Source organism: Streptomyces sp. NPDC005866 (genome assembly GCF_040629895.1).
GTDB lineage: Bacteria > Actinomycetota > Actinomycetes > Streptomycetales > Streptomycetaceae > Streptomyces.
In genome coordinates this window covers 416205-472562 of sequence record NZ_JBEXWP010000002.1, presented here as the reverse complement: position 1 = coordinate 472562, position 56358 = coordinate 416205, and the positions used below count along the sequence as shown (strand labels likewise).

50 protein-coding genes, 2 tRNA genes and 3 pseudogenes (2 of these 55 running past the window's edge) are annotated in these 56358 nt (G+C 70.9%); 29 read left to right on the top strand and 26 right to left on the bottom strand.

All coding sequences use genetic code 11. From position 1 onward, the window contains the following. From clpX to ABZ396_RS04615, 5 genes are all read right to left on the bottom strand, one after another. Window positions 1–245 carry the 5' portion of an ATP-dependent Clp protease ATP-binding subunit ClpX gene (gene clpX, locus ABZ396_RS04635; protein WP_293992481.1) on the bottom strand. It extends 1042 nt beyond the left edge of the window, so the window shows 245 of its 1287 coding nt (coding positions 1–245); the start codon lies at window positions 243–245; its stop codon lies off the left edge, out of view. Between the two features lie 189 nt (window positions 246–434). Further along, window positions 435–1100, bottom strand: a complete 666-nt coding sequence (locus ABZ396_RS04630; RefSeq protein ID WP_358926838.1) for an ATP-dependent Clp protease proteolytic subunit — start codon at window positions 1098–1100, stop codon at window positions 435–437. A 72-nt stretch (window positions 1101–1172) separates the two neighbouring features. Continuing rightward, entirely contained in the window at window positions 1173–1778 is a 606-nt protein-coding gene (locus tag ABZ396_RS04625; protein WP_352220772.1) for an ATP-dependent Clp protease proteolytic subunit, read from the bottom strand. 370 nt (window positions 1779–2148) lie between these two features. Beyond that, window positions 2149–3549: a trigger factor gene (gene tig, locus ABZ396_RS04620; RefSeq protein WP_358926839.1), complete on the bottom strand. Its 1401-nt coding sequence runs from the start codon at window positions 3547–3549 to the stop codon at window positions 2149–2151. A gap of 187 nt (window positions 3550–3736) precedes the next feature. Beyond that, window positions 3737–3813: transfer RNA gene (locus tag ABZ396_RS04615), tRNA-Pro, on the bottom strand. Window positions 3814–3976: 163 nt separating this feature from the next. Between ABZ396_RS04615 and ABZ396_RS04610 the strand changes: the two genes are divergently transcribed. Continuing rightward, window positions 3977–4047 (top strand) — tRNA-Gly (locus ABZ396_RS04610). Between the two features lie 173 nt (window positions 4048–4220). On the opposite strand, the gene ABZ396_RS04605 is transcribed toward ABZ396_RS04610, so the two are convergent. Then, window positions 4221–4415, bottom strand: a complete 195-nt coding sequence (locus tag ABZ396_RS04605; protein ID WP_358926840.1) for a hypothetical protein — start codon at window positions 4413–4415, stop codon at window positions 4221–4223. Between the two features lie 462 nt (window positions 4416–4877). Between ABZ396_RS04605 and ABZ396_RS04600 the strand changes: the two genes are divergently transcribed. After that, window positions 4878–5996: an acyltransferase family protein gene (locus ABZ396_RS04600; protein ID WP_358926841.1), complete on the top strand. Its 1119-nt coding sequence runs from the start codon at window positions 4878–4880 to the stop codon at window positions 5994–5996. A 36-nt stretch (window positions 5997–6032) separates the two neighbouring features. Here ABZ396_RS04600 and ABZ396_RS04595 read toward each other — a convergent pair whose 3' ends face one another. Together ABZ396_RS04595 and ABZ396_RS04590 are read right to left on the bottom strand one after the other, a co-directional pair. Beyond that, entirely contained in the window at window positions 6033–6485 is a 453-nt protein-coding gene (locus tag ABZ396_RS04595; protein ID WP_358926842.1) for an HD domain-containing protein, read from the bottom strand. Between the two features lie 47 nt (window positions 6486–6532). Further along, window positions 6533–7696 (bottom strand): PP2C family protein-serine/threonine phosphatase, encoded by a 1164-nt coding sequence (locus tag ABZ396_RS04590; protein ID WP_358926843.1) that lies wholly within the window; start codon window positions 7694–7696, stop codon window positions 6533–6535. Between the two features lie 175 nt (window positions 7697–7871). Here ABZ396_RS04590 and ABZ396_RS04585 point away from each other — a divergent pair, with 175 nt between their 5' ends. Next, the gene (locus ABZ396_RS04585) at window positions 7872–9122 is read left to right on the top strand and encodes a GNAT family N-acetyltransferase (RefSeq protein WP_358926844.1); all 1251 of its coding nucleotides are present in this window, start codon (window positions 7872–7874) and stop codon (window positions 9120–9122) included. A 184-nt stretch (window positions 9123–9306) separates the two neighbouring features. Here ABZ396_RS04585 and ABZ396_RS04580 read toward each other — a convergent pair whose 3' ends face one another. Continuing rightward, window positions 9307–10110 (bottom strand): DNA-formamidopyrimidine glycosylase family protein, encoded by an 804-nt coding sequence (locus tag ABZ396_RS04580; protein WP_358927060.1) that lies wholly within the window; start codon window positions 10108–10110, stop codon window positions 9307–9309. Window positions 10111–10377: 267 nt separating this feature from the next. Further along, window positions 10378–10863, bottom strand: a complete 486-nt coding sequence (locus tag ABZ396_RS04575) for a ribose-5-phosphate isomerase (RefSeq protein ID WP_358927061.1) — start codon at window positions 10861–10863, stop codon at window positions 10378–10380. A gap of 204 nt (window positions 10864–11067) precedes the next feature. Between ABZ396_RS04575 and ABZ396_RS04570 the strand changes: the two genes are divergently transcribed. Then, complete coding sequence (locus ABZ396_RS04570; protein ID WP_358927062.1) at window positions 11068–12540, top strand: amino acid permease; 1473 nt, start codon at window positions 11068–11070, stop codon at window positions 12538–12540. Window positions 12541–12552: 12 nt separating this feature from the next. Here the strand turns inward: ABZ396_RS04570 and ABZ396_RS04565 are convergent, their stop codons facing one another. Then, window positions 12553–12960 (bottom strand): hypothetical protein, encoded by a 408-nt coding sequence (locus ABZ396_RS04565; protein WP_359183844.1) that lies wholly within the window; start codon window positions 12958–12960, stop codon window positions 12553–12555. On the opposite strand from ABZ396_RS04565, the pseudogene ABZ396_RS04560 reads away from it, so the two are divergent. Next, window positions 12874–13137: pseudogene (locus tag ABZ396_RS04560) on the top strand (LPXTG cell wall anchor domain-containing protein); the annotation flags it as partial. The gene ABZ396_RS04565 and the pseudogene ABZ396_RS04560 overlap by 87 nt on opposite strands. Window positions 13138–13246: 109 nt before the next feature. On the opposite strand, the gene ABZ396_RS04555 reads toward ABZ396_RS04560, so the two are convergent. Continuing rightward, window positions 13247–13825 carry a biotin transporter BioY gene (locus tag ABZ396_RS04555; RefSeq protein WP_358920764.1) on the bottom strand — a complete coding sequence of 193 codons (579 nt, stop codon included), beginning with the start codon at window positions 13823–13825 and terminating at the stop codon, window positions 13247–13249. Between the two features lie 436 nt (window positions 13826–14261). On the opposite strand from ABZ396_RS04555, the gene ABZ396_RS04550 reads away from it, so the two are divergent. The 7 genes from ABZ396_RS04550 to ABZ396_RS04520 all read left to right on the top strand — a co-directional run bounded on the left by ABZ396_RS04550 (window position 14262) and on the right by ABZ396_RS04520 (window position 22020). Further along, on the top strand, window positions 14262–15458 hold the full coding sequence (locus ABZ396_RS04550; protein ID WP_358920765.1) for an ROK family protein: 1197 nt from the start codon (window positions 14262–14264) through the stop codon (window positions 15456–15458). A 239-nt stretch (window positions 15459–15697) separates the two neighbouring features. Further along, window positions 15698–16765: an ABC transporter substrate-binding protein gene (locus ABZ396_RS04545; protein WP_358920766.1), complete on the top strand. Its 1068-nt coding sequence runs from the start codon at window positions 15698–15700 to the stop codon at window positions 16763–16765. After that, window positions 16762–17595: an ABC transporter permease gene (locus ABZ396_RS04540; protein WP_358920767.1), complete on the top strand. Its 834-nt coding sequence runs from the start codon at window positions 16762–16764 to the stop codon at window positions 17593–17595. Before ABZ396_RS04545 ends, ABZ396_RS04540 begins: the two co-directional genes overlap by 4 nt. Continuing rightward, window positions 17571–18284 carry an ABC transporter ATP-binding protein gene (locus tag ABZ396_RS04535; protein ID WP_358920768.1) on the top strand — a complete coding sequence of 238 codons (714 nt, stop codon included), beginning with the start codon at window positions 17571–17573 and terminating at the stop codon, window positions 18282–18284. Before ABZ396_RS04540 ends, ABZ396_RS04535 begins: the two co-directional genes overlap by 25 nt. Continuing rightward, window positions 18281–19615 (top strand): LLM class flavin-dependent oxidoreductase, encoded by a 1335-nt coding sequence (locus tag ABZ396_RS04530; RefSeq protein ID WP_358920770.1) that lies wholly within the window; start codon window positions 18281–18283, stop codon window positions 19613–19615. The genes ABZ396_RS04535 and ABZ396_RS04530 overlap by 4 nt, the downstream gene beginning before the upstream one ends. 11 nt (window positions 19616–19626) lie before the next feature. Further along, window positions 19627–20520 carry a TauD/TfdA family dioxygenase gene (locus tag ABZ396_RS04525; RefSeq protein WP_358920772.1) on the top strand — a complete coding sequence of 298 codons (894 nt, stop codon included), beginning with the start codon at window positions 19627–19629 and terminating at the stop codon, window positions 20518–20520. Between the two features lie 111 nt (window positions 20521–20631). Next, window positions 20632–22020: an amino acid permease gene (locus ABZ396_RS04520; RefSeq protein ID WP_358920774.1), complete on the top strand. Its 1389-nt coding sequence runs from the start codon at window positions 20632–20634 to the stop codon at window positions 22018–22020. Between the two features lie 200 nt (window positions 22021–22220). Here ABZ396_RS04520 and ABZ396_RS04515 read toward each other — a convergent pair whose 3' ends face one another. After that, window positions 22221–22883 carry a DsbA family protein gene (locus ABZ396_RS04515; protein WP_358920776.1) on the bottom strand — a complete coding sequence of 221 codons (663 nt, stop codon included), beginning with the start codon at window positions 22881–22883 and terminating at the stop codon, window positions 22221–22223. A 137-nt stretch (window positions 22884–23020) separates the two neighbouring features. Between ABZ396_RS04515 and pepN (ABZ396_RS04510) the strand changes: the two genes are divergently transcribed. Continuing rightward, window positions 23021–25600: an aminopeptidase N gene (gene pepN, locus ABZ396_RS04510; protein WP_358920778.1), complete on the top strand. Its 2580-nt coding sequence runs from the start codon at window positions 23021–23023 to the stop codon at window positions 25598–25600. A gap of 207 nt (window positions 25601–25807) precedes the next feature. Beyond that, a complete protein-coding gene (locus tag ABZ396_RS04505) occupies window positions 25808–26857 on the top strand; it encodes a hypothetical protein (RefSeq protein WP_358920780.1) in 1050 nt (349 codons plus the stop codon). Window positions 26858–26949: 92 nt separating this feature from the next. Here ABZ396_RS04505 and ABZ396_RS04500 read toward each other — a convergent pair whose 3' ends face one another. The 5 genes from ABZ396_RS04500 to ABZ396_RS04480 all read right to left on the bottom strand — a co-directional run bounded on the left by ABZ396_RS04500 (window position 26950) and on the right by ABZ396_RS04480 (window position 33171). Continuing rightward, entirely contained in the window at window positions 26950–28152 is a 1203-nt protein-coding gene (locus ABZ396_RS04500) for a glycosyltransferase (RefSeq protein WP_358920782.1), read from the bottom strand. Window positions 28153–28462: 310 nt separating this feature from the next. Further along, window positions 28463–29611: a DUF6596 domain-containing protein gene (locus ABZ396_RS04495; protein ID WP_358920783.1), complete on the bottom strand. Its 1149-nt coding sequence runs from the start codon at window positions 29609–29611 to the stop codon at window positions 28463–28465. Continuing rightward, entirely contained in the window at window positions 29608–30027 is a 420-nt protein-coding gene (locus ABZ396_RS04490; protein WP_358920785.1) for a YciI family protein, read from the bottom strand. The genes ABZ396_RS04495 and ABZ396_RS04490 overlap by 4 nt, the downstream gene beginning before the upstream one ends. 131 nt (window positions 30028–30158) lie before the next feature. After that, window positions 30159–31292 (bottom strand): serine hydrolase domain-containing protein, encoded by a 1134-nt coding sequence (locus tag ABZ396_RS04485; protein WP_358920787.1) that lies wholly within the window; start codon window positions 31290–31292, stop codon window positions 30159–30161. Between the two features lie 103 nt (window positions 31293–31395). Then, on the bottom strand, window positions 31396–33171 hold the full coding sequence (locus ABZ396_RS04480) for a TIGR03767 family metallophosphoesterase (protein ID WP_358920789.1): 1776 nt from the start codon (window positions 33169–33171) through the stop codon (window positions 31396–31398). Between the two features lie 396 nt (window positions 33172–33567). On the opposite strand from ABZ396_RS04480, the gene ABZ396_RS04475 reads away from it, so the two are divergent. Continuing rightward, entirely contained in the window at window positions 33568–33726 is a 159-nt protein-coding gene (locus tag ABZ396_RS04475) for a hypothetical protein (RefSeq protein WP_358920791.1), read from the top strand. Then, window positions 33723–34137 (top strand): annotated as a pseudogene (locus tag ABZ396_RS04470) (transposase). The gene ABZ396_RS04475 and the pseudogene ABZ396_RS04470 overlap by 4 nt, the downstream one beginning before the upstream one ends. Here ABZ396_RS04470 and tnpA read toward each other — a convergent pair. Next, a pseudogene (gene tnpA / locus ABZ396_RS04465) lies at window positions 34109–34387 on the bottom strand (IS200/IS605 family transposase); the annotation flags it as partial. The pseudogenes ABZ396_RS04470 and tnpA sit on opposite strands and share 29 nt — an antisense overlap. Window positions 34388–34414: 27 nt before the next feature. Between tnpA and ABZ396_RS04460 the strand changes: the two are divergent. Then, window positions 34415–35659 (top strand): RNA-guided endonuclease TnpB family protein, encoded by a 1245-nt coding sequence (locus ABZ396_RS04460; protein WP_358920898.1) that lies wholly within the window; start codon window positions 34415–34417, stop codon window positions 35657–35659. Window positions 35660–35672: 13 nt separating this feature from the next. Here ABZ396_RS04460 and ABZ396_RS04455 read toward each other — a convergent pair whose 3' ends face one another. Then, window positions 35673–36137, bottom strand: coding sequence for an NUDIX hydrolase (locus ABZ396_RS04455; protein ID WP_358920793.1), 465 nt, complete (start codon window positions 36135–36137; stop codon window positions 35673–35675). A 217-nt stretch (window positions 36138–36354) separates the two neighbouring features. Between ABZ396_RS04455 and ABZ396_RS04450 the strand changes: the two genes are divergently transcribed. The 3 genes from ABZ396_RS04450 (at window position 36355) to ABZ396_RS04440 (ending at window position 41494) form a co-directional block, all read left to right on the top strand. Further along, on the top strand, window positions 36355–37065 hold the full coding sequence (locus tag ABZ396_RS04450) for a hypothetical protein (RefSeq protein ID WP_358920794.1): 711 nt from the start codon (window positions 36355–36357) through the stop codon (window positions 37063–37065). 131 nt (window positions 37066–37196) lie between these two features. Further along, complete coding sequence (locus tag ABZ396_RS04445) at window positions 37197–37541, top strand: hypothetical protein (protein WP_358920796.1); 345 nt, start codon at window positions 37197–37199, stop codon at window positions 37539–37541. A gap of 668 nt (window positions 37542–38209) precedes the next feature. After that, the gene (locus ABZ396_RS04440; protein ID WP_358920798.1) at window positions 38210–41494 is read left to right on the top strand and encodes a S8 family serine peptidase; all 3285 of its coding nucleotides are present in this window, start codon (window positions 38210–38212) and stop codon (window positions 41492–41494) included. Between the two features lie 49 nt (window positions 41495–41543). Here the strand turns inward: ABZ396_RS04440 and ABZ396_RS04435 are convergent, their stop codons facing one another. Then, on the bottom strand, window positions 41544–42314 hold the full coding sequence (locus ABZ396_RS04435) for a hypothetical protein (RefSeq protein ID WP_358920800.1): 771 nt from the start codon (window positions 42312–42314) through the stop codon (window positions 41544–41546). 1 nt (window position 42315) lies between these two features. Then, window positions 42316–42840 carry a sigma-70 family RNA polymerase sigma factor gene (locus ABZ396_RS04430; RefSeq protein WP_358920802.1) on the bottom strand — a complete coding sequence of 175 codons (525 nt, stop codon included), beginning with the start codon at window positions 42838–42840 and terminating at the stop codon, window positions 42316–42318. Between the two features lie 299 nt (window positions 42841–43139). On the opposite strand from ABZ396_RS04430, the gene ABZ396_RS04425 reads away from it, so the two are divergent. From ABZ396_RS04425 to pepN (ABZ396_RS04415), 3 genes are all read left to right on the top strand, one after another. Further along, on the top strand, window positions 43140–44156 hold the full coding sequence (locus tag ABZ396_RS04425; protein ID WP_358920804.1) for an aspartate-semialdehyde dehydrogenase: 1017 nt from the start codon (window positions 43140–43142) through the stop codon (window positions 44154–44156). Beyond that, window positions 44153–44332 carry an SDR family oxidoreductase gene (locus ABZ396_RS04420; RefSeq protein WP_359183841.1) on the top strand — a complete coding sequence of 60 codons (180 nt, stop codon included), beginning with the start codon at window positions 44153–44155 and terminating at the stop codon, window positions 44330–44332. Before ABZ396_RS04425 ends, ABZ396_RS04420 begins: the two co-directional genes overlap by 4 nt. Window positions 44333–44447: 115 nt before the next feature. Then, window positions 44448–47021 carry an aminopeptidase N gene (pepN, locus tag ABZ396_RS04415; protein WP_358920806.1) on the top strand — a complete coding sequence of 858 codons (2574 nt, stop codon included), beginning with the start codon at window positions 44448–44450 and terminating at the stop codon, window positions 47019–47021. 392 nt (window positions 47022–47413) lie between these two features. Here the strand turns inward: pepN (ABZ396_RS04415) and ABZ396_RS04410 are convergent, their stop codons facing one another. Beyond that, window positions 47414–48943 (bottom strand): FAD-dependent monooxygenase, encoded by a 1530-nt coding sequence (locus ABZ396_RS04410; protein ID WP_358920808.1) that lies wholly within the window; start codon window positions 48941–48943, stop codon window positions 47414–47416. Between the two features lie 184 nt (window positions 48944–49127). On the opposite strand from ABZ396_RS04410, the gene ABZ396_RS04405 reads away from it, so the two are divergent. Continuing rightward, window positions 49128–49727: a TetR family transcriptional regulator gene (locus ABZ396_RS04405; protein WP_358920810.1), complete on the top strand. Its 600-nt coding sequence runs from the start codon at window positions 49128–49130 to the stop codon at window positions 49725–49727. An 89-nt stretch (window positions 49728–49816) separates the two neighbouring features. On the opposite strand, the gene ABZ396_RS04400 is transcribed toward ABZ396_RS04405, so the two are convergent. The 3 genes from ABZ396_RS04400 to ABZ396_RS04390 all read right to left on the bottom strand — a co-directional run bounded on the left by ABZ396_RS04400 (window position 49817) and on the right by ABZ396_RS04390 (window position 52540). Further along, window positions 49817–50083 carry a hypothetical protein gene (locus ABZ396_RS04400; protein WP_358920812.1) on the bottom strand — a complete coding sequence of 89 codons (267 nt, stop codon included), beginning with the start codon at window positions 50081–50083 and terminating at the stop codon, window positions 49817–49819. A 129-nt stretch (window positions 50084–50212) separates the two neighbouring features. Beyond that, window positions 50213–52354 (bottom strand): 4-alpha-glucanotransferase, encoded by a 2142-nt coding sequence (gene malQ / locus ABZ396_RS04395; RefSeq protein WP_358920814.1) that lies wholly within the window; start codon window positions 52352–52354, stop codon window positions 50213–50215. Then, window positions 52355–52540, bottom strand: a complete 186-nt coding sequence (locus ABZ396_RS04390; RefSeq protein WP_358920902.1) for a hypothetical protein — start codon at window positions 52538–52540, stop codon at window positions 52355–52357. Between the two features lie 182 nt (window positions 52541–52722). Between ABZ396_RS04390 and ABZ396_RS04385 the strand changes: the two genes are divergently transcribed. The 5 genes in view from ABZ396_RS04385 to ABZ396_RS04365 are tightly spaced (each overlapping or abutting the next) and all read left to right on the top strand, a layout consistent with a single transcriptional unit that may run on beyond the window. Next, window positions 52723–53304 carry an RNA polymerase sigma factor gene (locus ABZ396_RS04385; RefSeq protein WP_358920816.1) on the top strand — a complete coding sequence of 194 codons (582 nt, stop codon included), beginning with the start codon at window positions 52723–52725 and terminating at the stop codon, window positions 53302–53304. Beyond that, the gene (locus ABZ396_RS04380) at window positions 53301–54233 is read left to right on the top strand and encodes a zf-HC2 domain-containing protein (protein WP_358920818.1); all 933 of its coding nucleotides are present in this window, start codon (window positions 53301–53303) and stop codon (window positions 54231–54233) included. The genes ABZ396_RS04385 and ABZ396_RS04380 overlap by 4 nt, the downstream gene beginning before the upstream one ends. Continuing rightward, window positions 54230–55000 carry an ABC transporter ATP-binding protein gene (locus ABZ396_RS04375; RefSeq protein ID WP_358920820.1) on the top strand — a complete coding sequence of 257 codons (771 nt, stop codon included), beginning with the start codon at window positions 54230–54232 and terminating at the stop codon, window positions 54998–55000. Before ABZ396_RS04380 ends, ABZ396_RS04375 begins: the two co-directional genes overlap by 4 nt. After that, entirely contained in the window at window positions 54997–56295 is a 1299-nt protein-coding gene (locus ABZ396_RS04370) for a hypothetical protein (protein WP_358920822.1), read from the top strand. The genes ABZ396_RS04375 and ABZ396_RS04370 overlap by 4 nt, the downstream gene beginning before the upstream one ends. Next, window positions 56292–56358 carry the beginning of a hypothetical protein gene (locus tag ABZ396_RS04365; protein WP_358920824.1) on the top strand. 542 nt of this gene lie beyond the right edge of the window, so the window shows 67 of its 609 coding nt (coding positions 1–67); it begins with the start codon at window positions 56292–56294; its stop codon lies off the right edge, out of view. The genes ABZ396_RS04370 and ABZ396_RS04365 overlap by 4 nt, the downstream gene beginning before the upstream one ends.

The window sequence follows — 56358 nt, the reverse complement described above, 5'->3', positions numbered from 1 at the left end:
TTGGCGGGCTCCTGGCCGACCACGTAGCCCTCCAGGAACTCGTAGATCTCGCGGGGCTTGGGGAGTTCCTCCCAGCGCACCTCGCTCGTCTCGGCGAGCTCCTCCTCGATGATCTCGTTGCAGAGGTCGATGCACTCGTCGCAGATGTACACACCGGGCCCTGCGATGAGCTTCTTGACCTGCTTCTGGCTCTTGCCGCAGAACGAGCACTTGAGCAGATCGCCGCCGTCACCGATGCGTGCCACGGTGTGCTTCCCCTTCGCCTGGGAGACGCCTGGACACTTTCGAATCCAGCGGCTCCTGGTGCTGCCTTATGTCGACGGTACCTTGCCGGGCCCCTCGTACGGGCCCCCCTTGGCACGGTTCACTTTGACGTGCACCTTGCCGAGCGCGCGGTCAAACCGGGCCAAGGGCGGCAGAGACTACATCCTCTGTCAGCGGACTTCCTCGTTGTTCATCTTCCGGGTGGAGATGATCTGGTCCACGATGCCGTACTCCAGCGCTTCCTCGGCCGTGAGGATCTTGTCACGCTCGATGTCCTCGCGGACCTGCTCGAGGGGCCGGTTGGAGTGCTTGGCCAGCATGGTCTCCAGCTGATCACGCATCCGTGTGAACTCCTTGGCGATGATCTCCAGGTCGGAGAGCTGGCCACGGCCCGTGGAACCGGCCGGCTGGTGGATCAGCACACGGGAGTTCGGCAGCGCCATGCGCTTGCCGGGCGTGCCGGCGGCCAGCAGGATGGCCGCGGCGGAGGCCGCCTGGCCCATGCAGACCGTCTGGATGTCGGGCTTCACGAACTGCATCGTGTCGTAGATCGCCGTGAGGGCGGTCATGTCGCCGCCCGGGCTGTTGATGTAGATCGAGATGTCCCGGTCCGGGTCCATCGACTCCAGGCACAGCAGCTGCGCCATGACGTCGTTGGCGGAGGCGTCGTCGATCTGGACGCCGAGGAAGATCACACGCTCCTCGAAGAGCTTCGCGTACGGGTCGTACTCGCGGATGCCCTGGGAGGTGCGCTCGACGAAGCGCGGGATGACATAGCGGGCGTCGGGCCGGGGCCCGTCGTAGCGGGCGTCAGCGGCGCCGGGAATGTTGCTCATGAGGGTGTTCACCGTCCTGGTGGCGTTCGGGGGCTGGAGTCTCGGCGGAGCCTGGCGTGGCCGGGCCTCGGGTCAGGCGCCGGTGCCGCCGCCTCCCGGAACACCGGAGGCATGCGTGATGATCTCGTCAATGAGACCGTACTCCTTGGCCTCTTCCGGGGTGAACCAGCGGTCGCGGTCGCCGTCGCGGACGATCGCCTCGACGGTCTGGCCGGAGTGCTGCGCGGTCAGCTCGGACATGCGCTTCTTGGTGCGCAGCAGGTACTCGGCCTGGATCTTGATGTCCGAGACGGTACCGCCGAGGCCCGCGGAGCCCTGGTGCATCATGATGTCGGCGTGGGGCAGCGCGAAGCGCTTGCCGGCGGCGCCGCCGGTGAGCAGGAACTGGCCCATCGAGGCCGCCATGCCCATCGCGATGGTCACCACGTCGTTCGGGATGTACTGCATGGTGTCGTAGATCGCCATGCCGGCCGTCACCGAGCCACCGGGGCTGTTGATGTAGAGGTAGATGTCCTTGGCGGGATCGGCCGCGAGCAGCAACAGCTGAGCGGTGATCTTGTTGGCGATGTCGTCGTCGACCTGCTGACCCAGGAAGATGATCCGCTCGCCGAGCAGCCGGTTGTAGACCTGGTCGCCGAGGCCACCACCGATGGAAGGCTCGCCGGCGGCGGAGGGCATCAGATTCGTCACGTATCCACCTGCTCGTCTTACGACGGCGCCGGGCCGTCTCACGTTTCCTAGCCGGGGGCTTGGCTGCCCTCGTACTCATGGACCCTAACGCGATGGTCCCTTCGGGGAATCCCGGTAAGAGGGCTGTTCGCCGGGGGCGTAGCGCGGGTGCCCCCGGTGGAAGGGCCGCCGTCAGCCCGCCGTGCCTGTGCCGGTGGGTGGGCGCGTGCAGCGCCGTCGTGGCTTGTCGCGCGGTTCCCCGCGCCCCCCGAGCGGCGGCTGCGCCGCCTTCGGGGGCGCCGGCCCGGCCCGTACGGCAAAGGGCCCCCGGGAACAGGTCCCAGGAGCCCTTTGCACGCCGTTACGGGTGCCGTAGGGCTCAGCCCTCGGTCTTCTCCTCGGCCGTGGCGTCCGTGGCCTCGGCGGCGGCCTCGGCGGCGGCCTCGGCGGCCTCCGTCTCGTCCTCGTCCTCGTCGTCCAGGTCGACGAGCTCGCCGTTGGTGTCCTTCACCGTGGCGGCCTCGACGACGACGGCCAGGGCCTTGCCGCGGGCGACCTCGCCGACCAGGAGCGGGACCTGGCCGCCCTCGACCACGGCCTGGGCGAACTGGTCGGGGGACATGCCGGAGGAGGCCGCGCGCCGCATGAGGTGCTCGGTGAGCTCCTCCTGGTTGACGTTCAGCTTCTCGACCTTGACGAGCTCGTCGAGGACGAACTGCGTCTTGATGCCCTTGATCGCGGCTTCCTTGGTCTCGGCCTCGAACTCCTCGGCCGTCTTGCCCTGGATCTCCAGGTACTTCTCCAGGTCGAGACCCATCTGGCCGAGCTGGTGGTGCTCCAGGTTGTGCTTGCGGGTGTTGATCTCGTCCTCGAGCAGCTTCTCGGGGACGGGCACCTCGACAAGCTCGAGGAGCTTCTCCAGGACGCGCTCCTGGGCCTGGGTGGCCTGGTCGTACGTCTTCATGTTGGCCAGGCGCTTGCGGCTGTCGGCCTTCAGCTCGTCCAGGGTGTCGAACTCGGAGGCGAGCTGCGCGAACTCGTCGTCCAGCTCGGGAAGTTCCCGCGCGGCGACCTGGGTGACCTTGACGGTGACCTCGGCCTCGCGGCCGGCCGCGGAGCCGCCCTTGAGCTCGGAGGTGAAGGTGGCCTCGCCACCGGCCTCCAGGCCCTTCACGGCGTCGTCGATGCCGTCGAGCAGCTCGCCGGAGCCGATGGTGTAGGAGACGCCGTTGGCGATGCCGTCCTCCAGCACCTCGCCGTCGACCTTGGCCTCCAGGTCGATGGTGACGACGTCGCCGTCCTCGGCGGCACGCTCGACCGGGGAGGTGGAGGCGAAGCGCTCGCGGAGCTGCTCCACGGACTTCTCGATGTCCTCGTCCGTCACCTCGACGGCGTCGACCTCGACCTCGATGCCGGAGTAGTCCGGGATCTCCAGGGCGGGGCGGATGTCGACCTCGGCGGTGAAGTTCAGCGTCTCGCCGTCCTTCAGCTCGGTGATGTCGACCTCGGGCTGGCCCAGCGGGTTGAGCTCGGCCTCGTTGACCGCCTCCGTGTAGAACTTCGGAAGCGCGTCGTTGACGGCCTCCTCAAGCACCGCACCGCGGCCGAACCGCTGGTCGATGACGCGGGCCGGGATCTTGCCCTTACGGAAGCCCTTCACCGTGACCTGCTGGTTGATCTTCTTGTACGCCGCGTCGAGGCTGTCCTTGAGCTCCTCGAAGGGCACCTCGACAGTGAGCCGAACCCGGGTCGGGTTCAGGGTCTCCACGGCGCTCTTCACGGTTCGGTCTCCTTGTGGCTGACTGCTTGGGTTCTGCCGGTACCAGAGGGGCCCGGCGGAGTTTCGCCGCCCGGAGGAGTTCGTAGGCCGCCGAGTGGGGGCCGGGGACACACGGGCACGCAGCTTGCATAGTAACCGCAGCCGCTCAGCGCCCCAAAAGGCGATCAAGACGGACGCCGTCAGGTGGTGGTCGGGGTGGCGGGATTTGAACCCACGGCCTTCCGCTCCCAAAGCGGACGCGCTACCAAGCTGCGCCACACCCCGTTTCGGTGCGACACGTAGGGTACATGCCCGGGCCGCCCGCGTCGGCCGCTTTGTTCACCCGCATCGGCCTCACATCCGCGCAGACCAACACATTGGCCTACGCGGCGGACGACCCGCTACGATGCCTTCTGTGCCGCGGTCACCGACCTGCGGCGCGTGTTGTGCGGGCGTAGCTCAATGGTAGAGCTTCAGTCTTCCAAACTGACTACGCGGGTTCGATTCCCGTCGCCCGCTCCGCGTGGCGAAGGCCCAGGTGAGAGATTCGATCTCGCCTGGGCCTTCGTCGCGTCCAGGGGCCGGGCCGCCCCTCGCGGGCCGTGCACGCCGACCGTGCGCTGATGCCGTACAAGACGTACGGAATGTACGTCCCTGTGATCCGTCGCGGTCCGGGCGTGCGCCGCGCGCGGTCAGAAGTTGATCGAGTTGATGGTCTGCGCTATCGAGTCGAGGAAGCGCTGGATGGACGGGGCCATCCCGGTCGACGCGAGGAAGAAGCCGAAGAGGACGGCGACGATCGCGGGGCCGGCCTTGACGCTCCCTCCTCTGATCATCACCACCAGGATGATCGCCAACAGCAGCACCACAGACAGTGAAATGGCCACAACTCATCACGCCCTCGGTCGGTTCCGCTCTCCCGGCCCGGGGGTACGACCCCGCACCCCCGCCAGAACCATCGTGCCACCAACCCGGCCGCACTATGCGGCCCGTGACACAACGTCGACAACGCACCGCCCACCAGCTACCTCCCGCACAGTAATTCGAGGGTCCACCCGGCCGTAGATCCAAGGCAATTGACGGATTTGGTTTCGGTGTCCACACAACGCGTGCGCAGCCAATTCGAATTGCTGACACAGACACCACAGGACACCGCCACACACGGACGTTATGCACCAATTAGTCAGGATGAATAGGGACATCGAGGGTGTAAGTGCCGCATGGAACCGCATGCGTACAGGAGTCGACTTCGTTGAATCGGCCGGCGGTTCACCAGCGGTCACGGCGCATATCCAGGATTCACATCGGCGGTTTTACGAAATCCCACAGGCGACGCTAGGGTGCCTCAGATGTCTGACGCCGCCACGTCCCCCGGCCAGAACCCGACACCGCCTCCCCCGGCCAGGCCGCCGACGGACAGACGGCGCGACGCGTTCTTCGACAACGCCAAGTACCTGGCGATCGTGCTCGTCGCGATGGGTCACTCATGGGAGCCGCTGAAGGGCGACAGCCGCGTCCTGGAGGCGATGTACTCCGTCGTGTACGCCTTCCACATGCCGGCGTTCATCATCATCTCCGGCTACTTCTCCCGCAATTTCGACATGCGCCCGGACCGGCTGAAGCGGCTGGTCACCGGTGTCGTCGTGCCGTACGTCCTGTTCGAGACCGGCTATTCGCTGTTCCAGCGGTACGTCGACAACTCCCCCGGCCAGGACATCAGCCTGCTCGACCCCTGGTACCTGACCTGGTTCCTGTGCGCGCTGTTCGTCTGGCGGCTGACCACGCCGATCTGGCGGGCGGTCCGCCATCCGCTGCCGGTCGCCTTCGCCGTCGCGATGCTCGCGTCCGTGTCCCCCACCATCGGTGACGACCTGGACCTCCAGCGGGTCCTGCAGTTCCTGCCGTACTTCGTGCTCGGCCTGTGCCTGGGGCCCGAGCACTTCCGGCTGGTACGCCGGTGGCCGGCGCGGATCGCCGCGGTGCCGGTGTTCGCGGTCGCGCTGGCGTTCGCCTGGTGGTCGGTGCCGCGGATGAACACCGCGTGGTTCTACCACCGGGACTCCGCGCAGGAGCTGGGTGCCCCGTGGTGGTGCGGGCCGGTGATGGTGCTCGCGATGTTCGGCTGCTCGATGCTTCTGACGGCCTGCTTCCTCTCCTGGGTACCGGGCCGGCGGATGTGGTTCACGACACTGGGCGCGGGCACGCTGTACGGCTATCTGCTGCACGGTTTCGTGGTGAAGTACGGCGACCACGCGGGCTGGTTCGACCCGAGGTGGCTGCACGCCCCGTTCGGCGAGATCCTCGTCACCGCGCTCGCCGGCGCCGGTGTCACGCTGCTGTGCTCCCGGCCGGTCCAGCGGGTGTTCCGGTTCGCCATGGAACCGAGGATGGCCTGGGCGTTCCGCCAGGACGCGGCGGAACTGGCGCGGGAGCGGGGGCGGCAGAGCCGGGAGATGGCCAACGCGTGAGTGCGCCCGCACGGGTTCCGTTCACGCGGATTCCGCTCAGGCGGGGAGACCGAGGAGGGCGCGCATCCGGGCGTACTTCTCGGTCAGCCGGGCCCGGGTGTCCTCGTCGAGCACGGCGAGACGGCCGGGGTCGGCGTTGTGCCCGAGGTCGGCCTGTTTCACGAGGAGCGCGCCCGGGGTGTCGAGGATGCGGCGGGCGTACGCCTCGGGGGGCTCCCCGGGGCGTTTGGTGACGGCGAGGACGATGGTTTTGGTGCGCGGGGGCAGGGCGGCCGTGTCCAGCCACTCCTCGGTTACGGCGTCGTCCTCCACGGAGTCGTGCAGCCAGGCGGCGGCGATCTGCTCCGGGTCACCGCCACGGGCACGGACGCCTTCGGCGACGGCGGCGAGGTGCTCGGCGTAGGGGCGGCCGGCCTTGTCGGTCTGGCCGGCGTGGGCGGCTCGGGCGAGTTCCTCGACTTCGGGGAGGGAGAGGTGGGTCCGGGTCACGGCTGGAGTATCCCTTGGCTGGGCGGGGGTGGGGACGCTCGGCTGCGTCAGCGCGCCGACTGCCGGCAGATCAGCAGCAGTGCCCGGTCGTCGTTCACGTCCTTCGCCACCGCCTCGATCAGGTGCCAGGCCGCGCCGTGGAAGCCGCCGGCCACATAGCGGTCGGCCTCTCCCGTGAGGCGGTCGATGCCCTCCACGATGTCGCGGTCCGACGTCTCCACCAGGCCGTCCGTGAAGAGCATCAGGACGTCTCCCGGGCGCAGAGAGCCCTTGACCGAGTCGAACTGCGCGCCGTCGTACACGCCCAGGAGTGGGCCCTCCGCGGCCTTCTCCTCCCAGCGGCCGCTGCCGGCGCTGAGCTGGAGGCCCGGGGGGTGGCCCGCGGAGTAGAGCTCGTAGTCGCCGGAGTCCAGGTCAAGCACCAGGTGGATCGAGGTGGCGAACCCCTCGTCCCAGTCCTGGCGGAGGAGGTAGCCGTTGGCGGCCGGGAGGAAGGCGTGCGGGGGCAGGGAACCCAGGAGGCCGCCGAACGCGCCGGACAGGAGCAGGGCGCGGGACGCCGCGTCCATGCCCTTGCCGGAGACGTCCGTGAGGACGACCTCCATCGTGCGGCCGTTGTTCGTGCGGGCCGCGACCACGAAGTCGCCGGAGAAGGACTGCCCGCCGGCCGGCCGCAGGGCCATCTCGTGGTGCCAGCCCGGCGGCAGCTTCGGCAGCTTGCTCTGCACCCGGATGCGTTCGCGCAGGTCGAACAGCATGGTGCCGCCGCGCCGCCAGGGGACGCCGACCCGGCTGCGGAACTGGGCGGTCAGGAGGCCGAAGAAGCCGCAGGCGGCGACGACGAGGACCACGCCCGGGGTGACCCGGGAGGGGCCCTCCGTGTAGGGGCCGAGGCGTACCGACTCCACGATCAGTGCCGTGGCCGCCGCCGCGTACAGGCCGAGCAGGTTCGCCGGGCGCAGCAGGAGGCCGCCCGCGATGATCGGCAGAACCAGGGACGCCGGGGAGAACCACACCGAGTTGGCGAGGGTCATGGCCGCGAGGACCGGCACGGTCAGCAGGAGTCCGGCGAGTGCGATCCAGTCGGAGCCGTCGCCGCGGAAGTAGTCCACGGCGCTTCTGCGCAGGCCGACGCGGGCCCGGTGCCACTGCATTCTCCACCGGGCCGTGAACGTCTCGGCCTTACCGCGCCGCTCTCGGTCTACTGCCATTAGTTCGGGACCCTATCCATCGGACCAGTTGCTTGGCACGGGAGGTCCCGCTTGTCCCCCGTCCGAGGCTCAACTTCGGGTGCGGATTCACAGTGAACTTCACCGGAGGCCCCAGCGTCGCCGTCCGGGAGAAATTCGCTGGCCCGTCCCGTATTGCCCCTGATAGGCATGGCATATGGCGACCGACCGTACGACCGAGACGACCGAGTTGAGGGTGTTGCGTCCCGAGGAGTTCGACGGGTGGTGGGACCACCTGACACGGGCCTTCGGTGCCGGCCCGTCAACGGCCGAGGAGCGCGATCTGGACCGCTCCCTGACGGAGTTCGACCGTTCGCTGGCCGTCTGGGACGGTGCCGAACTCGTCGGGACGGGAGGGGCGTTCAGCTTCCGGATGACCGTGCCGGGCGGTGCCGTGGTGCCCGCCGCGGGCGTCACCATGGTGAGCGTTTCCGCGACGCACCGGCGGCGCGGGGTGCTGACCTCGATGATGCGGCGCCAGCTGGACGACGTACGGGAGCGGGGCGAGCCGCTCGCCGTGCTGACCGCCTCCGAGCCGGCGATCTACGTCCGTTTCGGGTACGACGCCGCCAACTATCAGCTGGGCGCCGAGATCGACACGGGCCGGGTGACCCTGGCCGTGCCGGCCGGCACCGACGACGTACGGCTGCGGTACGCGGGGCCGGCCGACGTACTCGACGCGTGCGAGGCGGTGTACGCGGAGCTGGTGCCGCTACGGCCCGGGATGCTGGCCCGGCAGCCCGGCTGGGAGCGGGTGGGGCTGCTGGACCCGGAGAGCGAGCGGGACGGGGCGTCCGCGCTGCAGTGCGTGGTCGCCGAGCGGGACGGGCGGGTTTCGGGGTACGCCCGGTTCCGTACGAAGCTGGGCTGGGGGCCGAGCGGGCACGACGGCACGGTGACGCTGGAGGACCTGGCCGCGCTGGACGCGGCGAGTGAGGCGGCGCTGTGGCGGTTCCTGTTCGGCATCGACCTGATGTCGACGCTGACGGTACGGGGGCGGCCGGTCGACGACGCCTGGCAGTACCTGGTCTCCGACATCCGGCGCTGTCTGCCACGGGTGCGGGACAGGGGTTACGTCCGTCTCGTCGACGTCGGTACGGCGCTCGCGGCGCGGACCTATCAGGTGCCGGTGGACGTGGTGCTGGAGGTGGCCGACACCTTCTGCCCCTGGAACGCGGGGCTCTGGCGGCTGACCGGGGATGCCAAGGGCGCGTCCTGCGAGCGCACCACCGACAGGGCCGATCTCGCCCTGTCGGTACGGGAGTTGGCGGCGGCGTACCTCGGTGGGGTGTCCCTGCTGTCGCTGGCGCGCGCCGGACGGGTGCGGGAGCTGCGGCCGGGGGCGCTGGCGGAGACGTCGACGGCGTTCGGATCACCGGTACCGCCGTGGCTGCCGCACGGGTTCTAGGGCCTGTTGCGAAAGTGCCGTCGTCCGCCCGGAGGGCGGGCCCCGCGGCGTCCGGTGCGTGCTCTCGGGGTGCCGGGTGCAAGCCCTCGTACTGGACGTACTTGGGTTTGTGCCCGGTGCGGCGAGAGTGCGTGCCGGGCGTCGCGGGGCAGGCGGGACTTTCGCAACAGGCCCTAGTGCGCGCTCAGCGTTTCTGGCAGCGGGGGCACCAGAAGAGGTTGCGGGCGGCCAGGTCGGCGGTGCGGACCTCGGTGCCGCAGATGTGGCAGGGCAGGGTGGCCCGGCGGTAGACGTACACCTCGCCGCCGTGGTCGTCGACGCGCGGTGGGCGGCCCATCGCCTCCGGGGTGTGCTCGGGCCGGACGGTGTCGATCCGGTTGTTCCGGACGCCTTCGTGCATGAGCTCGACCAGATCGGCCCACACGGCGTCCCACTCGGCGGGGGTGATCTCCTTGCCCGCGCGGTAGGGATCGATGCCGTGCCGGAACAGCACCTCGGCACGGTAGACGTTGCCGACCCCCGCGATGACCTTCTGGTCCATCAGAAGCGCGGCGACGGTCGTACGGCTGCGGGAGATCTTCCGGTACGCGGCGCCCGGGTCGGCGTCGGCACGGAGCGGATCCGGCCCGAGCCGGGCGTGTAGGGCGTTCTTCTCCCCGTCGGTGATCAGGGCGCAGGTGGTGGGGCCGCGCAGGTCGACGTAGGAGGTGGCGTCGGCGAGGCGGAGCCGGACGGTGTCGGTGGCCGGGGGCGCGGGGGCGTCGCCGAAGGTGACCTTGCCGAAGAGACCGAGGTGGATATGCACCCAGTCGCTGTCGCGGAACCCGAGGAAGAGGTGCTTGCCGTGTGCTTCGGTACGGGTGAGGGGGGCGCCGTCGATCAGCTGGGCGGCGTCGGAGAACTTGCCCTGGGGGCTGCTGACACGCACGGGCCCGCCGAGCCGCCGGTAGTCCAGCGCGAGCCGGTGAATCGTGTGCCCTTCCGGCACGAGGCCAATTCCTTTCCCACCCATCCACCCGACTCGCTCAGTGGAGAGGCGAACGTCGAGGAGCAGGAGATCTTGAGACCGAGAGTGCCCCCGGTCGGACGCGCCGGGGTCAGCGCCCCGTGAGGGGCGCGGGGCTGTATCAATGTGCGGCTCCGCCGCGTGGGCGCGGCCAGCCCCCGCCGGCCCGCAGCCGTACGACGGCCACGCGGCACGCCGTCCGCCCTCCGGCCTCGCCTCTCGGCGGACCGAGTCGGGTGGGGGCAGAGGCTACGGCTGGGGGTGGTGGGGCGGGATGAGCGGGAGGTCGCCCGTCGTCTCGTACGCCGTCAGCATGCCGATGCGGCGGACGTGGCGCTCGTCACCCGAGAACGGCGTGGTCAGGAACGTCTCGACGAACTTCGTCGCCTCCTCCTGCGTGTGCATGCGCGCACCCACCGCGATGACGTTCGCGTTGTTGTGCTGCCGCCCGAGCGACGCGGTCTCCTCGCTCCAGGCGAGCGCCGCACGGACGCCCATGACCTTGTTGGCGGCGATCTGCTCACCGTTGCCGGAGCCGCCGATCACGATGCCGAGGGACTCGGGGTCCGCCGCCGTCCGCTCGGCCGCGCGGAGACAGAAGGCCGGGTAGTCGTCCTGGGCGTCGTAGATCTGGGGGCCGCAGTCGACGGGGTCGTGACCCGCCGCCTTCAGCCACTCGACGAGGTGGTTCTTGAGTTCGAAGCCCGCATGGTCGGAGCCGAGATACACGCGCATGGGACGAGTGTGACACGGCCGTAAACTCCCGGCAGTGCCGGGGCCACACCCCCCGAAAGTGTGAGCAAGACTACAGAAGCTCAGGAAAACCTCAAGTAACGATCTGGATTCAAAGGTTCAGGAATTCGCCCGCCTCCGTTTCACTGGACCAACTCGTACGCCGCTCGTACGGGACCCGCTCAACGGCGCAAAGGAATTCCCCCCATGACTTCGCAGCCGACTCCGACTGCCGCGACCCGGACCGGCGATCCCGGCAACGGTCTCCACGCAGGACTGAAGAACCGCCATCTGTCGATGATCGCCATCGGCGGTGTCATCGGCGCCGGTCTCTTCGTCGGTTCCAGTTCAGGTATCGCCACGGCAGGGCCCGGCATCCTGCTGTCGTACGCCCTCGTCGGCACGCTCGTCGTCCTCGTGATGCGGATGCTCGGCGAGATGTCCGCCGCCAATCCGACCTCCGGGTCGTTCTCCGCGCACGCGGACCGCGCACTCGGCCGCTGGGCCGGGTTCTCCATCGGCTGGCTGTACTGGTTCTTCTGGGTCGTGGTGCTGGCGGTGGAGGCCACCGCCGGTGCCAAGATCCTGGAAGGCTGGATCCCGGCCGTACCGCAGTGGGGCTGGGCGCTCATCGTGATGGTGGTGCTCACCGCCACCAACCTGGTCTCGGTCGGCTCGTACGGCGAGTTCGAGTTCTGGTTCGCCGGGATCAAGGTCGTCGCGATCGGCGCGTTCATCGTCGTCGGTCTGCTCGCCGTGTTCGGCGTGCTGCCCGGCGCGCACGCCGACAAGGCGAGCTTCGCCAACCTCACCGACCACGGCGGCTTCCTGCCCCATGGGCCCGGCGCGATCCTCACCGGTGTGCTGCTGGTCGTCTTCTCCTTCATGGGCAGCGAGATCGCCACCCTGGCCGCCGGTGAGTCCGAGAACCCGCAGCGGGCGGTCACCAAGTCGACCAACAGCATCATCTGGCGGATCGGCGTCTTCTATCTCGGCTCGATCCTCATCGTCGTCGCGCTGCTGCCGTGGAACGACCCGTCGATCAAGGAGAAGGGCTCGTACGTCGCCGCCCTCGACTCCCTCGGTATCGCGCACACCGGCGAGATCATGAACTTCATCGTGCTGACCTCGGTGCTGTCCTGTCTCAACTCCGGTCTGTACACGGCCTCCCGGATGGCGTTCTCGCTCGGGCAGCGCGGCGATGCGCCGAAGGCGTTCGCGAGGACCACCTCCCGCGGTGTGCCGATGGCCGCGATCATCGCGTCCGTCGTCTTCGGATTCGTCGCCGTCTTCTTCAACTACAAGTTCCCGGACTCCGTCTTCCTCTTCCTCGTCAACTCCTCCGGCGCGGTCGCCCTGTTCGTCTGGCTGGTCATCTGCTTCTCGCAGCTGCGCATGCGGAAGATCATCCAGGCCGAGGCGCCGGAGAAGCTCGTGGTGAAGATGTGGCTGTACCCGTATCTGACCTGGGCGACGGCCGGTCTGATCGTGTTCGTCCTGGGCTACATGCTGACCGACACGGAGGGCCAGAGCAGCGGTCGTACGACCGTGCTGCTGTCGCTGCTCGTCGCGGCCCTCGTGATCGCCGTCGCCCTGGTGAAGCAGAAGCTCACGGGCAACCGCACGGCATCGGCGGCCACCGAGGCCGCCGAGCCCGCCGACCAGGTGTCCGTCAGCTGAGCCGTCCGCCGGTCACAGCAGGGTGAAACTTTCCTTGACCTGCTCGTACGTCCTCACGGCCTGGGTTTCGATCGCCGGCTGGTACCAGGTGTTGATCTGGTACGACTTCCCGTCGGCGTCGAAGCCCAGCAGCCGTGCGTGCCGGCGGACGCCCTTGAGGGTGAAGGTGTACTCCCAGACCACCGCCGGCCAGCCGCGGAACGTCGTCTCGGCCAGCCGGATCTTGGTGTGGTCCCGGCCCTGGTGGGCGCCGCGCTCGGAGGCGCTGCAGCTGCCACCTTGGCGGGCACGGCCCGCCCCCGGACGTCGGACGGCGGGCCCTGCGCGCGGCCGACCGGGAAGATCTGTCTGCCCGTGCAGAGCGCGGACGGGCAGAAGACCTCCTGGCAGCAGGGGCCGGTGCCGTTCGGTACGACGCACCCCTCACCGAACGCCCCGGCCACCCCGCTGCCGCTCGGCACCGACAACAAGCCGGTGGGGCCGGGCGGTGACCGGTTGCCGAGGACCGGTGCGGGCGGTGACGTCCTGCCGCTCGGCGCGGCCGGGGCGGCGCTGATCGCGGCCGGGGCGGCGGGCGTGTGGTGGTCACGGCGGCGGGTGAACCGACAGACGCCCAGCCACTCGACACACCCACCCACTCATGTGAAGCGGGCCCGAGGCGCGTTCAGCGCCTCGGGCCCGCTTCAGGTGTTCCGGTCGCCCGGTGTCAGCGCCTGCCGGCCAGCTTCCACGCCGTGGGCATCGCCCCCATCGCCAGGGCCGCCTTCACCGCGTCGCCGATCAGGAACGGGGTGAGGCCGGCGGCGATCGCCGCGGACGCGGACATGCCGGCGGCGTAGGCCAGGTACGGCACGCCGATGGCGTAGATGACCGCCTCGCCGAGCACCATGGTGCCCGCCATCCGCAGCACGTTGCGGTCGGCGCCGCGCCGGGCCAGGGTGCCCACCACGGCGGAGGCGAGCATCATGCCGAGGATGTAGCCGAAGGAGACGGAGACACCGGAGGTGCCGCTCGCGAACCACGGCACGCCCGCGAGGCCGGCCAGCGCGTACAGGGCGAGGGCGGCGAGGCCGCGGCCGGCGCCGAGGCTGGTGCCGACGAGCAGGGCCGCGAAGGTCTGGCCGGTCACCGGGACCGGGGAGCCCGGGACCGGGACGGCGATCTGGGCGGCGAGGCCGGTGAGCGCGGCGCCGCCCACCACGAGGGCGGCATCGCGCACCCGGGACGCGGGCAGGAGGTCGGCGAGGACGGTGCCGGTGCGAGCGGACGCGGTGGCGGTGCTCATGGGGGACTCCGCTGGGGTGAGGGCAGGCAGGGACACCGTGACGCTATCCCGGCTCACCTGAGCCGGACACGTCAGCGGTCGACAAAGGGCGGAACGGACGCTTGGTGGGCTCCCCACAAAGGATGCGGGTTACACACGGTAGGGCGTGACGCCGATCACTGAGGCAGAGATGTTTCAGTCACGTCAACGGCGTTGAACAGGCCTGTGGAGTTCCACCAATCGAATCCTAGTGGTCTGGTGGGATTCCTGGTTTCTGGCCTACGCTTCCGGACATGGTCGCCCAGTCCCGGAACTTCACGTCGCGTCGCTATGTCGACCTGCGGCGCCAAGGGGCTGCCACCTGTCGCCGTACGGCCTGAGGCCGCGCGGCGGGAGACCGGTCCGGCGCGCCTCGAACCCCGAGACGTGTCGGCTCCGTTCCCGAGGACGGTTTCCCATGCCCCGTACCGCGGCACCCCCGCTCCCCTCTCCCCCCGGCGGCCGGCGGCGGACCAGCGCCAGCGTGGTCCTGCGGTCGGTGCTGGAGCACGGGCCGGTGGCCCGCTCCACCATCGCCCGGCTGACCGGCCTTTCCCCGGCCTCCGTCACCGACTACTGCGCCCGGTTCGCCGAACTCGGGCTGATCCGGGAGGCGGAGGCGCCCCGCCGGGCCGGCGGGGTGGGCCGGCCGCATGTTCCCGTCGACCTGGACGACTCGTGGTTCGTGGTCGGCGGGGTGCATGTGGCGGTGCCCTACACCACGGTCGCCCTGCTCGATCTGCGCGGACGGGTGCTGGCACGGCGGGAGTTGAAGCACCGGGACACCGAGCCGCGCGGTGTGCTGGAGCGGGCCGCCGCCGGGCTGGCCGCCCTGCTCGACGGGGTGCCGGGCAGCCCGCCGCTGGGCGTCGGGGTCGCCGTCGGCGGCTGGGTGGACCGGGACTCCGGGACGGTCGTCGAGCACCCTCTGCTGGGCTGGCGGGAGGTGCCGGTGCGGGAACTGCTCGGCGCGCACACCGGGCTGCCGGTCCATGTGGACGGGCACGCCCGGGCGTTGGTCAACGGTGAGCGGCTCTTCGGGCGGGCCCGGAGCAGCCGGAGCGTGCTGCACCTGTTCGTCGGGAACGTGGTCGACGCGGCCTTCGCCACCGGCGACGAGGTGCACCACGGCCCGCGCTCCCAGGCCGGCACGATCGCCCATCTCCCGGTACCGGGCGGCACCGAGCCCTGCGGCTGCGGACGCACCGGCTGTCTCCAGGTGGAGCTGAGCGAGCGGACGCTGGTGCGGCGGGCCCGGGCGGCCGGGGTCGTCGAAGGCTCCAATCCGATGGACGTGCTGGCGGCGGCCGGTGCCGGTGACCCGGTGGCCGTACGGCTGCTGGTGGAGCGGGCGCGGCTGACCGGGCGGGCGGCGGGGCTGCTCCTTGACGTGCTCAACCCGGAGAGCGTGGTGGTGACCGAGGTGGGCGTGCTGCACCGCGAGGACTGTCTCGCCGCGCTGCGGGCGGCGGTCGGACCGGAGCGGGCGGCCGTGGTCGCGCCGACCAGTTTCGGGGACCGTGTGCTGGCGGTGGCGGGCGGTTCGGTGGTGCTGGACGTGCTGTACCGGGACCCGTTGGGCACCCCGTTGAGCGCACCACCTCGGGCTATTTAATTCAGAAACTCGGAATATTGACAGCCGTCGCCTACGGCAAGGAACATCCTTCTCATGACCTGTCGCACCATTTGTTGCTGACGCGTTGACGCGCCCGGAGCGCGTATCACCGCCGCATCGCCGGCGTTTCCCCTCTGTGTAATTACTCTGCGGATTCCCTTGTACGACCCCTCTGGGCGCCGGGAATTCGCCCTGCCTTTCTGCCGCTTTTCAGCTGCTTTTCTCCCGGGAGCCCTCCCATGCCTTCTGCGTCCTCCCCCGGCCTCGACCGCCGGCTCTTCCTCACCTCGCTGCTCGGCGCCTCGGCGGCCGTGGCCGGGCTCAGTGGCTGCGCGGCTGGCAGTGCCGCCGCCGAGACGGCTGGCGCGGCCACCGCTCCGCTGGCCGCCAAGGTCCCGGCCGGAACCAGCCTGAAGATCGCCTCCTATCTGAACACCCAGCAGTTGCAGTTCAAGCTGGCGAAACTGCCCCGGCTGCCGTTCACGGTGTCGAGCTGGCTGAACATCGGGGCCGGTCCCGATGTCATCAACGCGTTCCGCGCCAAGTCGCTCGACCTCGCGAGCAACGCGGGGATTCCGCCGATCCAGGCTCAGTTCCAGGGTTTCGCGGCGAAGATCGTGGCGATCGAGATCACCCGCAGACCCAACTACCTGTTCGCCACCAGGCCCGGCAGCGACATCCGCACGGTCGCCGATTTCAAGGGCCAAAAGCTCGCCTTCTCGCAGGGACAGGCCCAAGGGGTCGTGCTGCTGCGGGCGTTGAAGAAGGCGGGGCTCGCCTACGACGACGTGCAACTGGTGCAGCTGACCAGCAACCAGTTCCTCACCGCCCTGCAGTCCGGCCAGGTGGACGTGGCCCCGCTGGGCAACACCCAGGCGCCGGCGTACCTCCAGCAGTACGGCGCGAAGGGCGCCCACACGATCGCCACCGACGTGGTCGACCTGCTCAACCTGCTGTGGGCGCCGCAGTCGGTGCTCGACGACCGGGCGAAGGCGGCCGCGATCGCCGCGTACATCCCGCAGTGGGCCAGGGGCCTGGTCTGGCAGTGGGAGAACCCGGACACCTGGAACGAGGAGTTCTACGTGAAGACCCAGAACCTGACCCTCGCACAGGCGCGGGGCATCACCGAACTCGCCAACAAGCCCCTGTTCCCACCCAGCTGGGACGAGGCGGTCAGGTGGGAGCAGGAGACCGCCGATCTGCTGGCGGAGGGCGGCTTCGTGAAGAAGACCGACGTGTCCTCGCTCTTCGACCACCGCTTCGAGGGCGTCGCCGCGAAGGCCGTAGCGGCGGAGTACCGGAAATGACCGCCACCGTCACCCTGGTTCCCGTCGCCGAGGAGAGCGGCCGGGTCCGTCCGCGCCGCCGGCTCTCCCCCGGCAGGCGGCTGCCCGCCGCCCGCCTCGCCGGTCCCCTGGTCCTGCTCGCCGCGTGGGCGGTCGCCTCCGCCGCAGGGCGGCTCGACCCGGGCGCGATCCCGGCGCCCTGGACCGTCCTGGACACCGCCGTCCATCTGTGGACCGCCGGCACGCTGCCCACCGACATCCTGACCTCCGTGGAACGGGCCGGGTACGGCTTCGCGATCGGGCTGACCGCCGGGGTGCTGCTGGCCCTGGCCGCCGGGCTCAGCCGGACCGGGGAGGCGCTGATCGACGGGACCGTGCAGATCAACCGGGCCATCCCCACCCTCGGTCTGATCCCGCTGTTCATCCTCTGGCTGGGCATCGGCGAGACCTTCAAGATCGCCATCATCGCGATCGTCGTCTACATCCCGGTCTACCTGAACACGCACGCCGCGCTGTCCGCCATCGACAGCCGGTACGTCGAACTCGCCGAGGTCCTGGAGCTGTCGAGGCTCCGGTTCATCCGGCAGATCGTGATCCCCGGCGCGCTGCCCGGATTCTTCGTGGGACTCCGGCTCGGCGTCACCGGATCCTGGCTCGGTCTGGTCGTCCTGGAGCAGATCAACGCCACCAGCGGCCTGGGCTACATGATGTTCCAGGCCCAGAACTACGGCCGCAGCGACATCATCCTCGTCGGTCTGCTGATCTACGGCGTCTTCGGCCTCGTCTCCGACACCGTGGTCCGTCGCATCGAACGGAGGGTGCTGTCATGGCGCCGCACACTGAGCAGCTGACCCGGCCCGCCGTCCAACTCCGGGGACTGAACCGGTCGTTCGGCGGCCGTACGGTCCTCGACGGCATCGACCTCGACCTGCCCGCCGGGCAGTTCACCGCCCTGCTCGGGCACAGCGGGAGCGGCAAGAGCACCCTGCTGCGGGCGGTCGCCGGACTCGACCACGGGGTCACCGGCAGCGGACAGCTCACCGCCCCCGAGCGGGTGTCGGTGGTCTTCCAGGACTCCCGGCTGCTGCCCTGGCGCCGGGTGCTGGACAACGTGGTGCTGGGGCTGGACGGCAAGGACGCGGCAGAGCGCGGCCGGTCGGCGCTCGGCGAGGTCGGTCTCGGCGGCCGGGAGCGGGCCTGGCCGGGCGAGCTGTCCGGCGGTGAGGCCCAGCGTGCCGCGCTCGCCCGCTCCCTGGTCCGCGAACCCCAACTGCTGCTGGCCGACGAGCCGTTCGGCGCTCTGGACGCCCTCACCCGTATCAAGATGCACCACCTGCTGCGCGAGCTGTGGAAGCGGCACCGCCCGTCCGTCCTGCTCGTCACCCACGACGTCGACGAGGCGATCGTCCTCGCCGATCGCGTCCTGGTCCTGGAGAACGGCCGGATCGGCCTCGACCTGACCGTCGACCGCAGCCGGCCGAACGCCCTTTACCGCAAACAGCTGCTGACCGCCCTCGGTGTCCCGGAGGACCCCGCATGACCCGCCGGCTCCACCTCAACGCCTTTCTCATGAACACCGGTCACCACGAGGCCTCCTGGCGCCTCCCGGAGAGCGACCCGCACGCGCACACCGACCTCGCGCACTACGTACGGCTGGCCAGGACCGCCGAGCGCGGCACCTTCGACTCGCTCTTCCTGGCCGACGGCCCGCACCTGTGGGGCAGCGTCGCCCAGCGCCCGGCCGGGGCCCTTGAGCCCCTCACCCTGCTCACCGCGCTGGCGACCGCCACCGAGCACATCGGCCTGATCGCCACGGCCTCCACCTCCTACAACTCCCCCTACAACCTGGCGCGCAGGTTCGCCTCCCTCGACATCGTCAGCGGCGGCCGGGCGGGCTGGAACATCGTCACCACGGCGGGGGCGGAGGCGGCCCGCAACTTCGGTCTGGACGCGGAGCCCGCGCACGCCGAGCGGTACGCCCGGGCCGCCGAGTTCCTCGACGTGGCCCTGAAACTCTGGGACAGCTGGGAGGACGACGCCATCGTCGCCGACAAGGCGGCCGGCGTCTGGGGCGACGACGCGAAGATCCACCCGCCCCGGCACCAGGGGCCGTACTTCAGTGTCGAGGGCGCCCTCAACGTGCCGCGCTCCCCGCAGGGTTACCCGCTCCTCGTGCAGGCGGGGTCCAGCGAGGACGGCAAGGCGTTCGCGGCCCGGTACGCCGAGGCGGTGTTCACCGCGCAGCAGACGATCGAGGACGCCCGCGCCTTCTGCACCGACCTCAAGGCACGCGCGGCCGCGGCCGGTCGCGACCCGGACCACATCAAGGTGCTGCCGGGCATCGTCCCGGTGATCGGCTCGACCGAGGCCGAGGCGCGGGCGAACGAGCAGCTCCTCGAGGACCACATCGTGCACCGGCACGGTGCCGACCGCCTGGAACGGCTCCTGCAACTGGCCCCCGGAACCCTGGAGCTGGACGCGCCGCTGCCGGCGGACCTGCCGTCCGAGGACGCCGTCGAGGGCGCCAGGAGCCGCTACACCCTGGTCGTCGAGCTGGCCCGCCGCGAGCGGCTCACCGTACGGCAGCTGATCGGGCGGCTCGGCGGCGGCCGCGGTCATCTGACCTTCGCCGGAACACCCGGCCAGATCGCCGACGTGATCGAGACCTGGTTCACCCAGGGCGCCGCCGACGGCTTCAACATCATGCCGCCGGTGCTGCCCTCCGGTCTGGAGGGCTTCGTCGAGCACGTCGTACCGGTCCTGCGCGCCCGCGGCCTGCTGCGCGCGGAATACGGCCCGCGCCAGACCCTGCGGGAGCGCTACGGCCTCCCCCGCCCCGCCAACCAGTACGCCGGCCCTGTGCTCGTCTGAAAGGAACCGTCATGTCCCTCCAGTTCACCAAGATCACCGCGCACATCGGCGCCCGGGTCTCCGGCGTCGACATCTCCCGGCCCCTCGGCGCGGAGACCGCCGGCGCGATCCGCGAGGCCCTCAGCACGCACAAGGCGCTCGTCTTCGACGACGTGAACCTCGACGACGACACCCAGCAGGCCTTCGTCCGTCACTTCGGCGAGGTCACCACCGCCCATCCGACGGTCTCCTCGATCGCCGGCGTCCCGAACGTCCTCCCGGTCGACAGCGAGCGCGGCCGGGCCGCCAACCACTGGCACACGGACGTGACCTTCGTCCTCAACCCGCCGCAGGCCACCACCCTGCGCTCGGTCACCGTCCCGCCGTACGGCGGCGAGACCCTGATCGCCAGCTCGGCCGCCGCCTACCGCCAGCTCCCCGAACCCCTGCGGCAGCTGGCCGACACCCTGTGGGCGGAACACACCAACGACTACGACTACGCCGTACCCGACGAGGACATCGACGAGCAGCAGGCCGCCCAGCGCGCCCAGTTCACCTCGATCAGGTACCGCACGGTCCACCCCGTCGTCCGCGTCCACCCGCTGACCGGTGAACGCGGCCTCTTCATCGGCGGCTTCGCCCAGCGGATCGCCGGTCTGTCGCCGTCCGAGTCCCGCAAGATCCTCGACCTGCTCCAGGCGTATGTCACCCGCCCGGAGAACGTGCTGCGCCACCGCTGGTCGCCGAACCAGCTGGTCGTCTTCGACAACCGGATCACCCAGCACTACGCCATCGACAACTACGACGGCCTGCCGCGCCGGCTGCACCGGGTGACCCTCGCCGGTGACGTCCCGGTGGGCGTCGAGGGCAAGGAGAGCTACTCGGTCGAGGGCGACGCCTCGCACTACACGCCGGTGGCCGCGTGACCACGGGGCGTCAGCGGCGTGTCCGGATAGTGGACGGTCTCTCCCTCCGAGCGGAGAGGCCGCCCAGACTGTGGGCGTTTTTGCCCATCTCACATTGGACGAGCCGCGCCCATGCCGCACAGCACCACCACGGTCGAGACACCGCCGGCACCTGACGGCGGTGCCGCGCTCTCCCACGGCCTCAAGCAGCGCCACCTCTCGATGATCGCCCTGGGAGGTGTCATCGGCGCGGGTCTGTTCGTGGGCTCCGGCGCGGGGATCGCCGCCGCCGGCCCGTCCGTCGTCGTCGCCTACGCCCTCTCCGGCCTTCTCGTGATGCTGGTGATGCGGATGCTGGGCGAGATGTCGGCCGCCCACCCGTCCTCGGGTTCCTTCTCGGCGCACGCCGAGCGGGCGATCGGGCCGTGGGCGGGCTTCACGGCCGGCTGGTCGTTCTGGGTGCTGCTGTGCACGGCCGTGGGCCTGGAGGGCATCGGCGCCGCGAAGATCGTGACCGGCTGGCTGCCGGGGACGCCGGAGTGGGCGTGGGTGGCCCTCTTCATGGTCGTCTTCTGCGTCACGAACCTGGCCGCGGTCCGCAACTTCGGCGAGTTCGAGTTCTGGTTCGCGGCGCTGAAGGTCGGCGCGATCAGCCTGTTCCTGGTCCTGGGCGTCCTGGCGATCGCCGGCGTGCTCCCCGGCACGGACTCCCCGGGCACCGCCAACCTCACCGACTTCCTCCCGAACGGCGGTGAGGGCCTGATCATCGGCCTGCTCGCCTCGGTCTTCGCGTACGGCGGCCTGGAGACGGTCACCATCGCGGCGGCCGAGTCGGAGAACCCGGTGCGGGGCGTGGCGAGCGCGGTCCGCACCGCCATGTGGCGTATCGCCCTCTTCTACATCGGCTCGATGGCGGTCATCGTCACCCTGGTCCCCTGGGACTCGAAGGAGGTCGTCGCCAAGGGCCCGTACGTGGCCGCCCTCGACCACCTGGGCATCCCCGGCGCCGGCCGGCTGATGAACGTGGTCGTCCTGGTCGCGCTGCTCTCCGCGATGAACGCCAACATCTACGGCTCCTCGCGCATCGCCTACTCCCTGGTGGAGCGCGGCCAGGGCCCCAGGACGCTGGCCAGGGTCTCCGGAGGCGTCCCGCGCCTCGCGGTCCTCACCTCCTGCGTCTTCGGTTTCGTCTGTGTCGTGCTCAGCTACTGGCGCCCGGACGACGTCTTCCCCTGGCTCCTCAACATGATCGGCGCGGTGATCCTGGTCGTCTGGATCTTCATCGCCGTCTCCCAGCTCCTGCTGCGCCGCCGCATGGAACGGGAGGCCCCGCAGAAGCTGGTCGTCCGTATGTGGGCGTTCCCGTATCTGACGTGGCTGGCCCTGGCCGGCATGACGGCGATCTTCGTCCTGATGGCCCGCGAGGCGGACACCCGCGTGCAGCTGTACTACACGGGCGGGATGACGGCCGTGCTCGCGGCGGCGGGGTACCTCCGGCAGCGGCGGCGCGCCGGGGGCTGATCCCCGTCCCAGGTAGTTGTCCTTGCCGCCGAGTCAGTAGTTCCGGATGCGCGCCGAATGCGGCACCGACGTGTCGATCTCCGTCATATGCCCTGGCGCTACGGCAGATGGGGATCCGGCGCACCTTGACGACGGCCGCCGAGCCGGACCCGGGCCGGAGCCCGGGGACGGCTGCGACGACCGGACTTGGACGACCGGACTTACAGGTTGCTGAAGTCGGGGCCCTTGCTGCGGCTCCGCTTGATCTCGTAGAAGCCGGGGACGGAGGCGACCGCGATGGTGCCGTCCCACAGGCGGGCCGCCTCCTCGCCCTGGGGCGCGGGGGTGACGACCGGGCCGAAGAAGGCGATCTGCTCGCCGTCCGAGCCGGGGACGGCGATGACCGGGGTGCCCACGTCCTGGCCGACCTTGTCGATGCCCTCCTTGTGGGAGGCGCGCAGCTCCGCGTCGAACTCGAAGTCCTCCTGGTCGGCGTACTCGATCAGGTCGGCGGGCAGACCGGCGTCCGCGAGGGCACCCTCGATCGCCTCGAGGGTCGGGCCCTCGCCGCCGTTGTGGATACGGGTGCCGAGCGCGGTGTACAGCGGGCCGAGTACGTCGTCGCCATGCTTCTGCCAGGCGGCGGCGACCACGCGGACCGGGGCCCAGGCCTTGGTGGAGAGCCACTCGCGGTATTCGTCGGGCAGGTCGTCCAGCTTGTTCTCGTTGAGGACGGCGAGGCTCATGAGGTGCCAGCGGACCTCGATGTCCCGGACCTTCTCCACCTCCAGCACCCATCGGGAGGTCATCCAGGCCCAGGGGCACGAGGGGTCGAACCAGAAGTCGACGGGGGTCTTGCCGGAACTCTGCACGGTCTCGGACATGGTTCTCCTCGGAATACGGTGCTTTTCCAGCGGCAACACCGGCACCGTGCACACCATTCCCGGGTGCCCGCTGTCAGGGGCGCATGGGAGGATCGGTGCTGTTCCGGCGTACCGACAACGATGAGGGAGTGCCGCCCGTGCCCGGTGAGAATCTGTCCCGCGACGAGGCCCGGGAGCGGGCCGCCCTGCTGTCGGTCGACGGCTACGACGTGTCGCTGGACGTGCGGTCCGCCGTAGGCGAGGGCGACGGCGAGCCGCGCACCTTCCGCTCGGTCACCACGATCCGCTTCCGCTGCAACGAGCCGGGCGCGTCGAGCTTCGCCGACCTGATCGCACCGGGCGTGACCGCGGTGACGCTGAACGGCAAGGATCTCGACCCGGGCGAGGTCTTCGACGGCACCCGGGTCGCCCTGGAGGACCTGGCCGCGGAGAACGAGCTGGTGGTGGACGCCCGGTGCGCCTACTCCCGCACCGGCGAGGGCCTGCACCGCTTCGTCGACCCCGAGGACGGCGAGGTCTACCTCTACACACAGTACGAGCCGGCCGACTCCCGCCGGGTGTTCGCCAACTTCGAGCAGCCGGACCTCAAGGCGCCGTTCCGCTTCGAGGTGCGGGCGCCGGAGGACTGGACGGTGTGGAGCAACGGGGCGGGTGAACTCACCGACGGTGTCTGGCGGTTCGCGGAGACCAAGCCGATCTCCACGTACATCACCTGTGTCGTGGCGGGCCCGTACCACTACGTGACGGATTCGTACTCCCGCACGCTCCCCGACGGGACGGCGCTGGAGATCCCGCTCGGCGCGATGTGCCGCAAGGGCCTGGCGCCCTACTTCGACGCGGACGACGTCTTCCTCGTCACCAAGCAGGGTCTGGACTTCTTCCACGACCACTTCGACTACCCGTACCCGTTCGGGAAGTACGACCAGGCGTTCGTGCCCGAGTACAACCTCGGCGCGATGGAGAACCCGGGTCTGGTGACGTTCCGGGAGGAGTACATCTTCCGGGGCAAGGTGACACAGGCGTCGTACGAGGCGCGGGCCAATGTGATCCTGCACGAGATGGCGCACATGTGGTTCGGCGACCTGGTCACCATGGTGTGGTGGGACGACCTGTGGCTGAAGGAGTCCTTCGCGGACTTCATGGGCACGTTCGCGAACGTCGGCGCGACCCGTTTCTCCAACGCCTGGGTCACCTTCGCCAACCGCCGCAAGGCATGGGCCTACCGCGCCGACCAGCTGCCGTCCACGCACCCCGTCACGGCCGACATCCGCGACCTCCAGGACGCCAAGCTCAACTTCGACGGCATCACCTACGCCAAGGGCGCCTCCGTCCTCAAGCAGCTGGTGGCGTACGTCGGCCAGGACGCGTTCCTGGAGGGCGCCCGCCGCTACTTCAAGCGCAACGCGTACGGCAACACGCGCCTCGGTGACCTGCTGTCGGTCCTGGCGGAGACCAGCGGCCGGGACATGAGCGCCTGGGCGCGGTCGTGGCTGCAGACGGCGGGGGTGAACTCGCTGACCCCGCAGGTGCTGCTGGCACCCGACGGCCGGATCGACGAGCTGGCGGTGGTGCAGGAGGCCGCCGAGTCACACCCCGAACTTCGCCCGCACCGGATCGCGATCGGCCTCTACCGCCGTACGCCCGAGGGCACTCTGGAGCGGTACGCGCGCGCGGAGGCGGACGTCGACGGCCCGCGCACGCTGATCACGGAACTGGCGGGCGCCGACGCCCCGGAACTGGTCCTGGTCAACGACGACGACCTCACGTACTGCAAGATCCGCTTCGACGACACCTCGCTGGCGACGCTCCGGGACCACCTGGGTGCCCTGACCGATCCGCTCGCGCGCGCCCTGTGCTGGTCGGCGCTGTGGAACCTGACCCGGGACGCGCTGCTGCCGGCCCGGGACTTCATCGACCTGGTGCTGCGGTTCGCGAGCCGCGAGTCGGACATCGGTGTGCTGCAGATGCTGCACGCGTGGGCGAACTCGGCGCTGGTGCACTATGTGGCGCCGCGGTGGCGGGAGACGGCCGGACGGCGGCTCGCGGAGGGTGCCCTGCGGGAGCTGCGGCAGGCGGAGCCGGGCAGCGAGCACCAGCTGGCCTGGGCGCGGTTCTTCGCGTCGACGGCGGCGGACGAGGCCGGCTTCCAGCTGCTCCAGGAGCTTCTGTCGGGCACGGCCACGATCGACGGCCTGGACGTCGACCAGGAGCTGCGCTGGGCGTTCCTCGAACCCCTAGCCGCGCACGGCGCGGCCGGCGAGTCCGTGCTGGCGGCCGAACTGGCCCGCGACGACACGGCGTCCGGCAGGCGCCACCAGGTGCGCTGCCTGGCCGCCCGCCCCACGGCAGCCGTGAAGGCGCAGGCCTGGGCCCAGGTCGTGGAGTCGGAGTCACTGTCCAACGCGCTGGTGGAGGCGACGATCGCGGGCTTCACCCAGCCGTCGCGGCGGGACCTGCTGGTGCCGTACGCGGAGAAGTACTTCGAGGTCATCGCACGGATCTGGGAGGACCGCTCGATCCAGATCGGCATGGACGTGGTCCGGGGCCTGTACCCCTCGCTCCAGGACCGCCCGGAGACCCTTGACGCGACGGACGCGTGGCTGACGGCACACGCCGACGCGCCCCCGGCGCTGCGCCGGCTGGTCCTGGAGGCCCGGGACGACCTGGCGCGGTCGCTGTGCGGACAGGAGTGCGACGCGAGGGCCGCCACCGACTGACCTTTGGCCTTGGGTTTCCCCTCGAGTGACCGTTACGGAATTCAGTCAATCATGGCCGTAACCCCTGGGCCGCACCCGATCGGACCAGGGGTTTTCACCCCCTACTCGGCACTCGAACACCTGACCTTTAGTACCGCCTTGTCCGCATTCTTCAACAGGAACGTAACAACGGTTAAGGGGCAGACCGGACACGGGAATCTCGGGGCCATGACCCACAACACCCCACTCTCCCCCCGCCCCCTCCGTCATCTCTCCGATGTCCACCGCCGGGTGATGACGGCGGCTCAGCTCCACTCGCACGGCGTCTCGGCCACCGAGATCGCCGAGCAGTGCCGGCCGAGCGGGCCCTGGCAGCAACTGCTCCCCGGCGTGGTCCTGCTCCGCCCGGGCCCGGCGACCAGCGAGGAACGCCTGCACGGAGCCCTGCTGTTCGCCGCCCGCGAGCCGGCCCCGGGCGTCCCGGCCCAGCCGAGCCCCGAGTCCCCCCACCGCCCGGTCTACGCGGAGGCGATGGTCACGGGCCTGGCCGCGCTGACCCTCCACGGCTTCTCCTCCACCCCGCCCCTTCTCTCCCTGGACCACGTGGACGTCCTGGTCCCGCGCGTGCGCCGCATCCGCTCCACCTCCTACGTCCGCGTGATCCGCACCCCGGCCCTGCCGACCCCCGGGCAGGTGACGGGCCTTCCCGTCGCCCCGGTCCCCCGCGCGCTCGCGGACGCGGTGGCGGACCTGACCGACGCGGAGGCGGTACGGCGGCTGCTGACGGAGGCGGTACGCGGCCACCACTGCGAACCGGCGGCAGTGGTACGGGCGTTGAACGATGCGAAGCTGCTGTCCCGCCCGCATGTGGTCGACGCCGTCGACTCCCTGGTCGCCGAGGGCCGGGCCATCGCCGAGGACCGCCTCTACCGGATGGTCCACGAGTACGGCCTTCCCGACCCGGTGTGGAACGTGGACCTGAGGTTGCCGGGCGGCCCGCACCTGGGCGGCCTGGACGCCTACTGGCCCGAGCAGGCGGTGGCGGTCGAACTGGACACCCGCGCCCCGCGTCAAGGCCACCGGCAGGACGACGACGCCCTGTGGTCCGAATACGCCCGCAAGCGCGAGCACTTGGAGCGGCTGGGCATCACCGTCGTCTACCTCACGCCGAAGAAGCTCCGCGACTCGATGGAGCAGCAGGCGGCGGTAGTCCGTACGGCACTGATGGCGGCCGACGACCGCGATCCGGCCGCGTATGTCGTGGTGCTGCCCCGGTAGCGAGGGGGGGCCGCCACCAGGAGGGGAGAGGAGGGGCCGCCGGTCGGAGGGGGACCGGCGGCCCCTCCTCATGCTGCGGCGGCCCCGCTGTCCTACTGCCCGCTGACGCCCGGGCGCAGTTCGTCGCGTACGTCGCCGGCGACGTGGTCGAGCAGGTCGGAGTACGCGGCGATCATCCGCGTACGGCTGAACCGCTCGCGGCTGGCGAGCAGCGCCGGTGCGAAGGCGTCGCGCTCGGCGACCGCCGCCGACCACGCGAAGGCGATCGCGTCGGGGTCGAAGGGCGTCACCAGCCCGTGGCCCTCGACGATCGACGCGCTGTCGCCGACGTCCGTCGTGACCGGTACGGCGCCGCACATCATGCCCTCGATGAGGCAGAGCGGCGCGGCCTCGCCGGAGGCGGAGGTGAGGGCGACGACGTCGGAGCCGGCGTAGACGGCCTCCATGTCGTGCCGTACGCCGAGGAGGTGCACGCGGTCGCCGAGGACGGCCCGGTCGGCGCCGAAGGCGATCTCCATGTCGGCCCAGAGGTCGGGGTTGTCCTCGGTCATCCCGGCGCCGCACATGACCACGTGGCCGCCACCCTCACGGGCCAGCCACGCCCTGGCCGCCCGCAGGAAGAGCGGCACGTTCTTCATACCGGCGTAACGGGCGGCGAAGACGACGACGGGGGCCGTGGCCGGAATCCCGGCGGACTCACGGAACGTGAGCCGCAGCGCCGCGTCCGGGCGGAAGCGGAGCAGATCGACCCCGTTCGGGATGACGTGCAGCAGCTCACCCGGGATGCCGGCGGCCTCGTACGCGTCCCGCGTCGACTCGGCGCAGCACACGCACGCCACGACCTTGCCGTCCGCGATGGCGGTCTTCAGCTCGTCCAGCGCCGGGCCCTGGTTCTCCGGGTCGGAGCGGTGCAGGCAGACGACGACGGGGCGGCGGGGCAGCCCGGCCTGGTTGAGGAGCGCGAGCGGCTGTTCCTTCAGGGAGAGGATGACGTCCGCGCCGGCCATCGCCCGTGCGGTATCGGCCAGTTCGGGCCCGCTGAAAACCGACGCCGCGACCGTGCCGTCGACGAGGCCCGCGGTGCGGCCGAGGGAGGCGACATCGATGCCACCGGCCGTGAGCGCGCGGTAGCAGGCGTCGTCCTCCATCCGCTGCGTCGTGGCTTCTCGGTGGACCTCACCGTGCAGACTCAGTACGCGATGCCATTGCTGACCGCCCTCGACGAGCCCCAGCAGTACATCACTGTGAACGATCCGGGCACCCCCGGAGAAGAATCCCTCGTAGACCGAGAGCACACGAAGTCCGAGCCGAGCGCCCACACGATCACCAGCCTTGCACCAAATCGAGCCATCCCCGGGAACCGCGGGTTAGCCGATATGAGGCGGTACGGACGTTTCATTCGGATGAACGGTATGTCTCGCGACGGAGTCCGATTCATTTACACGGCAAGCATCGGAACCCACGCCTCCGGCATCATCGAGCCACCCCCACTTCCACCCCTGTGACCTGCGATTTTACGACACCGACCGGGGCGGCACGAGGCACGGGCCCGGCAGGGCCGACGGCAAAAAATCGGCAAGCGCGACGCCCGAACGTACGACGGTGTCAGCGGCGGCTCCGGCGGGCGTTGAGCCGGGCGGCCTGGCGGGTCAGGTGATCGCGTTCGGCGAGGTCGGGTGCCTTGCGGGCCGCCTCGGCGTACAGCCGTGCCGCGGTCGGCAGGTCGCCGTCGCGTTCGTGGAGGTAGGCCGCGACCGCCGTGTACCGGGGCAGGGCGGGGTCGAGCGCCGCGAGCGCGGCCAGGCCGGCGCGCGGTCCGTCGGCCTCGCCCACGGCGACCGCGCGGTTGAGCCGGACGACCGGGCTGTCGGTGAGGCGCGTGAGCTCGTCGTACCACTCGGCGATCTGCACCCAGTCGGTCTCCTCGGCGGTGGGCGCGTCCGCATGGAGCGCGGCGATCGCGGCCTGGGCCTGGAACTCGCCGAGGCGGTCGCGGGCGAGGGCCGCCTGGAGGATCTCGACGCCCTCGGCGATCAGCCGGGTGTCCCACCGGCTCCGGTCCTGCTCGGCGAGCGGGACCAGGCTGCCGTCGGGCGCGGTGCGGGCGGCGCGCCGGGCGTGGTGGAGCAGCATGAGGGCGAGCAGCCCGGCCACCTCGGGGTGGTCGACCCGGGCCGCGACCTGCCGGGTGAGCCGGATGGCCTCGGCGGCGAGGTCGACGTCGCCGGAGTAGCCCTCGTTGAAGACCAGGTAGAGGACGCGCAGCACGGTGGCGACATCGCCGGCCTGGTCGAACCGCACGCCGGAGACGGTGCGCTTGGCCCGGCTGATCCGCTGCGCCATGGTCGCCTCGGGCACCAGGTAGGCCTGGGCGATCTGCCGGGTGCTGAGTCCGCCCACGGCGCGCAGCGTGAGCGCGACCGCGGAGGAGGGGGTCAGGGACGGGTGGGCGCACAGGAAGTAGAGCTGGAGCGTGTCGTCCACCGCGGGCGTCGGCCCGGGTTTCGGCTCCTCGTCGACGAGGTCCTCGCGCCGGCGGCGGGCGGCATCCGATCGGGTGGCGTCGAGGAACTTGCGCCAGGCCACGGTGACCAGCCAGCCCTTCGCGTCCCGCGGCGGGTCGGCCGGCCAGACGCGGACCGCCTCGACCAGTGCGTCCTGCACGGCGTCCTCGGCCGCCGCGAAGTCGGCTCCGCGGCGGACGAGGACGGTGAGCACACTCGGTGTGAGGCTCCGGAGCAGGACCTCGTTCACTTGAAATGGCACTCCGTGGTGGTGGGGTGCACGCCCAGGAACGGGCGCAGCTCGAGCCACTCGTGGATCGGCTTGCCGCCCGCCCCCGGGGCGGCGGACAGCTCCCCGGCCAGCTCGACGGCGCGCTCGTGACTGTCGACGTCGATCACCATCCAGCCGGCGATGACGTCCTTGGTCTCGGCGAACGGGCCGTCGGTGACCGGCGGGCGCCCCTCGCCGTCGTACCGGACCCACGTCCCCTCGGGAGCGAGGGCCTGGCTGTCGACGAACTCGCCGGTCTTCTCGAGCCGGGCCGCGAAGTCGTTCATGTACTGGACGTGCGCCGAGATCTCCTCCGGCCTCCACTGGTCCATGGGCACGTCGTTGACCGCGGCCGGGGCGCCCCGGTAGTGCTTCAGCAGCAGGTACTTGGCCATGATCGTTCTCCTCGGTGCTAGTGCGACCCATTGTGGCCGCCTTCACCCCGGGGACGGAGCCGACCGTGGGTTCTCGACATCACCGCCGGAACTTTTTTCCGGGCGCCCGTCCCGGCTCTCGACGGCGAGGCTCAGTTCCCCCAGAACTCCGCGTCGAGCACCGTGCCCGGGTCGCCCGTCCAGTCGCCGTTGAAGTTCACGGCCAGGGCGTGGTGGCCGTCGGTGGTGATGGCCGCGGTGGAGGTGGAGCCGTGGATGCCGCCGTCGTGGCCCCAGACGTGGACGCCGCAGGAGAGGGTGTGGTCGATCAGGCCGAGGCCGTAGGCGCTGTTGGGGTCACCGGGGACGGGGACCGTGGTCTTCATCTCCTTCAGCTGGTGCGCAGGGACCAGGCGTCCGCGCAGCAGTGCCTCGTAGAAGCGGGTCAGGTCGGCGGACGTGGAGATCATCTCGCCGGCCGAGGCGGCCATGGAGGGGTTGAGGGCGGTGACGTCGTAGGTGGGGCCGGTGGCGGTCTCGGCCAGTTTCGAGTAGGCGCGGCTGCTCGGGCGCGGGAGGGTGGTTCGGGTGCCGGGAAGGGACGTGCCGGTCAGGTGGAGGGGCCTGGTCACCCGGTTCGTGATCTCCTCGGCGTAGGAGTGGCCCGTCACCGCCTTGATCACCATGCCCGCCAGGACGTAGTTGGTGTTGGAGTAGGACCAGTTCGTGCCCGGTGCGAAGTCCGGCTTGTGCTTCGTCGCGATTCCCACCAGTGCGGCGGGCGTCAGCGTGTCGTAGCGGTGCCGGAGGAAGCCCTCCTTCAGGAAGTACGTGCGGCCGAAGTCCTCGTCCGCCGTGTAGTTGAAGATGCCGCTGGTGTGGTTGAGGAGCCGGCGGACGGTGATACGGCGGCCGTCGTTGCCGTTGCCGCGGACCACTCCGGGCAGCCAGGTGTCCACCGTGTCGTCCAGGGACAGGCGGCCCTCCGCCTCCAGTTGCAGCAGGACCGTGGAGACGAAGGTCTTCGTGATGCTGCCGACCCGGTAGTGGTCGGACGCGGAACGCGGGGCGCCCGTCCGGGTGTTGCCCACCCCGGCCGTCGTCGACCAGGTGCCGTGCGGGTCACGGGCCGTGGCCGTCACCCCGGGGACGCCCGCCTCGACCGCGGCCTCGGCGGCCTTGCGGGTGGCCGGGTGGCCGGCGGCGGGTGCCGCCGCCGCCGTTGCCGCCAGTGCTGCCGACAGGGCCAGTGCCGTGGCCGCCACCAGTGTCGTACGTACGAACATGTCTCTCCCCCAGTTGAGTCAACGCGGTCGTCGGACTCGGTCGGGGGGAGGGACACCGTCGTGATCGGCCAGGTTGCCCGGTGGTGGGCCGGTTGGGTGAGTTTCAGCCCTTCTTCAGGACCAGCTCCGTGTTCCTGTCCGCCGTGTCGCCGCCCAGGACCTTGCTGGAGCCGGGGGCGTTGAAGGCCAGTTCGCGGTAGAGGGCCGCGAGGCCGGTCTGGGAGAGGTCGGAGAAGTCCGTGCGGTGCGGGGCCGCCGACTCGATCAGCGTGGTGAAGAGCGAGACCGTGCCGTCCTTGTTGTCGACCAGTTCGACGACCCGGGCCAGCTGGGGGTGGTCCACGTGCGAGGCGGTGGTGATCTCCCAGAAGGAGTTGCCGTTCGAGGCGGTGTGGGGGGTGATGAGGTTGCGGTGGACGTGGCCGTTCACCCAGGCCAGCACATTGGCGTGGCGGTTGAGGAGGGTGACCAGCTCGGCGCCCGTGTGGCGGCGGTCGCCCGGGTGGGCCGGGTCGGGGCGGGTGTTGGTCATCGTCTGGCCGGTGTGGTGGCTGAAGACGACGGCGTAGGAGTCCTTGTTCTCCTTCAGGGTCCGCTCCAGCCAGGCCAGTTGGGACGTACCGATCGATCCGTCGTAGTGGCCGCCGGCGTCCGTCGTGTCGAGGCTGATGCCGATGACGTCGTCGGAGATACGGAACGCGTAGTACTGGGTGTTCGCGGCCAGGTTCGCGGAGGAGTAGCCGTGCCCGACCGGGCCGAGGCCCTGGTAGGCCGGGTCCAGGTGGGCCTTGAGGTAGTCCGCGGCCGTGTACGGGGCGCGCTTCTCGTCCGCCGTGACCGAGCGCGTCGAACGGGCGTGGGCCTTGAGGAAGTCGCGGTAGCCGCCGCCCTTGGGGTCCTGGGCCTTGCGGATGGTGTCCTGGAGCTTCCTGGCCTCGGCGTCGGTCGCCGTCATCAGCTTCTTGCCGCCGACCGCGGCCGCGGCGAGGTAGGGGTCGGCGTGGGAGCCGAAGCAGCCGAGCGGCAGGGTGTCGTGGTTGCCGACCGTGGAGTACCAGGGGAGGTTGAGGCCGGGGCTCTTCACCTCGCGGACCGCGGCGGCGAGGAAGCCCGCCAGGTGCGGGAAGCCGAGCGCCTTGTCGCCGTCGCGGATGGTGGAGCTCGCCTGCCAGTACAGCTTGAGGCCGCTGTTCTGCACCCCCTCGTAGTGCTTGGGATCACCGCTGTTGGGGGTGATCCGGCCGCCGCTCATCACCTTCATGAACCACTCCAGCTCGGAGTGGGCGTTGTTGTCGGTGTTGTCGCCGGTCGTCATCACGAAGTGCAGCGGGGAACCGGTGACCGGGGCGCCGCGCAGCGCGTTCACCCGCTCGACCAGTGAGATGGCGCCGGGCACGGTGAGCGCCTCGTGGGGGCGCCAGGCGTGCGGGTCGTGGGCGCGCAGGTATTCGAGGCGCAGCGGGTGCTGGACGTCCATCAGGTGCAGGTCGGTGAACTGCACGAACGCGGCGAGGTCCGTACGGCGGTTCTCCCGGCCGGACTTGGCGGCGGCCAGGTCGGATCGGAGCACACGCGACCAGCCGGCGCCGTCGCCGAGCCGCCGGTACCCGGAGCTGTTGCGGGGCGCGGCGACGGCGGCGAGGGTCGTGCCCTTGGTGTACGGCGTGAGGGCGACGGCGGCCTTGCGGCCCTCGGCGACCGGCTGCTGCCCCTCGGTCGCGGTGGGCGCGGCCTCACTGTCGGTAGGACGCAGGGCGTAGCCGACGCCCGCGGAGAGCGAGACGGCTCCGGCGGCGGCGAGCACGGTACGACGGTTGATCTCCAGTGCCTCGCGGCCCTTCTGGGCCGCGGAGGTGGCGACTGAGCGTATGCGCGACATGGCGCGGTCTCCCCGAGTGCGAACGCGTCCGGCAGTGGTCGCGGGGTGATCGCTTCCGCGAACTTCCCGCTCGCTCTGGATCGTTGGCACCGGGGATGGCCTGCGCGTGAACTCGACGGCAACGCGCAGCGCCGATCACCGTACGTGGATCAGGTGAGGTGGGGACCGGCCATGGAGCGGATTTCGGGCGGCCGGGGCCCGGCTACTCCGCGTTCATCTGCCGGGGTAGGGGGGTATCCGGGGCTTACCGGGACTCTTGCGGAAAGCCCCGGCATTCACGACTCCGTTGGGAAAGTCGTGATTCGAGCGGGCCTGTGTCGTTCGTTTTGCTGATCACTATGGTCGTTGGCAGGACAGGGGATCGGGATGTCGCTGGAGTCGCGGTCGGATGGCGGGGTGCCTGAGCTGACGGACCGGGTGGTGCGGGCCTCGTTCCCCAAGGGGATCTTGGCCATCAGGGTTCGGGAAGTCCTCGGCGCACTGTTCAACGACGAGGACATCGCCGAGGCCTTTCCTGGCCGGGGCCAGGGCGGGACGCCCAGGCACCGGACTTGACCCAGGCCGCTTTCACGACGGACTGGGAGGCCAGGAACGTCACCTGTCCCCAAGGGGCATCCAGTGCCAGCTGGTCCCAGCAGCGCAAAGCCAACGGCACCCCCGTCGTCCGGGTGCACTTCGCGCTCGTCGACTGCATCGCCTGCCCACTGAAACCGAGGTGCACCAAGGCAGCCAACGGCAAGTGGGGGCCGCAGCCTCACCCTGCTGCCCCGCGAACAGCAGCAGATCCTCGAAGAACGACGCGCCGAGCAGCAGACCGACGCCTGGAAGGAACGCTACAACGTTCGCGCCGAGGTGGAGGGCACCATCTCCCAGGCCGTCCGCCGCACCCACCTGCGACGCACTCCCACCGAGGCCAGAGCAAGACCCACCTCGCGAACATCCTCTCCGCCACCGCGACCCCCTTGAGGCTGTTGACCAGCTTGGAGACGGCGACCTTGGGCGGATAGTTGATCAGCAGGTGCACGTGGTCGCGTTCGCCGTTGAACTCCTTCAGCTCCGCTTCGAAGTCCTCGCAGACCTTGCGCATGATCTCTTCGCAGCGTGTCAGCATCTCGTCGTCGAACACCCCGCGCCGACACCTCGTCACAAAGACCAAGTGCACATGCATCGCCGAAACAACGTGTCTTCCAGGCCTGTAGTCGTTCTGCTGATCCATGAGACCAATCGCAGTAGGATCTTGAGTGTGCAGCTCCGCTACAACTTCCGGGCCTACCCGGACGCCCCGCAGCGCCGTGCGCTGGCGAGTGCGTTCGGGTGCGCCCGCCTGGTGTGGAACGACTGCCTGCGCGACCGGAAGGAAGCGCACGCGGCAGGACTGCCGTACGTGAAGTCGGCAGATCTGTCCCGGCTTCGCATCACCCAGGCCAAGCGCACCGCCGAGCGTGCCTGGCTCGCCGACGTCTCGGCGGTCGTCCTGCAACAGTCCCTGCGGGACCTCGACACCGCCTACAAGAACTTCTTCGACAGCCTCAAGGGCAGGCGGCAGGGCCGCAAGGTCGGCCCTCCCCGCTACAAGTCGAAGAAAGACACACGGCAGTCGATCCGCCTCAACACCAACGCCTTCTGTCTCCAGGAGAACGGTACGGTGTACGTGGCCAAGGTCGGCAACCTCAAGGTCAAGTGGTCCCGCCGGCTTCCGGCCCAACCCACGTCCCTGACCGTCACCAAGGACAGCTGCGGCAGGTACTTCCTCAGCTTTGTCGTGGACACCGAGCCGGACATCCTCCCCGAGCTGGAGGCTGAATCCGGCATCGACCTCGGTCTGTCCGCCTTCGCCGTCCTGTCCGACGGGCGTAAGATCGACAGCCCGCGCTTCCTGCGCCGGGCGGAAAAGAAGCTCAAGCGTCTTCAGCGGGAGCTGTCCCGCAAGGCCAAGGGATCGAAGAACCGGGCCAAGGCTTGCATCAAGGTCGCACGCCAGCACGCACGTGTGGCCGACCGGCGCCGGGACTGGCACCACAAGGCTTCCACGCAGATCATTCGCGACAACCAAGCGGTGTATGTGGAAGACCTCGCGGTGTCCGGTCTCGGGCGTACCAGGCTGGCCAAGTCTGTGCACGACGCGGGATGGTCCGCGTTCGTCGGCATGCTGGAGTACAAAGCGGTCAAGCACGGCCGCACCTTCGCCAAGGTGGACCGCGCCTTCCCCTCCTCGCAGGTCTGCTCGGCCTGTGGCTTCAGGGACGGACCGAAACCTCTCCACGTCCGCGAGTGGACGTGCAGCGTGTGCGGCACCGTGCACGACCGCGACCACAACGCAGCCCGCAACGTCCTCTTCGAAGGACGCCGAATCGTCGCCGCCGGACGGGCGGAGACGCCAAACGCCTGTGGAGCGCCGGTAAGACGGGCACACGTGCCCGCACAGCGCGGTGAAGCAGGAAGCCCCCGGAAGGGTCAGACGACCCAGGCCGGAATCCCCGGCCCTTAGGCCGGGGAGCGCGTCAAAACTGCTCTTCTGCAAACCGTCCCGCAGCCGGCCGCTCCCGCCACAGCCGCAGGGCCACGTCGATCAGCCGTACGTGCCGGAGGGACGGTACGGCATCCAGGTCACGCCAGGCGGCCATGTCGGTGGAGCCGTTGACCTCGTTCCTCAGTTCACCTCCGACGATCTCTCCGGTGTAGATGATCCGCACGCTGTGGTGGTCGGTGACGGGGGCCAGCAGACGGGCGCGGGCGAAGCGATGGCGGCGGGAGTCGATGCCCAGCAGCCCGGTCACCTCGATGCGGTAGCCCGTCTCCTCCAAGAGTTCGCGGCGGACCGTGTCGTACGGGTCCTCACCGTGCTCCATGCCGCCGCCGGGCAGAACCCACTCAGGTGTGCCGTCAGCGGCGGGTGACCGGGCGAGCAGGATCTGTCCGTCGCGGACACACACGGCGTAGGCCGCCACCCTCAGCTTCTCGCGCACATCGGCACGTTAGGGGGCGCCAGGGCCGGCGGCCAAGAGGATTTCCATTCACGGCGAGGGCACAGACAGCCGGTTCCCCTCACCCTGGGTCGGACAGCCGTCGCCTTCCTCAAATCCCCCTCAGGAAATCACCGGAACCTTCACTACCGGCATGTCCCTGCCATACGGTCATCGTGTCCGACCGCCGACAGCGCGGTCCCCACCGGATAGGCGTTCCGTGCATACATCAGTACGCCGCACCATCTTTCTCTCCTCGACAACGCTCTTGCTGTGTACGGCCCTTACGGGCCCCGCACTGGCCGCGGAGACAACTCCAGCCGCTTCACCGTCGGCGTCCGCCTCGGCCGACGACCCGGTCATCAACACGGCTCCGCCCGAGGAGCCCGAGGAGAGCATCTCGGAAATCCCGGACGACACCGCTGACAATCCAACGAATGAGCCCACGGACGAGCCCACTTACACGGGCAAGCCTCAGCCCGGAGAGTCGCCCAATCCCGTGGACTGCAGTCCGGCCCACGGCGTCTACGTCCCGACGGATCAAGGCAAGAAGTACCACCGTGGTGTCGGGCCCACGAACTCGAACTACAACGGCACGTCCAGAACGGCGAAGTCGACGTTCACGTCGGAGGTGACGGGCGAGGTGGGTGTCGCCATCAGCGGCGACCTGGAGACCTCGGTCAACACGATGCTGGTCAAGATCAAGGCCGAGTTCAACGTCACCGTGTCGGCGAAGCTTACAGCCAAACTCGGGAACTCAATCTCCGTGGACACGCCAGCACACAAGACCACGAACGCCAGATATGGCGTCTGGCGGCTCAAGCACACGGGCAGGACCTACGTGGTCCACCAGAACTGCACGTCCTCGCCGGAGCACACTGTCGTCAGCTACTCCCCCTACCGGGTCGGCTGGTATCTATGGGAAAGCTGAGGACTCTCGCCACAGCAGGGGGGCTGGCCGCTGTGGTAGTGCTGACTGGCTGTACCAGCGGCCAGGACGACACGGCGCGTCCTCCTCACCCCCCCGCGCCCCGCTCCACATCGTCACCCACAGTGGCATCGATGTCGGGCCGTGCCGAGTACGTCCCCGGGGAGACCGTGACCAGGGCGCCGGTTCTTCCTGGAGGAGAGATCGTCGCGCAGGCAGCGAACGTCAGCGGAAACCGCACGGTAGAAATCCGCGGCGGGATCAAGGCCGGGGCGCTGTCGGTCCTGGTGAATTGCCAGGGTCAGGGAAAACTCACCGTCTCGTTGGAACCGGTCGGGCTGAGTTTTCCTCTCGAATGCGTGAACGGAGAGGTCAGCAGCACCTTCAATCAACTGGATCTGAAGCGTGACCGCGGACACGGAACGGTTAGCGTGACCGCTCCGTCCAGCGTCCGCTGGGCACTTACCGTCGGACGATAGGCGGATGGAGCCCGGAAATCACCACTGCCGGGCGCTGTTCCGCGAGTTGTAGGACAGCGGCTTCAAGAAGCCAAGACAGGTACCGTGTTCTTCTCCGCCGTCCGCGGCACGGTCGCGGGCACCGGCAGCGTGCAGATCGAGAAGGTCACGCCGTAGGCGACTGCGGTGCCAGCGGGCGGTGCCCCTGCTCCACCAGCGAGATGGTTCAGGGCCGCCCCGTCGCCTCTGGCCGCGCCCACAGGCCAGGTCGTGAGGGACTCCGCCCCCCGGCTCGGACCACGGACAGGATCCGTGTCTCCGCCCGCGACGCGAAACCGGACGCCAGTGCGCCCAAGACCGTTCGGGGCGTGCCAATGAGGCGGGCCGCTTCCCCCGCGCCCCTCGCAGCGGGCGCTCGCGCCAAAAGGCGCAGGCACTGCACGCCAAGGAGGCCGGTACGCGGATGCGCGACCGGCTTCCTTGGACGCCTCGCAGCGCCAAGGGCTGGGCAGACACCGGCACTTCCGCTCCGGGACCGGACCAGGACGAGGGGTTTTCCCCATCCGTTCATATCGATTCGGTCAACGTTCCCAAAAGACCGTTCCTTTGGGGAAAGCTGTGCGCCTACACGCCGGACATGACCATGTCCGGTCGTTCCAGGCACGTTCCTTTACCTACAAGGGATGCAGATGACCCTCAGCCCCCAGCACGACCCGATACCGGGCCACAGACGCCTGGGCCGGATAGCCGTCGCCGTCGGTGTCGTGGCCGCGCTCTCCGCCGCCGCGCCGATATCCCTGGCCACCGCCGCGGCGCCCGCCTCCTCCGCCGCCACCGCCGGCCCGGGGGTCAAGTCGGCCCATGACAAGCTCGGTTCGGACGACGCCGAACTGCTCGCCGAGGCCAAGGCCGACGGCACCAAGAACGTCACGATGATGATCGCGACCGCACCGGGACAGACCGAGCAGGTCGCCCAGGAGCTGGACGGCGTCAAGGGCGGCTCGGTGGGCCGTACGTACGACAAGCTCGGCTATGTCCGCGCCACCGTCCCCACGGGCCGGGCGGAATCGGCGATCGCCGCCGCCGCGAAGCTGACCTCGGTGCACGCGATCGACCTGCGCCAGGAGATCCAGCTCGACGACCCGACGGCGAGCGACTCCAACGCCAAGGCCGCCAAGGCCACTTACTCGGCGCCGGACAAGAACACCCCCGCCGAGAACCCGTACAACCCCTCCTTCGAGACGGGCGCCGTCGACTTCGTCAAGGACCACCCGAAGGCGGACGGCCGGGGCATCACCATCGGCATCCTGGACTCCGGTGTCGACCTCGGCCACCCGGCGTTGCAGAAGACCACCACGGGCGAGCGGAAGATCGTCGACTGGGTGACCTCGACCGACCCGGTCAACGACGGCGACCAGACCTGGCGGCCGATGGTCACCGCCGTGTCCGGGCCGAGCTTCGGCTACGGAGGCAAGAGCTGGACGGCGCCCGCCGGGTCGTACCAGATCAGCACCTTCAAGGAGTCGTACACCGCGGGTGGCGACGCGGCCGGTGACGCCAACCGGGACGGGGACACCACCGACAGCTGGGGCGTGCTCTACGACCCGGCGGCCGGCACGGTCACCGTCGACCTGAACAACAACAACGACTTCTCCGACGACACGCCGATGAAGCCGTACAAGGACGGCTACCAGATCGGCTACTTCGGTACCGACAACCCGGCGACCGACGTCGTCGAGCGGCAGCCGTTCGTCGTGGAGATCCGCAAGGACGTCGTCTACAACTCGTCCGGCGCGAAGGCCGACTTCGTCAACATCGGCGTCATCGAGTCCGAGCACGGCACCCACGTCGCCGGTATCACCGCCGCCAACGGCCTGTTCGGCGGCAAGATGAACGGCGCCGCCCCCGGCGCGAAGCTCGTCTCCTCCCGGGCCTGCACCTGGAGCGGCGGCTGCACCAACGTCGCCCTCACCGAGGGCATGATCGACCTGGTCGCCACCCGGGGCGTCGACATCGTCAACATGTCGATCGGCGGCCTGCCGGCGCTGAACGACGGCAACAACGCGCGCGCCGAGCTGTACACGCGGCTCATCGACACCTACGGCGTGCAGCTCGTGATCTCCGCGGGCAACTCCGGCCCGGGTGCGAACACCATCGGCGACCCCGGTCTCGCCGACAAGGTCATCTCGGTCGGCGCGGCCATCTCCAAGGAGACCTGGGCCGCCAACTACGGCTCCCAGGTGACGACGAAGTACCAGCTGCTGCCGTTCTCCTCGCGCGGCCCGCGTGAGGACGGCGGCTTCACGCCGACCCTGGTCGCGCCCGGCGCCGCGATCAACTCCACCCAGACCTGGCTGCCGGGCTCCCCGGTCGCCGAGGCGGGCTACTCGCTGCCGGCCGGCTACTCCATGCTCCAGGGCACCTCGATGGCGTCCCCGCAGGCGACGGGTGCCTCGGCGCTCCTGCTGAGCGCCGCAAAGCAGAAGGGCATCGCCCTCTCCCCCGCCGACCTGCGCACGGCCCTCACCTCGACGGCCGACCACATCAAGGATGTGCAGGCGTACGAGGAGGGCGCGGGCCGGATCAACATCGTCGACGCGTGGGAGTCCATCCGCGACCACGCCACCGCGCACGCCTACACGGTGAAGGCGCCCGTCGACACCGCGATCGACTACGCGCTGAAGACCCCGGGCTACGGCACGGGCCTGTACGACCGTGAGGGCGGCCTGAAGGCCGGGCAGAAGAAGACGTACGACGTCACGATCACCCGGACCTCCGGCGCGGACAAGGCGATCCGGCACGAGCTGCACTTCCAGAACAACGCCGGGCACACCTTCACGATCGTCGGCTCGGACGAGGTGACGCTGCCGCTGAACCAGCCGGTGACGGTCACGGTGCAGGCCAGGCCGAAGAGTTCGGGCATCAAGTCGGCGATCCTCGAAGTCGACGACCCGAAGACCGAGGGCGTCGACAAGCAGATCCTGACGACGGTCGTGGTCTCCACCCCCGTCAACTACACCTACTCCGCCGCGGATTCGGTGCAGCGCAACAGCTCGACGTCGTACTTCGTGACCGTGCCGGAAGGCGCCAAGTCCCTTGAGGTCGCGATGAGCGGGCTGGCCGACAAGAGCCAGACACGGTTCATCGCCATCCACCCGTACGGCGTTCCGGTCGACAACACCGGCACCCCGTACTGCTACAACAACTACCTCAACGGCAACGGCTGCAAGCCGGACGTGCGTTCGTACGCCGACCCGCAGGCCGGTGTCTGGGAGATCGAGGTCGAGGCGCGCCGCACCTCGCCGCTGCTCGACAACCCGTACCAGCTGGGCGTCGCCGTGCTCGGCGCAGCCTTCGACCCGGAGACCGTGACCGTGCCCGAGGCCAAGGTCGGCACCCCGGTCACCGCCTCCTGGAAGGTGACGAACAAGTTCGCCGCCCTCGACGGCAAGCTGGTCGGCGGTCCGCTCGGCTCCTCGAAGACGGCTCGTCCGTCGATCAAGGAGGGCGAGACCCAGACCACGACGGTGACCGTGCCCGAGGGCGCGAAGTCGCTGGACGTGGCCATCGGCAACGTCTCCGACACGGCGGCCGACCTCGACCTGACCGTGTACGACGCGTCCGGCAAGCAGGTCGCGCAGTCCGCCGACGGCGACTCGGAGGAGTCGGTGTCCATCGCCTCCCCGGCCGCCGGCACGTACACCATCGAGGTCGTCGGCTACTCGGTCCCGTCGGGCTCCACCGACTACGACTACCGGGACGTCTTCTTCTCCGCGGCGCTCGGCAGCGTCACGGTCGACGACTCGACGCCGGTCAAGCTCGGCACGGGCGCCTCGGCCACGGTGACCGGCCAGATCACGGCGGCCGCGGCGGCCCCCGAGGGGCGTGAGTTCTTCGGCCGGGTCCAGCTGGCCAACGCACGCGGCACGGTCGCGGGCGTCGGCAGCGTGAAGATCGAGAAGGTCACGCAGTAGCGATAACAGATCCGGTGCTGGGGCGGGCGTCCTGCGGGGCGCCCGCCCCTTATCCGTGGCAGGTCGTGGTGCGCGACTCGGGCAGGTCGCGGACGATCCAGGCCCGCTCCGCGGCGATGTCCGCCTCGCCGACCGCGTACCGGTCGGGCTCCTGCTGCCCACGCGTGATACCGACGAGGAGGCGGGCGCCCGCGCTGATCCGGGTGTCGGCGTCGGACTCGAAGAGGACCTCCACCTCCTTGGCGGTGGTGGCCGGTTTGTAGGCGCGGGTCACGCGCAGGGTGACGCGTTCCCGGGTGGAGTGCGGGAGCTGCCGCACCCCGGTCACCGTGCCCTCGACGACCAGCCGGGCGCAGGCGAGGTAGCCGGGCCCGTCGGCGGACTCCTGGTTCGACGCGCTGCCGGCGGCTTTGTCAGCACTGGCGTCTCCCGACATGGCATCCGAGCCGCCGTTCGCCGCGAGCCAGCCGATACCGAGCACGGCCGAGGCGAACGCGGCCGCGAGGGCACCGGCGAGGCCGACGGTGCGGACGCCCGGATGCCGCCAGGGCCTGGGGCGCCGGACCGGGCGGGGCGCCGGCCGCGGGCGGGGCTCGGCGAGGGCGTCGCCGATGATCCCGAACTGCTCGCGCAGGAGCGCCACGTCGGCGGTGGCGGCCCGGTGCTCGGCCATGAAGGCGGGGTCGGCGCGCTGCCCGTCGGAGAGCCGTTCGTCCATGAGGACGGCCAACAGGGCGTCCATGTCCTCACCCCGGCCGAGGTCCTCACCCCGGCCGTCGTAGTCGTCGTGGCCGTCGTAGTCGTCGTGTTCGGCGGTCATCTCACACCACCTCGTCCTCGTGCAGGCGGACGCGCAGGGCCCGTACCGCCGTGTGCAGCCGGCTCTTGACCGTGCCCTCGGGGATGCCGAGTTCCTCGGCTATGCCACGCACCGGCAGGTCGGCGTAGAAGCGCAGGACGAGGACCTGGCGCTGGGCGTCCGGCAGTTCGTCCAGGCCGCGGGCGACGGCGACGGAGAGCACGCTGCTGTCCTCGCCGGAGGCGTGGTCGTGCTGGCGCAGGGCGGCCAGCCGCTCGCCGAGGCGTTCCTGGCGGCGCTTGGCGCGGTGCCAGTCCATGGCGAGGTTGGAGGCGACCACCGCCGCCCACGCCGAGACGTCCCGAGGCGCCTCCCGGCCGCTCGCGGCCCGCTCCAGCAGCCGCAGGCGGACCTGCTGTACCCCGTCCAGCAGGTCCGCCTGCGGTACGCCGCCCAGCGCGAGCACCGCCCGCACCCGGCGCTCCTGGTCCGCGTCCAGGGGATCGCCGTGCTCCCCCTGGGCGCGGCGGGCCTTTCTGCGCAGCACAACCCACCCCCCTCACCGCGTTTCTCCTACGACGCCGCAGCCCCCGGAAACGTTCGGACGGCCCCCCGGAAATCTTTTCCGAGGCGTACGTCACACCGGCGCGCCACGCAGCACAGCTTGCGGTACGAAGGCCACGGCGAGGTAATTTCTGCAGCTCAGCGTGGGTACCGGCGGGAGTTCCACGGGCCGGGAGGTCCGGCCGGCGGGTATGGCGGCCAAAGAATTGGACAGGCTGACCCGGGTCGGCCGCATGATGGAAAGGCCGCAGACACACGTCAACGTACGCAGAGGGAGTCACCGTGAGGGTCGGAATCGTCGGAGCCACCGGTCAGGTCGGCACGGTCATGCGCAGGATCCTCACGGAGCGCGACTTCCCGATCGACGAGCTGCGTCTGTTCGCCTCGGCCCGCTCCGCCGGGACGGTGCTGGACGGAGTGACCGTGGAGGACGCGGCGACCGCCGACTACACCGGCCTGGACATCGTGCTGTTCTCGGCGGGCGGGGCCACCTCCAAGGCGCTCGCGGAGCAGGTCGCCGCCCAGGGCGCCGTCGTCATCGACAACTCCTCCGCCTGGCGCAAGGACCCCGAGGTCCCGCTGGTCGTCTCCGAGGTGAACCCGCACGCGATCGCCGACCGCCCCAAGGGCATCATCGCCAACCCGAACTGCACCACGATGGCCGCGATGCCGGTCCTGAAGGTGCTGGACCGGGAGGCCGGGCTCGAGGCGCTGATCGTCGCCACCTACCAGGCGGTGTCCGGCTCCGGCCTCGCGGGCGTCGCCGAGCTGCACGGCCAGGCGCAGAAGGTCGTCGCCGATGCCGACAAGCTCACCCACGACGGCGAGGCCGTCGACTTCCCGGAGCCCGGCGTCTACAAGCGTCCCATCGCCTTCAACGTCCTCCCCTTCGCCGGCAACCTCGTCGACGACGGTCTCAACGAGACCGACGAGGAGCAGAAGCTGCGCAACGAGTCCCGCAAGATCCTGGAACTGCCCGAGCTGAAGGTCTCCGGCACCTGCGTCCGCGTCCCGGTGTTCTCCGGGCACTCCCTCCAGGTCAACGCCCGGTTCGCCCGCCCGATCAGCCCGAAGCGCGCGACCGAGCTGCTCGCGGACGCCCCCGGCGTCGAGCTGTCCGACATCCCGACCCCGCTGCAGGCGGCCGGCAAGGACCCGTCGTTCGTCGGCCGGATCCGCCGCGACGAGACGGTCGAGCACGGCCTGGCCCTGTTCATCTCCAACGACAACCTCCGCAAGGGTGCCGCGCTGAACGCCGTGCAGATCGCGGAGCTGGTGGCGGCGGAGCTCACGGGCTGACGCCGGCCGGCACACGACTGCCGGAGCTGCGGGAGCGGTTCGAGGGTGAGACGCTCCAGAAGCGGATGGCCGGACCCGCAGAGGTCGCCGAGGCCGCGCTGTGGCTGTGCAGCGACCGCTCGTCCTTCGTCACCGGCGCGGCGATGCCGGTCGACGGCGGCACGACGGCCGCCTGACGCCCCTGGCGCGCCTGACACCCGACCAGAGGATCTGTGGGGTTTTCCCTCGTCGCCCGCGGCCATGCGGCCGTGGAAGGATGGCGCAACCCACACATATCGAGGAGATGACCGCGTGCCTGGCACAAACCTGACTCGCGAAGAGGCGCAGCAGCGGGCGAAGCTGCTCACCGTTGACTCGTACGAGATCGATCTCGACCTCTCCGGCGCGCAGGAGGGCGGTACCTACCGGTCCGTGACCACGGTGCGCTTCGACGTCGCCGAAAGCGGCGCCGAGTCCTTCATCGACCTGGTGGCCCCGACGGTCCACGAGGTCACCCTGAACGGTGATCCGCTCGACCCCGCCGAGGTCTTCGAGGACTCCCGGATCGCGCTGCGGGGCCTGCTGGAGGGCCGTAACGTGCTGCGCGTCGTGGCCGACTGCGCGTACACCAACACGGGTGAGGGCCTGCACCGGTTCGTCGACCCGGTCGACGAGCAGGCCTACCTGTACACCCAGTTCGAGGTGCCGGACGCCCGCCGGGTCTTCGCCTCCTTCGAGCAGCCGGACCTGAAGGCGACCTTCCAGTTCACCGTGAAGGCGCCGGCCGGCTGGACGGTCGTCTCGAACTCGCCGACGCCCGAGCCCAAGGACGACGTCTGGGTCTTCGAGCCGACGCCGCGCATCTCGTCGTACATCACCGCGCTGATCGTCGGCCCGTACCACTCCGTGCACAGCGTGTACGAGAAGGACGGGCAGAGCGTGCCGCTGGGTATCTACTGCCGTCCCTCGCTCGCCGAGTTCCTCGACTCGGACGCGATCTTCGAGGTGACCCGGCAGGGCTTCGACTGGTTCCAGGAGAAGTTCGACTACGCCTACCCGTTCAAGAAGTACGACCAGCTGTTCGTGCCGGAGTTCAATGCGGGCGCGATGGAGAACGCGGGCGCGGTGACCATCCGCGACCAGTACGTCTTCCGGTCCAAGGTGACGGACGCGGCGTACGAGACGCGGGCCGAGACCATCCTGCACGAGCTGGCCCACATGTGGTTCGGCGACCTGGTCACCATGGAGTGGTGGAACGACCTGTGGCTGAACGAGTCGTTCGCCACCTACACCTCCATCGCCTGCCAGGCGTACGCGCCCGGCTCGCGCTGGCCGCACTCGTGGACGACGTTCGCCAACTCCATGAAGACCTGGGCGTACCGGCAGGACCAGCTGCCCTCCACCCACCCGATCATGGCCGAGATCCGCGACCTGGACGACGTCCTCGTCAACTTCGACGGCATCACGTACGCCAAGGGCGCGTCCGTCCTGAAGCAGCTCGTCGCCTACGTCGGCATGGACGAGTTCTTCAAGGGCGTGCAGGCGTACTTCAAGCGGCACGCGTACGGCAACACGCGCCTGTCCGACCTGCTGGGCGCCCTTGAGGAGACCTCCGGGCGTGACCTGAGCACCTGGTCGAAGAAGTGGCTGGAGACGGCCGGCATCAACGTGCTGCGCCCGGAGGTCGAGACGGACGCCGACGGTGTCGTCACCTCCTTCGCCATCCGCCAGGAGGCCCCGGCGCTGCCGGCCGGCGCCAAGGGCGAGCCCACCCTCCGTCCCCACCGCATCGCGATCGGCCTCTACGACATGGACGAGGCGAGCGGCAAGCTGGTCCGCACCGACCGGATCGAGCTGGACGTGGACGGGGGGCTGACCGCCGTACCGCAGCTGGCCGGCCGCCGCCGTCCGGCGGTGTTCCTGCTCAACGACGACGATCTGTCGTACGCGAAGGTCCGCCTGGACGAGCAGTCGCTGCGCTTCGTGACGGACCACCTGGGTGACTTCGAGTCCTCCCTGCCCCGCGCGCTGTCCTGGGCGTCGGCCTGGGACATGACCCGCGACGCCGAGCTGCCCGCCCGCGAGTACCTGTCCCTCGTGCTGGCCGGCATCGGCAAGGAGTCGGACATCGGTGTCGTGCAGTCGCTGCACCGCCAGGTGAAGCTGGCCGTCGAGCTGTACGCCGACCCGACCGCCCGCGAGGCCCTGCTCACCCGCTGGACCGACGCCACGCTGGCCCATCTGCGGTCGGCCACGCCGGCGAGCGACCACCAGCTGGCCTGGGCCCGCGCGTTCGCGGCGACCGCCCGCACCCCGGAGCAGCTGGATCTGCTCGAAGGCCTCCTGGACGGCACCCAGACCATCGAGGGCCTGGCCGTCGACACCGACCTGCGCTGGGCGTTCGTGGAGCGGCTGGCGGCGGTCGGCCGGTTCGACGAGGCGGAGATCGCGGGCGAGTACGACCGCGACCGGACGGCGGCCGGCGAACGCCACGCGGCCACCGCGCGGGCGGCCCGTCCGACGGAGGAGGCGAAGGCGGAGGCGTGGGCGTCGGTCATCGAGTCCGACAAGCTGCCGAACGCCGTACAGGAGGCGGTGATCAACGGCTTCGTCCAGACCGACCAGCGTGAGCTGCTGGCGCCTTACACGGACAGGTACTTCGAGGTCCTGAAGTCGGTGTGGGACTCCCGCTCCCACGAGATCGCCCAGCAGATCGCGATCGGCCTCTACCCGTCCCTCCAGGTCTCCGAGGAGACCGTCACGAAGACGGGCACCTGGCTGGCCGCGGCCCAGCCGAGCGCGGCCCTCGCCCGCCTCGTCTCGGAGTCCCGCGCGGGCGTCGAGCGTGCGCTGAAGGCCCAGGCGGCGGACGCCGCGGCACGGTAGCCGACGGTACGAGGCGGTAGCCGACGCTACGAGGAAGGGGCGCCCGGTGCGGCACCGGGCGCCCCTTCGTCATGCGCGCAGTCCGCGGAGGTGCCCGGCGGGCCCGGCCGGCTCGGCGGGCTTGGCGGGTTTGGCGGGTTTAGCGGGTTTAGCGGGTTTAGCGGGTTTGGGTGACGGTGTGTCATCACCCAGGCGGGGTTGAGTATCCGTGCTCAGGTCCCGGGTGCCCGTGCGTTGCGAGCGTCGGTGTGGCGGCGCGGTCGAGCGCGCCGGCCTCGCTTCAGAGACCGCCCGAGGCGGTCCGACAGCTACGGAGAACTCGGCATGTCCCGACGCATCGTCCTGACCATCGCCGCCGGTGTCGTCGTGCTGGGAGGCCGGGCGGTGACCGTTCAGCCGACGTGCGTCGCCAGCGCCGCCTCGATGTCCGCCGGGCCGGCTCCCTCGGCGGCCCAGGCCGCGTATCCGTCGGGGCGCACCAGCAGCGTCGTACCGCGGTCGCTCGCCCAGTTCACCACCGCCAGCCGGTCCGCGCGTGCCTCGCCCGCGTCGTACGAACCCGGGGTGACCAGGACGAACCGGCCGCCGCGCAGGGCCTCGTGGAGACGGCCGCCACCGGCCAGGGCGAGGTCGGGGACACGGGCGCCGGTGAGGCGGTGGGCGCCCCTCGGGGCCGGGTACCTGTAGCCGACGCCGGTGATCTGGCCCACGATCCTCTGGCGGACGGGGGCGAGATGGTCGAGGGCGGTGATGAGCGCGGCACGCACGGGCAACTGCCAGCCCTTGGCCATCGCCAGGCGCACGAGCGCGCCGCTGCTGCGCAGGACCGACCTGCCGACGGGGTGGCGTTCGGCCTGGTAGGTGTCGAGCAGGTCGGGGGTGGCGTGGCCGTGCAGGACGGCGGTGAGCTTCCAGCTCAGGTTGGCCGCGTCCTGCAGTCCGGTGTTCAGGCCCTGGCCGCCGGCCGGGGTGTGTACGTGCGCCGCGTCGCCGGCCAGGAAGACCCGGCCGACCCGGTAGCTGGGCGCCTGCCGCTCGTCGCTGTGGAAACGGGACATCCAGCGGGCGTCGTGCATCCCGTAGTCCCGGCCCATGGCCAGCCGGGTGATCTCCTTGACCTCGTCGAGGTCCACCGGCTCGTGGTCGGGGACGTCGCGGCCGCGGTGCCAGCAGATGACGCGGTAGTAGCCGTCGCCGAAGGGCGCGAGGAAGGCGAACGCGTCACCGACCGCGGCGGCCGTGATCAGCGTCTCGGGCTTCTCGGCGAGCAGCACGTCGGCGAGGACGACGGACCGGATGGCCGACCTTCCCGGGAACGGCAGCCCGACCGCCTCCCGCACGGCACTGCGCATACCGTCGGTGCCGACCGCGTACGCGGCGCGCAGGTCCTCGGCGCCCTTGACGTGAACGGTGACCCCCTCGGCGTCCTGGGTCAGTCCGGCCACCTCGGACTCGTAGCGGAAGTCGACGCCCGCCTCGACCGCGCGGCGCTCCAGCACCTTCTCGACCTCGTACTGCGGGAGGACGAGCACGTGCTGGAAACGGGAGGGGAGGGTACCGAGGTCGAGGGTGAGCCCGTCGAAGAGGTTGAGCCGGGTGAGGGGCCGGCCGACGGCCTCCAGGTCGTCGGCGAGGGCGCGGGCGTCGAGCTGCTCCAGGGCGCGGGCGTGCAGGACGAAGGCGCGGGAGAGGTTGCTGGTCTTGTGGGGCCGCTTCTCCAGGAGGGTGACCGGGATGCCGGCGGCGGCGAGGTCACCGGCCAGGAGGAGACCGGTGGGGCCGGAGCCGACGACGATCACGCGGGGGGCCTGGGGGGTGGGGCCGGCGGGGCTGGTCGCGGCGGGGGTCTCCGCGGTTGCGGCGGCCGTGTTTTCAGCGCCCGCGTTTCCGGCGGTGCCAGTGGTGCCAGTCGTGCCGTTCATCAGGGCCTCCTGGGTGCCGACGCTCGTGGCCAACGATTGTGGACCTACGGGTGTTGGCCAACACTTGTTGGTCAACGCTTGTTGGCAAGCGTAGGACGGGTCGACCGCGAGAGTCAACACCTGTTGGCCCACAGCTGTGGGCCAACACTTGTTGGCCCACAAATGTTGGCCTACGCTCGTTGGCATGACCGGCACCCCCAGTGGAAGCACAGAGCCCACGAACGGCTTGGCGGCGCGCCGCTCCGACGCCAGCCGCTCCGCCATCCTGACCGCCGCCCGCGAGCGCTTCGCCACCGACGGCTACGAACGAGCCACCATCCGCGCCATCGCCAAGGACGCGCATATCGACCCCTCCATGGTGATGCGCTACTTCGGCAACAAGGACGGCCTGTTCGCGGCGGCCGTCGCGCTCGACCTGCGGATGCCCGACATGTCCCAGGTGCCGCGCACCGAGGTCGGGCGGGCACTGGTGGCCCACTTCCTGGCTGTCTGGGAGACGAACGAGGAGCTCACCGCGATGCTGCGGGTCGGCGTCACCAACAAGGCGGGGGCCGAGCGCCTGCAGGGCATCTTCCGGGAGCAGGTGGTACCGGTGACCCGGCGGGTGTGCCCCGACCCCGAGCAGGTACAGACGCGGGCGGGGCTGTGCGCGGCGCAGCTGATGGGGCTCGCACTCACCCGTTACGTGCTGCGGCTGCCGCCGGTCGCGGCGCTGGCGCCCGAGGAGATCCTGGCGTGGCTCGGGCCGACCCTGCAGCGGTATCTGACCGCGCCGAGCCCCTGAGCGACGCGCCGAGGGCGCCGGTCAGCTCCCGTACGTCCCGTCACGGCACGTACGGAAGGCGACCGGCGCCCTCGGTGGAGAAGCGGAGGTCAGGCCTTCGCCTTAGCCTTCGTCGAGACCGGCTTGGTGACCCGGATCTTGGACTTGTCCAGCACCATCACCAGGCCCGCGATGACCCCGAACAGCACGAGCGGGGTCAGGACGTAGAGGCCCAGCGTCTCGATGACGCTCAGGCCCTTGCCGGGGTCGTCACCGTCGTCACGCGTGAGCGCGAGGGCAGGGGACGACATGAGCAGCATCATCAGCGTCGTACCGGCAGCCAGGGCGCCGGCGCGCAGGGCGTTCTTCTTGTCCACGTTGCCAAAGTTAGCGGGCCGACTTGAGGGGCGCGCGCCCGGGGTACCTGTACGAGGCCTGCACGCTGCGGTGACCGTCCCGGGGGCCGCCGCCCGCGAACCCCCGCTCCGGCGTGACCGGCCTCGTCCTCAAACGCCGGACGGGCCGGGCGGGCCGGAGACTGATACCGGCCGGTCGTCGTCCTCGGCGTCGTCCTCGGCGTCGGGGCCGGGGCCGGGGCCGGGCGGGTTGTCTGATCGCAGAGCCTCCAGGAGTGCCCGGACCCTCCCTGACGTCATCAGCTCCTCCAGTGTCACCGGTCGGCCCGTCGCGTCCGCGATCGGCAGGCGCCAGTTGGGGTACTGGTCCCAGGTGCCGGGGAGGTTCTGGGGGCGGCGGTCGCCGACGCCGTCGGGGAGCCAGACGCCGATCATGCGGGCCGGGGTGCGGAGCAGGAAGCGGTGGACGGCCCGGATCTCGGCCTCCTCGTCGCCCGCGTCGGACGCGGCGAGCAGGCCCAGGCGCGTCAGCAGCGCCAGCCACTCGGCTGTGTCGGCCGCCGCGTCCGCCCGCTCCTCGCCCACCGGGCGGGTCAACAGGCCCAGCCGGTCGCGGAGTTCGACGTGCTCGCCGGTGAGGCGGGCGGCGGTGGGCGGCAGGTCGTGGGTGGTGGCGGTGGCGAGGCAGTCGGCGCGCCAGCTCTCCGGGGGGAGCGGCAGGCCGTCACCGTCCCAGTCCCGTTCGAACCAGAGCACCGACGTCCCGAGCACCCCGTGTCGCTGAAGCGTCTCGCGCACCCCGGGCTCCACGGTCCCGAGGTCCTCCCCGATCACCACAGCTCCCGCCCGGGTCGCCTCCAGGGCCAGCAAGGCCAGCAGGGCCTCTGCGTCGTAGCGGACGTAGGTGCCCTCCGTGGGCGGCCGGCCCTCCGGCACCCACCACAGCCGGAACAGGCCCATCACATGGTCGATGCGCAGGGCGCCGGCGTAGCGGAAGAGGGCGCGCAGGAGCTGGCGGTAGGGGGCGTGGCCGGAGGCGGCGAGGCGATCGGGGCGCCAGGGCGGCAGGCCCCAGTCCTGGCCGCGGGCGTTGAAGGCGTCGGGCGGGGCGCCGACGGACATCCCGGCGGCGAAGAACGCGCGCTGCGCCCAGGCGTCCGCGCCCTGGGGGTGCACGCCGACGGCGAGGTCGTGCACGATCCCGACCGGCATCCCGGCCTCGCGGGCGGTGTGCTGGGCGGCGGTGAGCTGGGTGTCGGTGAGCCAGGCGAGCCGGGAGTGGAAGGCGACGCGGTCGCTCAGCCCGGCGCGGGCGCGGGCGGTCTCCGGTGAGCGGGGGTCGCGCAGGGCCTCGGGCCACCGGTGCCAGTCGGAGCCGTGCCGCTCGGCGAGCGCGTACCAGGTGGCGTGATCCTCCAGGGCCTCACCCTGTTCGGCGAGGAAGGCGTCGTAGTCGGCCTGCCGTGCGGGGTTGAGCGGTACGGCGGCCAGCGCCTCCAGCGCCTCCCGCTTCAGCTCCCACACCGCGTCCCGGTCGATGTGGGCGCCCCGGTCGAGGACGGCGGCGCGCAGGCGTCCGGCGCGTTCCGCGAGCGCGGGATCCGGGACGTGCTCGGGGACGGACTCCAGCCGCAGATGCACCGGGTCGGGGAAGCGGCGGGAGGAGGGGCGGTACGGGGAGGGGTCGGTCGGGGGGCCGGGCACAGCCGCGTGCAACGGGTTGACCTGGACGAATCCGGCCCCGGCCGTGCGTCCGGCCCAGTCGGCCAGTTCGGCGAGGTCACCGAGGTCGCCCATGCCCCAGGAGCGGCGGGAGAGAAGCGAGTACAGCTGGACGAGGAGTCCGTAGGAGCGGCCGGCGGGGGTGGGCAGCCGGTCGGGGGCGACGATCAGGTGGGCGCGGGTGCTACGGCCGTCGGGCGCGGCGGCGGTCAGCAGATGCACGCCCGTCGGCAGTCCCCGGACGTCGTCCCGGGTCTCCCCGTCCTCCGTGCGCACCTCCAGCCGGGTGCCGGCGGGCAGGTCGAGGGCGAGGTCGCCGGAGCCGGCCCAGTGGACGATCGTGGGCGGCAGCAGTCGTTCGGCGAGTTCCCGCTCCCGGTCGGCGAGGGCGGTGCGGACGGCCTCGGGGCCGCTCGCGTCGACGCCCAGGGCGGCCAGTGCGGCGGTCACGGCGCCGGCGGAGGCCGCGACCGTACGGTCCGGGGACGGGCTGTAGGAGGTGGCGACGCCGTGCAGCTCCGCCAGCCGGGACAGCTCCCCGTCGAGAGGAGCGTCGAGGGCTTCGCTCATCTACAACCCCGGCTCGCTGGTGAGCGGGGCCGCGTCGGCGAGCGGCGGTTCGCTGGTGAGGGGCTCGGCGTCGGGCAGGGGCGGTTCACTGGTCAGCGGCGCCTCCGCGTGGACGGTCTCGGCGCTGAACACCCACAGACGGGGCTCCTCCTCGGTCTCGACCGGGGGTTTGAACTGGGCCGGGATCGGATGATGAACCGTTGCGGCCACGGTGGCCTCCTTGTCACTACGTCGGGTACGGCGTCGTATACCGGGTTACGGCAGCCCTACCCCATCGGGGCGAGGGCACTCCCCACGGCCGTCCCCCCGTCGTGCGAACCGACCGGGTCCAGGTGATCGATAAAGACGGTGTGAGACTCTTCCGCCCCATGGGGGGCCACCGGGAGAACGACGAGACGGCCGGCGGGGACGCGGCGCTGCTGCGGGCCGTAGCGGCCGGCGACGGCTCGGCGCTGTCGGTCCTGTACGACCGGCACGCGGGCTGGCTGCACGCGCGGCTGACCCGGCGCTGCGCCGACCCGGAGGTGGTGCGGGAGGTGCTCCAGGACACGTTCGTCACGGTGTGGCGGTCGGCGGCCGGGCATCGCGGGCAGGAGGCCGGCGGCTGGCTGTGGACGATCGCGGCCCGCCGGCTGGTGGACGCCCGGCGGGTGCAGGAACGGGCCGCGCGGGTGCAGCCCCTGCCCGCTCCCGTCGTCGCGCCCTCCGCGGAGGACCGGGTGCTCGCGGGGCTGGAGTACGGCGATGTGGGCACCGCCCTGGACCGGCTCTCCCCCGAACTCCGCGAGGTGCTGCGGGCGACGGTCGTGGACGGCCTGAGCACCCGGGAGACCGCGCGGCTGCTCGGCATACCGGAGGGCACGGTCAAGTCCCGCGCGCTCCGGGCACGGGCCGAACTCCGTGCCGCCCTGGCCCAGTTGAGCCCTTCGCCGATGGGAGGCCCGGCATGACGACCTGGCACGCCTCGACCCAGCTGGCGGCCCGCTATGCCGACGGCTCGCTGCCGGAGGCGGACGCGTGGTCGCTGGAGAAGCACATGGAGCACTGCACCGGCTGCGCGGCCCGGGTGTCGGCGGCGGTGCGGAACACGGCGGCGGGAGCGGTGCTGGCGGAAGTCCGGGACTCGGTGCTGGCGCAGGCCACGACCCGCCCCCAAGGGGCACAGGCCTCTGACGTGTACGGCCCTGACATGTACGGCTCTGAAGTATGCGGCTCCGCCGCGTGGGCGCGACCGGCCCCCACCGGCCGGCAGCGAACCCTCCGCCTGCGGCCCGCCCTCTGGTCCCTGGGGCCGGCCCTACGAGGCAGCTGGCTCCTCGCCCTCCTCGCGGTCGGCCTCGGTGCCGTACTGCTGAACCGCGCCGCCGGCTACGAAGCCGCCCGCACCCTCCTGCTCACCATCGCCCCGGTCGTGCCCGTGGCAGGCGTGGCCCTCTCCTACGGCCCGCACGCCGACCCCCTGCACGAGATCACCGCGGCCACCCCCTCGGGCGGTCTGCGTCTGGCGCTCGTCCGTACGGCCGGCGTCCTCACCGTGAGCCTGCCGCTGCTGACCCTCGTCGGCGCCGCGCTGCCCGCCTCGGGCGCGCCCGGCTCCGCCGCCTGGCTGCTGCCCGGGCTGGCGCTGACGCTCGGCTCACTGGCGTTCGCGTCGTTCGTCGGCTGCCGCACCGCGACCGCGGTGACCGGGGGCGGCTGGCTGGCCGTCGTCCTCGTCCCTGCGGTCGCCGCGCACGGCGGCCCGTTCACGGCACGGCTGGCCGGACAGCTGTCGGCCCGCTTCGACGGCACCCAGGCCGGCTGGGCCGCGGCCGCCGTGGTGTGCGCCGTGCTGCTGGTGGCCCGCCGTGGCGCCTACCACCACTTGGAGAGCCGTTGAGCATACGAGTGACCGGCCTGCGCGTCCGGCACCGCAGGACCGTCGCCCTTGACTCCGTCGACCTCGCCCTCGGCACGGGGGTGCACGGGCTGCTGGGCCCGAACGGCGCCGGCAAGACCTCGCTGATCAGGGTGCTGGCCACGGTCGCCAGGCCGTCCGCGGGCCGGGTGGAGCTGCTCGGCCGGGACACCGCCGGGCATCGCGCCCTCGGCGAGGTCCGCGCCCGGCTGGGCTATCTGCCGCAGGAGTTCGGCTACTACCCGGGGTTCACCGTGCGCGAGTTCGTGGCGTATGTGGCCTGGCTGAAGGAGATGCCGGCCGCCGGCGTCCCGGCCGCCGTGGAGCGGGCGGTGGCCCGGGTCGGGCTCGCCGACCGGGCCGACGCGAAGATCCGGACGCTGTCGGGGGGCATGGTCCGCCGGGTCGGCATCGCCCAGGCCGTCGTCAACGAGCCGCGGGTCCTGCTGCTGGACGAGCCGACCGCGGGGCTGGATCCCGAACAGCGGGTGGAGTTCCGGGAGTTGCTGCGCGAGCTGGGCGCCTCGGCGACCGTGGTCGTCTGCACCCACCTGGTGGAGGACGTGGCGGCGGCCTGCACGGAGGTCACCCTCCTGGACGCGGGCCGGGTCGCCTACCGGGGCACCCCCGATGCGCTGGCCGCCCTCGGCGCGGCGTCCGACGGCCCCGGCGACCATCCGATCGAGCGCGGCTACACGGCGGCCCTGCGCGCCCACCGCACCCACGGCACCCAGGAGGCGTCGCGATGAGCGTCATGGCAGGGGCGAGAACCCCGCTGCTCACGGAGGCGCGCCGGGGCTTCGCCCCCTGGGCCGGGCTCACCGTGCTGCTGACCCTGGGCGTGGTGCTCGCCGCGTCGGCCGACGGATGGCAGGGCGGCTGGGCGGAGACGGCCGAGCGGCTGCACAACACCATGCTGATCACCGTTCCGGCGGCCGCGGCGGCGGGCTGCTGGCAGGGCGGGCGGGAGCGGCGGCGCCGTACGGAGGAGCTGTGGGGGACGGTCGTACGGCCGCCGCTGGCCCGGTTCCTGGTGTCGGCGCTGCCGATGGCGCTCTGGGTGGCCGCCGGGTACGCGGGCGCGGCGGGGCTGGCGCTGCTCGCGACCTGGCCGTACGCCCTGGGGCACGGCCCGCGGCCGGCCCTGGTGCCCACCGACGCGTTCGTGTCGGGGGCCGCGGTGCTGGCCGGCCAGGTGGTCGGGCGGGCCGTGCCCTCGCGGCTCGCGGCTCCGCTGCTGGCCGTGGCCGGGTATGTGGGGCTGGGCGTGCCGGCGGTGGCGCTCTCGGGGTCCGGGCGGTACCTCGACCCGGCGCTCGCGGTCATGGAGACCTCGGTGCCGGTGTGGTGGCAGCCGCTGGCGATGGCGGTCTGGGCGGGCGGCCTGACGGGGGCGGCCGTGCTGGCCTACGCGGCCCGGCGCCGATGGACGGCCCTGCTGCCGCTGGCCGCCGCGACGGCCGCGGCCGCGCTGCTCGCACAGACCGGGGACGGGCTGTGGCGCACCGACCCGCTCGTCCACCGGCAGGTGTGCGACACGTCCGTCACCCCGGCGGTGTGTGCGAACGCCCGGTACGCGGGTGCGCTCCCGCAGCTCACCGAGGCGCTGTCGGGCGTCACCGGCAAGCTGAGGGGCGTACGGAATCTGCCGGTGCGCTGGGCGGACCGCTACGGCGGGCCGCGCGCGGGCGAGGCACAGCTGCCTTCGCTGACGCCGCTCGGCTGGTCGTTCGTGCGGGGACGGCTGACCGATCCGGACGACTTCGCGCGGGAGGCCGTGGGGACGCTGGTGCTGCGCGGTGACTGTCCAGAGGCGTCGCCGGACAAGCGGATCCTCAGGGCCGACGACGCCGTCGAGAACTACCTCGCGCCCCTCCCCTCCCGGCGGCACTTCGACGACCTGGCCCCCCGCGCCGAGGCGGCCGCGCGCCGGGCGGCCCGGAACCGTCTCGCGGCGATGGGTGCGCGGGAGCGCCGGGCCTGGCTGTCGGCGTACTTCGCGGGCCGGGCCGGCTGCGACCCGAGCGGGGTGCCGGCCCTGTGACGACCGCCGGTCCCCTGCTCTACGTCCGCTCACGCACGCTCCCGGCCACCCTGGCCGCGCTCG

Excerpts from the sequence above, each read along its gene's own strand:
- ABZ396_RS04530 (WP_358920770.1), top strand. The coding sequence starts at position 18,281 with ATGACCCGCCGGCTCCACCTCAACGCCTTTCTCATGAACACCGGTCAC.
- ABZ396_RS04410 (WP_358920808.1), bottom strand. The coding sequence starts at position 48,943 with ATGAACGGCACGACTGGCACCACTGGCACCGCCGGAAACGCGGGCGCT.
- ABZ396_RS04525 (WP_358920772.1), top strand. The coding sequence starts at position 19,627 with ATGTCCCTCCAGTTCACCAAGATCACCGCGCACATCGGCGCCCGGGTC.
- ABZ396_RS04435 (WP_358920800.1), bottom strand. The coding sequence starts at position 42,314 with ATGACCGCCGAACACGACGACTACGACGGCCACGACGACTACGACGGC.
- ABZ396_RS04625 (WP_352220772.1), bottom strand. The coding sequence starts at position 1,778 with ATGCCCTCCGCCGCCGGCGAGCCTTCCATCGGTGGTGGCCTCGGCGAC.
- ABZ396_RS04545 (WP_358920766.1), top strand. The coding sequence starts at position 15,698 with ATGCCTTCTGCGTCCTCCCCCGGCCTCGACCGCCGGCTCTTCCTCACC.
- ABZ396_RS04550 (WP_358920765.1), top strand. The coding sequence starts at position 14,262 with ATGCCCCGTACCGCGGCACCCCCGCTCCCCTCTCCCCCCGGCGGCCGG.
- ABZ396_RS04505 (WP_358920780.1), top strand. The coding sequence starts at position 25,808 with ATGACCCACAACACCCCACTCTCCCCCCGCCCCCTCCGTCATCTCTCC.
- ABZ396_RS04600 (WP_358926841.1), top strand. The coding sequence starts at position 4,878 with ATGTCTGACGCCGCCACGTCCCCCGGCCAGAACCCGACACCGCCTCCC.
- malQ (WP_358920814.1), bottom strand. The coding sequence starts at position 52,354 with ATGAGCGAAGCCCTCGACGCTCCTCTCGACGGGGAGCTGTCCCGGCTG.
- ABZ396_RS04630 (WP_358926838.1), bottom strand. The coding sequence starts at position 1,100 with ATGAGCAACATTCCCGGCGCCGCTGACGCCCGCTACGACGGGCCCCGG.
- ABZ396_RS04575 (WP_358927061.1), bottom strand. The coding sequence starts at position 10,863 with ATGCGCGTGTATCTCGGCTCCGACCATGCGGGCTTCGAACTCAAGAAC.
- ABZ396_RS04540 (WP_358920767.1), top strand. The coding sequence starts at position 16,762 with ATGACCGCCACCGTCACCCTGGTTCCCGTCGCCGAGGAGAGCGGCCGG.
- ABZ396_RS04385 (WP_358920816.1), top strand. The coding sequence starts at position 52,723 with ATGGGGGGCCACCGGGAGAACGACGAGACGGCCGGCGGGGACGCGGCG.
- ABZ396_RS04380 (WP_358920818.1), top strand. The coding sequence starts at position 53,301 with ATGACGACCTGGCACGCCTCGACCCAGCTGGCGGCCCGCTATGCCGAC.
- ABZ396_RS04405 (WP_358920810.1), top strand. The coding sequence starts at position 49,128 with ATGACCGGCACCCCCAGTGGAAGCACAGAGCCCACGAACGGCTTGGCG.
- ABZ396_RS04440 (WP_358920798.1), top strand. The coding sequence starts at position 38,210 with ATGACCCTCAGCCCCCAGCACGACCCGATACCGGGCCACAGACGCCTG.
- ABZ396_RS04485 (WP_358920787.1), bottom strand. The coding sequence starts at position 31,292 with ATGTTCGTACGTACGACACTGGTGGCGGCCACGGCACTGGCCCTGTCG.
- ABZ396_RS04370 (WP_358920822.1), top strand. The coding sequence starts at position 54,997 with ATGAGCGTCATGGCAGGGGCGAGAACCCCGCTGCTCACGGAGGCGCGC.
- ABZ396_RS04570 (WP_358927062.1), top strand. The coding sequence starts at position 11,068 with ATGACTTCGCAGCCGACTCCGACTGCCGCGACCCGGACCGGCGATCCC.
- ABZ396_RS04520 (WP_358920774.1), top strand. The coding sequence starts at position 20,632 with ATGCCGCACAGCACCACCACGGTCGAGACACCGCCGGCACCTGACGGC.
- ABZ396_RS04515 (WP_358920776.1), bottom strand. The coding sequence starts at position 22,883 with ATGTCCGAGACCGTGCAGAGTTCCGGCAAGACCCCCGTCGACTTCTGG.
- ABZ396_RS04535 (WP_358920768.1), top strand. The coding sequence starts at position 17,571 with ATGGCGCCGCACACTGAGCAGCTGACCCGGCCCGCCGTCCAACTCCGG.
- ABZ396_RS04445 (WP_358920796.1), top strand. The coding sequence starts at position 37,197 with ATGTCGGGCCGTGCCGAGTACGTCCCCGGGGAGACCGTGACCAGGGCG.
- ABZ396_RS04555 (WP_358920764.1), bottom strand. The coding sequence starts at position 13,825 with ATGAGCACCGCCACCGCGTCCGCTCGCACCGGCACCGTCCTCGCCGAC.
- ABZ396_RS04480 (WP_358920789.1), bottom strand. The coding sequence starts at position 33,171 with ATGTCGCGCATACGCTCAGTCGCCACCTCCGCGGCCCAGAAGGGCCGC.
- ABZ396_RS04585 (WP_358926844.1), top strand. The coding sequence starts at position 7,872 with ATGGCGACCGACCGTACGACCGAGACGACCGAGTTGAGGGTGTTGCGT.
- ABZ396_RS04590 (WP_358926843.1), bottom strand. The coding sequence starts at position 7,696 with ATGGCAGTAGACCGAGAGCGGCGCGGTAAGGCCGAGACGTTCACGGCC.
- ABZ396_RS04490 (WP_358920785.1), bottom strand. The coding sequence starts at position 30,027 with ATGGCCAAGTACCTGCTGCTGAAGCACTACCGGGGCGCCCCGGCCGCG.